45 protein-coding genes, 1 tRNA gene and 1 other annotated feature (1 of these 47 only partly in view) are annotated in these 53,233 nt (G+C 38.9%); of the genes, 28 read left to right on the forward strand and 18 right to left on the reverse strand.

The window, feature by feature from the left end; translation table 11 throughout:
• The 5 genes from EDC37_RS01935 to EDC37_RS01955 form a co-directional block, all read left to right on the forward strand.
• On the forward strand, positions 1-701 hold the 3' portion of the coding sequence (locus EDC37_RS01935) for an ABC transporter ATP-binding protein (RefSeq protein ID WP_132547462.1). It extends 4 nt beyond the left edge of the window; the window shows 701 of its 705 coding nt (coding positions 5-705); its start codon lies beyond the left edge, outside the window; its stop codon occupies positions 699-701.
• A 34-nt stretch (positions 702-735) separates the two neighbouring features.
• The gene (locus EDC37_RS01940; RefSeq protein WP_132547365.1) at positions 736-1,386 is read left to right on the forward strand and encodes a CBS domain-containing protein; all 651 of its coding nucleotides are present in this window, start codon (positions 736-738) and stop codon (positions 1,384-1,386) included.
• A 235-nt stretch (positions 1,387-1,621) separates the two neighbouring features.
• Positions 1,622-2,590, forward strand: coding sequence for a cation diffusion facilitator family transporter (locus tag EDC37_RS01945; RefSeq protein ID WP_132547367.1), 969 nt, complete (start codon positions 1,622-1,624; stop codon positions 2,588-2,590).
• Complete coding sequence (locus EDC37_RS01950; RefSeq protein ID WP_132547369.1) at positions 2,562-2,759, forward strand: DUF951 domain-containing protein; 198 nt, start codon at positions 2,562-2,564, stop codon at positions 2,757-2,759. Before EDC37_RS01945 ends, EDC37_RS01950 begins: the two co-directional genes overlap by 29 nt.
• Before the next feature lie 60 nt (positions 2,760-2,819).
• Positions 2,820-2,907, forward strand: a tRNA-Ser gene (locus EDC37_RS01955).
• A gap of 331 nt (positions 2,908-3,238) precedes the next feature.
• On the opposite strand, the gene EDC37_RS01960 is transcribed toward EDC37_RS01955, so the two are convergent.
• Genes EDC37_RS01960 through EDC37_RS01970 form a run of 3 tightly spaced genes read right to left on the reverse strand, consistent with a single transcriptional unit; the run spans position 3,239 to position 5,413 of the window.
• Positions 3,239-4,594: a PTS ascorbate transporter subunit IIC gene (locus EDC37_RS01960; protein ID WP_132547371.1), complete on the reverse strand. Its 1,356-nt coding sequence runs from the start codon at positions 4,592-4,594 to the stop codon at positions 3,239-3,241.
• Positions 4,595-4,648: 54 nt separating this feature from the next.
• Positions 4,649-4,945: a PTS sugar transporter subunit IIB gene (locus EDC37_RS01965; protein ID WP_132547373.1), complete on the reverse strand. Its 297-nt coding sequence runs from the start codon at positions 4,943-4,945 to the stop codon at positions 4,649-4,651.
• Between the two features lie 30 nt (positions 4,946-4,975).
• Positions 4,976-5,413: a PTS sugar transporter subunit IIA gene (locus EDC37_RS01970; RefSeq protein ID WP_132547375.1), complete on the reverse strand. Its 438-nt coding sequence runs from the start codon at positions 5,411-5,413 to the stop codon at positions 4,976-4,978.
• Between the two features lie 129 nt (positions 5,414-5,542).
• Here EDC37_RS01970 and EDC37_RS01975 point away from each other — a divergent pair, with 129 nt between their 5' ends.
• Complete coding sequence (locus tag EDC37_RS01975) at positions 5,543-7,615, forward strand: BglG family transcription antiterminator (protein ID WP_132547377.1); 2,073 nt, start codon at positions 5,543-5,545, stop codon at positions 7,613-7,615.
• A gap of 202 nt (positions 7,616-7,817) precedes the next feature.
• On the opposite strand, the gene EDC37_RS01980 is transcribed toward EDC37_RS01975, so the two are convergent.
• Together EDC37_RS01980 and EDC37_RS01985 are read right to left on the reverse strand one after the other, a co-directional pair.
• Complete coding sequence (locus tag EDC37_RS01980; RefSeq protein WP_132547379.1) at positions 7,818-9,140, reverse strand: MFS transporter; 1,323 nt, start codon at positions 9,138-9,140, stop codon at positions 7,818-7,820.
• 39 nt (positions 9,141-9,179) lie between these two features.
• Positions 9,180-9,428, reverse strand: a binding site (T-box leader).
• Between the two features lie 174 nt (positions 9,429-9,602).
• Positions 9,603-10,673: an asparaginase gene (locus EDC37_RS01985; protein ID WP_132547381.1), complete on the reverse strand. Its 1,071-nt coding sequence runs from the start codon at positions 10,671-10,673 to the stop codon at positions 9,603-9,605.
• A 506-nt stretch (positions 10,674-11,179) separates the two neighbouring features.
• Here EDC37_RS01985 and EDC37_RS01990 point away from each other — a divergent pair.
• The 5 genes from EDC37_RS01990 to EDC37_RS02010 all read left to right on the forward strand — a co-directional run bounded on the left by EDC37_RS01990 (position 11,180) and on the right by EDC37_RS02010 (position 17,293).
• Positions 11,180-12,094, forward strand: coding sequence for a LysR family transcriptional regulator (locus tag EDC37_RS01990; protein ID WP_132547383.1), 915 nt, complete (start codon positions 11,180-11,182; stop codon positions 12,092-12,094).
• A gap of 145 nt (positions 12,095-12,239) precedes the next feature.
• Entirely contained in the window at positions 12,240-13,349 is a 1,110-nt protein-coding gene (locus tag EDC37_RS01995; protein WP_132547385.1) for a 5-methyltetrahydropteroyltriglutamate--homocysteine S-methyltransferase, read from the forward strand.
• Between the two features lie 123 nt (positions 13,350-13,472).
• The gene (locus tag EDC37_RS02000; RefSeq protein ID WP_231040150.1) at positions 13,473-14,222 is read left to right on the forward strand and encodes a tRNA (adenine(22)-N(1))-methyltransferase; all 750 of its coding nucleotides are present in this window, start codon (positions 13,473-13,475) and stop codon (positions 14,220-14,222) included.
• Positions 14,149-15,264 (forward strand): Nif3-like dinuclear metal center hexameric protein, encoded by a 1,116-nt coding sequence (locus EDC37_RS02005; protein ID WP_132547389.1) that lies wholly within the window; start codon positions 14,149-14,151, stop codon positions 15,262-15,264. The genes EDC37_RS02000 and EDC37_RS02005 overlap by 74 nt, the downstream gene beginning before the upstream one ends.
• A gap of 202 nt (positions 15,265-15,466) precedes the next feature.
• The gene (locus tag EDC37_RS02010) at positions 15,467-17,293 is read left to right on the forward strand and encodes a phosphoethanolamine transferase (protein WP_132547391.1); all 1,827 of its coding nucleotides are present in this window, start codon (positions 15,467-15,469) and stop codon (positions 17,291-17,293) included.
• A gap of 530 nt (positions 17,294-17,823) precedes the next feature.
• Here the strand turns inward: EDC37_RS02010 and EDC37_RS02015 are convergent.
• Positions 17,824-18,705 (reverse strand): hypothetical protein, encoded by an 882-nt coding sequence (locus tag EDC37_RS02015; protein ID WP_132547393.1) that lies wholly within the window; start codon positions 18,703-18,705, stop codon positions 17,824-17,826.
• Positions 18,702-19,589, reverse strand: a complete 888-nt coding sequence (locus EDC37_RS02020) for a LysR family transcriptional regulator (RefSeq protein WP_132547395.1) — start codon at positions 19,587-19,589, stop codon at positions 18,702-18,704. Before EDC37_RS02020 ends, EDC37_RS02015 begins: the two co-directional genes overlap by 4 nt.
• A 341-nt stretch (positions 19,590-19,930) precedes the next feature.
• On the opposite strand from EDC37_RS02020, the gene purB reads away from it, so the two are divergent.
• Entirely contained in the window at positions 19,931-21,280 is a 1,350-nt protein-coding gene (gene purB, locus EDC37_RS02025; RefSeq protein ID WP_132547397.1) for an adenylosuccinate lyase, read from the forward strand.
• Positions 21,281-21,429: 149 nt separating this feature from the next.
• Positions 21,430-22,839 (forward strand): anion permease, encoded by a 1,410-nt coding sequence (locus EDC37_RS02030; protein ID WP_132547399.1) that lies wholly within the window; start codon positions 21,430-21,432, stop codon positions 22,837-22,839.
• A 74-nt stretch (positions 22,840-22,913) separates the two neighbouring features.
• On the opposite strand, the gene hemW is transcribed toward EDC37_RS02030, so the two are convergent.
• Positions 22,914-24,044: a radical SAM family heme chaperone HemW gene (gene hemW, locus EDC37_RS02035; protein ID WP_231040149.1), complete on the reverse strand. Its 1,131-nt coding sequence runs from the start codon at positions 24,042-24,044 to the stop codon at positions 22,914-22,916.
• Complete coding sequence (lepA, locus tag EDC37_RS02040; RefSeq protein WP_132547403.1) at positions 24,044-25,837, reverse strand: translation elongation factor 4; 1,794 nt, start codon at positions 25,835-25,837, stop codon at positions 24,044-24,046. The genes hemW and lepA overlap by 1 nt, the downstream gene beginning before the upstream one ends.
• Before the next feature lie 261 nt (positions 25,838-26,098).
• Here lepA and EDC37_RS02045 point away from each other — a divergent pair, with 261 nt between their 5' ends.
• Together EDC37_RS02045 and EDC37_RS02050 are read left to right on the forward strand one after the other, a co-directional pair.
• Positions 26,099-28,078, forward strand: coding sequence for a methyl-accepting chemotaxis protein (locus EDC37_RS02045; protein ID WP_165874436.1), 1,980 nt, complete (start codon positions 26,099-26,101; stop codon positions 28,076-28,078).
• Between the two features lie 192 nt (positions 28,079-28,270).
• Positions 28,271-28,846 (forward strand): hypothetical protein, encoded by a 576-nt coding sequence (locus EDC37_RS02050; RefSeq protein ID WP_132547407.1) that lies wholly within the window; start codon positions 28,271-28,273, stop codon positions 28,844-28,846.
• Between the two features lie 58 nt (positions 28,847-28,904).
• Here EDC37_RS02050 and pfp read toward each other — a convergent pair whose 3' ends face one another.
• Both pfp and sigH read right to left on the reverse strand, forming a co-directional pair.
• Positions 28,905-30,146 (reverse strand): diphosphate--fructose-6-phosphate 1-phosphotransferase, encoded by a 1,242-nt coding sequence (gene pfp, locus EDC37_RS02055; protein ID WP_132547409.1) that lies wholly within the window; start codon positions 30,144-30,146, stop codon positions 28,905-28,907.
• A 15-nt stretch (positions 30,147-30,161) separates the two neighbouring features.
• On the reverse strand, positions 30,162-31,034 hold the full coding sequence (gene sigH / locus EDC37_RS02060; protein WP_132547410.1) for an RNA polymerase sporulation sigma factor SigH: 873 nt from the start codon (positions 31,032-31,034) through the stop codon (positions 30,162-30,164).
• A 513-nt stretch (positions 31,035-31,547) separates the two neighbouring features.
• Between sigH and radC the strand changes: the two genes are divergently transcribed.
• From radC to EDC37_RS02115, 11 genes are all read left to right on the forward strand, one after another.
• Positions 31,548-32,243, forward strand: a complete 696-nt coding sequence (gene radC / locus EDC37_RS02065) for a RadC family protein (protein ID WP_231040148.1) — start codon at positions 31,548-31,550, stop codon at positions 32,241-32,243.
• Positions 32,244-32,366: 123 nt separating this feature from the next.
• Positions 32,367-33,401, forward strand: a complete 1,035-nt coding sequence (locus EDC37_RS02070) for a rod shape-determining protein (protein WP_132547412.1) — start codon at positions 32,367-32,369, stop codon at positions 33,399-33,401.
• Between the two features lie 13 nt (positions 33,402-33,414).
• Positions 33,415-34,353 carry a rod shape-determining protein MreC gene (mreC, locus tag EDC37_RS02075; RefSeq protein ID WP_132547414.1) on the forward strand — a complete coding sequence of 313 codons (939 nt, stop codon included), beginning with the start codon at positions 33,415-33,417 and terminating at the stop codon, positions 34,351-34,353.
• Positions 34,350-34,841, forward strand: coding sequence for a rod shape-determining protein MreD (mreD, locus tag EDC37_RS02080; RefSeq protein ID WP_132547416.1), 492 nt, complete (start codon positions 34,350-34,352; stop codon positions 34,839-34,841). The genes mreC and mreD overlap by 4 nt, the downstream gene beginning before the upstream one ends.
• A 51-nt stretch (positions 34,842-34,892) precedes the next feature.
• Positions 34,893-36,743 (forward strand): penicillin-binding protein 2, encoded by a 1,851-nt coding sequence (gene mrdA, locus EDC37_RS02085; protein ID WP_132547418.1) that lies wholly within the window; start codon positions 34,893-34,895, stop codon positions 36,741-36,743.
• Positions 36,744-36,886: 143 nt separating this feature from the next.
• Positions 36,887-37,546, forward strand: coding sequence for a septum site-determining protein MinC (minC, locus tag EDC37_RS02090; RefSeq protein WP_132547420.1), 660 nt, complete (start codon positions 36,887-36,889; stop codon positions 37,544-37,546).
• A 12-nt stretch (positions 37,547-37,558) separates the two neighbouring features.
• Complete coding sequence (minD, locus tag EDC37_RS02095) at positions 37,559-38,347, forward strand: septum site-determining protein MinD (protein WP_132547422.1); 789 nt, start codon at positions 37,559-37,561, stop codon at positions 38,345-38,347.
• A gap of 13 nt (positions 38,348-38,360) precedes the next feature.
• The gene (gene minE, locus EDC37_RS02100) at positions 38,361-38,651 is read left to right on the forward strand and encodes a cell division topological specificity factor MinE (protein WP_132547424.1); all 291 of its coding nucleotides are present in this window, start codon (positions 38,361-38,363) and stop codon (positions 38,649-38,651) included.
• 100 nt (positions 38,652-38,751) lie between these two features.
• Positions 38,752-39,756, forward strand: a complete 1,005-nt coding sequence (locus tag EDC37_RS02105; RefSeq protein ID WP_132547466.1) for a lysylphosphatidylglycerol synthase transmembrane domain-containing protein — start codon at positions 38,752-38,754, stop codon at positions 39,754-39,756.
• 16 nt (positions 39,757-39,772) lie between these two features.
• Complete coding sequence (gene ruvB, locus EDC37_RS02110; protein WP_132547426.1) at positions 39,773-40,813, forward strand: Holliday junction branch migration DNA helicase RuvB; 1,041 nt, start codon at positions 39,773-39,775, stop codon at positions 40,811-40,813.
• Positions 40,814-40,830: 17 nt separating this feature from the next.
• The gene (locus EDC37_RS02115; protein ID WP_132547428.1) at positions 40,831-41,451 is read left to right on the forward strand and encodes an epoxyqueuosine reductase QueH; all 621 of its coding nucleotides are present in this window, start codon (positions 40,831-40,833) and stop codon (positions 41,449-41,451) included.
• A 30-nt stretch (positions 41,452-41,481) separates the two neighbouring features.
• On the opposite strand, the gene EDC37_RS02120 is transcribed toward EDC37_RS02115, so the two are convergent.
• Genes EDC37_RS02120 through EDC37_RS02130 form a run of 3 tightly spaced genes read right to left on the reverse strand, consistent with a single transcriptional unit; the run spans position 41,482 to position 45,774 of the window.
• Entirely contained in the window at positions 41,482-43,671 is a 2,190-nt protein-coding gene (locus EDC37_RS02120; RefSeq protein WP_132547430.1) for a glycosyltransferase family 4 protein, read from the reverse strand.
• 41 nt (positions 43,672-43,712) lie between these two features.
• Positions 43,713-44,744 (reverse strand): nucleotidyltransferase family protein, encoded by a 1,032-nt coding sequence (locus EDC37_RS02125; RefSeq protein WP_132547432.1) that lies wholly within the window; start codon positions 44,742-44,744, stop codon positions 43,713-43,715.
• 43 nt (positions 44,745-44,787) lie between these two features.
• On the reverse strand, positions 44,788-45,774 hold the full coding sequence (locus tag EDC37_RS02130; protein WP_231040146.1) for a glycoside hydrolase family 130 protein: 987 nt from the start codon (positions 45,772-45,774) through the stop codon (positions 44,788-44,790).
• 752 nt (positions 45,775-46,526) lie between these two features.
• Between EDC37_RS02130 and EDC37_RS02135 the strand changes: the two genes are divergently transcribed.
• Entirely contained in the window at positions 46,527-47,258 is a 732-nt protein-coding gene (locus EDC37_RS02135) for a glycerophosphodiester phosphodiesterase (RefSeq protein ID WP_132547436.1), read from the forward strand.
• Here the strand turns inward: EDC37_RS02135 and EDC37_RS02140 are convergent.
• Genes EDC37_RS02140 through EDC37_RS02155 form a run of 4 tightly spaced genes read right to left on the reverse strand, consistent with a single transcriptional unit; the run spans position 47,241 to position 51,424 of the window.
• Positions 47,241-48,332 (reverse strand): ABC transporter ATP-binding protein, encoded by a 1,092-nt coding sequence (locus EDC37_RS02140; protein ID WP_132547438.1) that lies wholly within the window; start codon positions 48,330-48,332, stop codon positions 47,241-47,243. The genes EDC37_RS02135 and EDC37_RS02140 overlap by 18 nt on opposite strands.
• Before the next feature lie 15 nt (positions 48,333-48,347).
• Positions 48,348-49,709, reverse strand: coding sequence for an ABC transporter substrate-binding protein (locus tag EDC37_RS02145; RefSeq protein WP_132547440.1), 1,362 nt, complete (start codon positions 49,707-49,709; stop codon positions 48,348-48,350).
• A gap of 18 nt (positions 49,710-49,727) precedes the next feature.
• A complete protein-coding gene (locus tag EDC37_RS02150; RefSeq protein ID WP_132547442.1) occupies positions 49,728-50,537 on the reverse strand; it encodes a carbohydrate ABC transporter permease in 810 nt (269 codons plus the stop codon).
• A complete protein-coding gene (locus EDC37_RS02155; RefSeq protein WP_231040145.1) occupies positions 50,534-51,424 on the reverse strand; it encodes a carbohydrate ABC transporter permease in 891 nt (296 codons plus the stop codon). The genes EDC37_RS02150 and EDC37_RS02155 overlap by 4 nt, the downstream gene beginning before the upstream one ends.
• A 364-nt stretch (positions 51,425-51,788) precedes the next feature.
• Here EDC37_RS02155 and EDC37_RS02160 point away from each other — a divergent pair.
• Positions 51,789-52,960, forward strand: a protein-coding gene (locus tag EDC37_RS02160; RefSeq protein ID WP_132547446.1) for an IS3 family transposase whose coding sequence is annotated in 2 segments (ribosomal slippage) — positions 51,789-52,041 and positions 52,041-52,960 — 1,173 coding nt in all. Because the reading frame shifts where the segments join, the coding sequence is not laid out codon by codon here.
• Positions 52,961-53,233 lie beyond the last annotated feature (273 nt).

Raw genomic sequence — 53,233 nt, forward strand, 5'->3', positions numbered from 1 at the left:
TAAAAATGGATGATGTAAATGTTTTTTATGGAGCTATCCATGCAATAAAGGGAATAAATCTTGAGGTTGACCAAGGAGAAATAGTTACACTCATTGGTGCCAACGGGGCAGGTAAATCTACTACGCTGCGTACGATTTCTGGATTGCTGAAACCGAAGACAGGGACTATCACGTTTGAAGATAAGATTATAAGCGGCCAGCCGGCACATAAAATAGTTGAATTTGGTATATCACAAGTTCCGGAAGGGCGCCGTATCTTTGCGAATATGACAGTTATGGAAAATCTTGAACTTGGTGCTTATGTCAGGACGGATAAAAATGGCATAAAAGAGGATTTGAAACGAGTTTTTAAACATTTTCCGCGTCTTGCCGAACGTAAAAAACAGGAAGCCGGTACTCTGTCCGGTGGTGAACAGCAAATGCTGGCAATGGGGCGTGCCCTTATGAGCAGTCCGCGGCTGCTTTTGCTGGATGAACCATCTATGGGGCTGGCACCTTTATTGATAAAAGAAATTTTTGAGATCATAAAGGATATCAATAAAGCAGGAACTACAATCCTTCTTGTAGAACAAAATGCTAATATGGCATTATCAATAGCCAATCGTGCCTATGTTTTAGAAACCGGAAAAATTACGCTCAGCGGCAGTGCCAAAGAGCTGTCCAACAGTGAAGATGTGCGCAAGGCATATCTTGGCGGTTGAGGTCTTAAGCTGTTAATGAAAGGAGTTTGATAACGTGTTTGTAGCAAATTATATGACTAAAAATCCAGTTACCGTTTCAGCGGATACATCTGTGGATGAAGCCACAGGCCTTATGAAAATGAATCATTTTCGTCGTTTGCCCGTAATGAAAGACGGAAAGGTAATAGGGATTATAAGCGATCGCGACATCTCGCGAATAGCCCCTTCACCAGCGACTACCTTATCTAAATATGAAATAAATTCGCTGTTGGCAAAAATGCCTGTTACTGATGTAATGTCTGCACCGATAGTTTCCGTTTCCGATGAAGCGACGGTGGAAGAAGCTGCTTTATTAATGTGCAACAATAAAATTGGTGGTATGCCTGTCGTGAGCAGTGTAGGTGTACTCGTCGGTATCATAACGGAAACAGATATCTTTCGTGTGTTTGTTAAAGTTATGGGACTGGCCAGCGGCAAAATGCGTGTTACTCTGGATTTTAAGGATAAGATTGGTGCTACTAAAGAAATAGCAGACGTATTTGCCAAACATGACCTCAATATTGACAGTTTCGTTTCTTTTAATACGCCTAACGGTGATTCGGAAGCGATTATTCGCGGTAATTTCCCAGGAATAGAAAAAATAAAAGTCGACCTTGAGCATTTGGGTTATAAAGTTTCGCATATAACCAAGATTGGTACGTTGTGATTGGTATAACTTTACTTTTTGGGTAGTGTATGTTATTATAAGCCTGTGAATTAATCTGCGGTTTTCCGCAGATTAATTTTTTATGTAAGGGAAATACAAATTGTTATGAAAAGCATTGATTAAATTAAGAGACACAGCAAAAATAAGTTTTTGCCATCTGGTGGCAAATGGGAAAAAGCTGATTGGCTGGTACTTTTGTGCAATCGGCTTTTCTTTTGGATAAGAGGGTAATAACATGAATACTGTTGGATATGATGTATTAAAACGTCGTACAGCATATTTGTCGGTAATATCAAATACGGTACTGGTTATATTAAAACTTTGTGTTGGGTTATATGTAGGGGCGATGAGCTTGATATCAGAAGCCATGCATTCGGGTGTTGACCTGATAGCGGCTTTGATTGCATTTTGGGCAGTTCGCAAAGCAATGATACCGCCTGACCAAAAATATGACTACGGTTATGGAAAATATGAAAATTTATCTTCAGCTATAGAAGCTGTCTTGATAGTTATTGCAGCTATAATGATTGTGTATGAAACCTGCGATAAGTTTCGTGCCAATCCGCAGATACAGGATCTTGAATACGGCATTGCTATCATGTTTATCGCCATAGTTATCAATTTATTGGTTTCGCGCAGATTGATTTATGTTGCCAGAAAAACTGATTCCCAGGCACTTGAAGCTGACGGACTGCATCTGCGGTCTGATGTTTGGACTTCTGTGGGTGTATTGATCGGCCTTTGCGGCATACACATTTTGGGCTGGTATTGGCTTGACCCTATAGTGGCGATAGCAGTGGCAGTGATAATTTTTCGCGCTGGCTATAAAATGATAGTGAAAAGCACTAAGGATTTGACAGATGCGAGCTTGTCCGCCGAATATGAAAAAAGAATAGCAAATATATTTATGAAACATGATGAAGTTTTGGGGTATCATAATCTGCGTACACGTTCAGCCGGAGCCTATAAAATGATAGATGCCCATATTAACTTCGATTGTGGCATGAGTTTGGGTGCGGTGCATAAAGTCTGTGATGCTATTGAATTGGAAATAAAAAAGACACTGGGAGCTACTGTGGATGTAGTAATACATCCTGAACCGGTTGAAAGAGTATCAAAAACTACATGCAAAATAAACTTTAACAATAATGCTGAAAATAATGAGGATGGGAAGAATGAACAAAATAGATTACAAAAAAGGTGATATTGTCAGAATGAAAAAAAAGCATCCATGTGGCAGCGATACATGGGAGATCCTGCGTGTCGGTATGGACTTTGGCATAAAGTGCTGTGGCTGCGGACATTATGTCATGATGCCGCGTCCTAAGTTTGAAAAAATGGCGAAAGCTATTGTGACACCAGCCGAAGAATGATTTCAAGGTCAGTTGAAAAGTAACTCAATATGTGTTATAATGCTATTGCTTTTTGACGATGGAGAGGTGTCCGAGTGGTCGAAGGTGATTGACTCGAAATCAATTGTACCGTAAGGTACCGTGGGTTCGAATCCCACCCTCTCTGCCAGTGTAAATTCAAGGCTTTGCGAAAATTCGCAAGGCCTTTTTGTGGTTCATTGTCAATGGTTGGGGTTATGAAAAATTCAAGATAGTACAAGAGCAGTAGGAAAATTATCCTGCTGCTTTTGTACTATTAGCAATAAACACAATCTATTACGGAATCTCTTAAAGTTCCTGACACCGAACCAAAAAAATGGAGCTGTTTACATGTTTTATGGTGTATAACAGCTCCGGGTGCAATTATTATTGTTGGTATTTTTCCTAAATATAGAGGAGGCATACCAATGATTTTTTTGTTTTTGTTAATGAGGTAAATGTCCTACTGTACAATTAAAATATCACTGTTCAGTAGACGGTTTTTTTATTAAACGGCTGCTCAGTATAACTAATACCAAGAATGCGAGAATACTAATGGTTAAGGCAGTCTGTCCTAAGTCACCCAGATTACCAAGGATAATCCCAGGAATTAGATAATCTGTATCAGCAAAGGTGGAACTTGCCAGACTCATATTGCCTAGGACTGGTAATATAAATAATGGCAACCAGCTGATTAGGAGACTGTTAATAATTGTACCAATGATAGCACCACGCCGTCCGCCTTTGGCATTACCATAAATGGCTGCTGCGGCGCCACAGAAAAAGTGGCCGACGACACCAGGGATAATGACAACTGTGTGCATTGCTACCATGGCAAACATTGAGAGTGCACCGACAAAAAAGCTGACTAAGAAACCAAGCAAAACCGCATTAGGTGCATAAGGAAAGATTATAGGCACATCAAGTGCTGGTTTTGAATTGGGGACGAGCTTCATAGCAATTCCCTGAAAGGCAGGAATAATTTCAGCTAAGATCATGCGAACACCTTGGAGAACTACAGCAAAGCCAGCGGCGAAAGTACCTGCCTGTATGATGGCAAATACCAGATAATTGGAGCCATGGCTCAGGTTTGTTTCTACGAAGGTTTGGCCGGTTAAAATTGCTAAGATTAAATAGACAATGGCCATGACAATCGTAATAGATACAGTAGAATCACGCAGGAAGGAAAGGCTTTTAGGGATATTTATATCTTCCGTACTATGCGCTTTGTTGCCAAAATGTTCACCGAACCAACCAGATAATGCATAGCCGATATTTCCCGTATGCCCCATAGCTACTGCATCTCCGCCGGTGATGACACGCATATACGGTTGGCATAAAGCCGGTGTAATGGTTAAAAGGGTACCTTCAAATATACCGCCGAGCAGTATTGTCTTAATACCAGTCCCCATACCAGTCGATACCAGTATGACGGCAGTGAGGCAAGAAACATACAGCATAGCTTGTCCTGTCAGGAATATATATTTAAAACGTGTAAATCTTGACAGCAGGACATTTACTATCATTCCCACAAACATGATTAAAGCTGTTAATGAACCATATTCCACAAGGGCAATTGCCACCACGGCTTCGTTACTGGGGACAACCCCTTGGACATTCAAGGCAAATTGGAACATTTTAGCAAAAGGGTCCAGGGAACTAGAGAGAATACCGGCACCTCCAGTTAAAATTAAGAACCCGGCAAAGGTTTTTATGCCCCCTTGGATAACTACTGTTCCTTTTTTCTTTTGTAGCAGTAACCCTAGAATTGCCAGCAGGCCGACGAGTAAGGCGGGCGCTTGGACAATGCTGATGAATAAGTTTAGAATCCCATTCATATTATCACTCCTTAATAATGAAAATAATTGTAGTAGAATTTCTTTTACTCACTATCAACTATGTGCAATATTTTCCTTGTCAAGAATTTTGGTTATTGCGGCTTGGATTTCATTTTTGTCAATGAGGCTGTTGAGTAATATTACTCGGTCTTTAGGAAGATTGGCTACGGTTTCACCTAGAGTTTTTTCAATAAAGAAGTAGTCGGCAAGATCTGGTGTTGTACTCCCAACATCGGAATGATCTACAGTTATTTCTTCCTTTACATTCATAGCTTTTAAAATGCTCTGAATATTCATCTGAACCATAAAACTACTGCCTAATCCGGACTGACAAATACATAAAAATTTCATGATAAATTCTCCTTTTTATAAATGGTAATATTATTTACCAGAAAAAACATTGGCAAGGGCATCAACACTTTTAGCGGCCAATAGCTGTTGCAGCTTGCTGTCATCTATTAATATGGCTGTTAATTGTTGCAAGATGTCAACATGGCTGGTAGCATCTGGTGTCGCCAAAAAAAACCACAGTCGGGCGGGATGCTTGTCATTAATAAGAAAAATTTCTTCTGTTGTTTGCAATAACGCAAGGCATGCTTGTTTAGTGCTGGGGAGTGGTCTGGCATGTGCCAGGACAATCTGCGATCCGATATTCATATAGGGTCCCTTTTCCCGACAAACTGTGATGACATTATTGACATAATCATTAGATATGATTTTTTTAGCAAGTAGTGGTTTGGCTGATAAAGTAATGGCATCTTGCCAAGACATGTCTTTTCCTTTTGTTTGCTGGATATATTCTTTAGTAAGTAACACCATAAGGATCGTATCCCCTTTTTCTTATTTTATATAACATATAATAGTGCTTTACATAGATTTAAACAAGTGCAATAATGACAATATAAATATGCAAATAATGAACCCCATTGACTGAAGGGAAGATAAAAAATGATAAATTTTTCTCAATATAAACATGGTAATGAATTACTCTATACACTTTATCAGGCAGATACAGCAATCCCCATAGAAAATTTGATGGATAAGCTGCATTTGTCGCGGCGAAGCGTTATGTATATATTGGAGCATGTTAATCAAGAACTATCTGAAAAACAGATTTTACCGGTGGAAAATATTAAGGGAGTCGGTTATTTCCTTTTGCCGAAAGCTAAGCTGGGTTTGCAACCATTTGATACAAATACAAAACAGAAGGTTGCGTTATATTTACCTAAGCAGTGGTCGCTGGATATCAAGACTATGACGCAGGAAGAAAGCCTGATCCTTTTTGAATACATAATAATTACACAGGAACAAACGTCAATCAATGAGCTTATGGAAATCTTTCAAGCATCACGCAATACAGTATTGAACCGGCTGCGCTCTTTAGATCTTTATAATCAGGAAAATGATTTAGAAATAAAGGTAACTTTAAAAGGGCGAATCATCGTGGGTTCGGAATTAATACAACGAAAATGGCTTTTGGAAAATTTAGAGACAATACTAATACTTTTAAAAAAGAAGAACCAGTTTTCTTGTGAAAAAGATATTTCAAGGGAACTACACAAGTATGAACAAGAATCGGGCAATTATTTTACTGATGATGCCCGGCGTATTTTAAAATATTTTTTGACATGGTACTCTAATCGTTTGGCGAGAGGAAAAATCTTAGAAAAAATAGATAAGAAGATAAGCCATTCTGATCGGCTGGATATGTTATGGGAAGAAAAATTTTTACGGAAAAGAGGGATATATTCACTTATAGAACGTAAATATCTATCTAAGATATTACAAATTTATGCTTTTTCAAAAATAAATGATAAAACGCAGTTCTATAAAAAAATGCATAAAATTGCAGAAAATATGACGAACCAATTCTTCTTGATTTCGGGGCTAATGCCGGGAATACATCATCATATGATTATAGATTCCCTGACGGTTCATCTGGTATCTGTTTATCATCGCATTACTACCGGTCTTAAATACCATAATCCTTTATTGGTACGAATAAAGACCTCCTACCGAAACTTATTTATTATTTCTCGGGCGGCAGCCCAGCCATTGATAGATTATTTGGGTAAGCCTGTATCTGATGATGAAATTGCGTTGCTTACAACATACTTTGGCAGTGACATCCGCGTAGACCAGATGGATGATAATATGCAGATTTTAGTGGTTTGCTCCAGCGGGATTGGCACATCCCAATTTATGCTGATGCAGTTGCGAGAAAAATATCCGCAGTTACTTTTTACTGGGCCTTTTTGTATGGCAGAGTATCTGCACCTGTCTTTTCATAATATTGGTTTGATAATTACTACTATCGCTTTGGAGGAGCGTCCGCAAAAAGATATACCAGTCGTGCAGATTTCTGCTTTACCAACAAAATACGAATGGAATTTGCTGGATAAGAAATTGTTGGCACTAGGATTTACTGTAGTCGAATATAAACAAGAAAATATTCAACAGATTATGGATTTGATCGGTAATTATGCAAAAATTGAAGATGCGAATGGATTGAGTAAATGCTTGCAAGAATATTTTCAGACGAAACGGCAAACCCATTGGAAAATGCATACCTTGTTTAACAGTGAAATGGATTCGCTGTTAAAATATGTCACATTTGTTCCTGAGCAAATTATAGATTGGAAAGAAGCAATTCGCGTTGCTTTTCAACCATTATTGGAGCATCATTTTGTTCGTAAACAATATGTGGAACAAATTATTAGGCTAAATGAGACAAATGGAAATTATATGTTTCTGGGAAAAGGTGTACTGCTGGCTCATGCAAAACCAGAAGATGGTGTCCTAAGTCTTTCTGTGGCAGTAGCTTTATGCAGAGGGAGTGTTCCTCTGGGGAATGGTAAAAATGTGAAATGTATAATATGCTTGGCGCCAATTAACCAGACAAGCCATTTGGATTTTTTGGCAATGCTTTTACAACACATCAACGAGGATGATTGGTGTAATAAATTATATCAAATGAAAACACAGCATGAATTAGAGGACTTTTTATTAGAAGCATTTTAAAATAATAGTAAAAATGTACGTGATAAGGATATGCATTTTTGCCATAAATTATTTGGGGCAGAAGTAAAACCTTGTGCCGGTATAAGCGGGGCTGCAAAAAGAAGCAGCAGGATAGAGGTGTCCCGCTGCTTCAACGATTTTCTGGGTATTTATAGATTAAGTTGGTGCTATTAAAATATTACTGTGGAAAACTTTATATTCTTTAATTATTCGTTACGGCATTGCTTTTTGCCGGAACGGATTGTTTTTTGCCATTCAAACTGTATTTCAAGGTCAGTACAGTAATGCTGGCAATGAGCATGAAGGCGGACATGAGGAAGTAACCAAAGTTAAATGAACCGGTAGAAGTCTTTATCCAGCCCATCATATATGGACCAACCCAGCCACCAAGGTTGCCGCAGGAATTGATGAGCGCTACGGAAGCCGCGGCAGCAGGACCCGTAAGGAAGGTCGTTGGTATTGTCCACCATACACCCATGGATGCATAGATACCGATAGCTGATAGGCAAACAAGGAAAAGTGCTGTGTACATATTTGTGGCAAACGGGCTGAAACCAAGGCCGATAGCGCCGACGAGTAAAGCACCGGAAACATGCCATACTTTATCGCCTGTTTTACTCGAAGTGCGGCTGATTATCAGCTGGACAACCAGTGCAGCTATCATCGGTATCGCGATAGCACCGCCTAAAAGCTGTGTTGACCAACCAGACAAGCCTTTAAGGACGGTCGGCATCCAGAAATTGAAACCCCAAAAACCAATTACCCACATGAAATAGATAAAGCAGAGTTTTAAAACTTTACGATCAGTAAATGCTTGCCAAACGGTATATTTTTTTATGCTTTGCAGACGTGTTTGTTCTTCGTTATAAGCATGGACAAGGTATTTCTTTTCTGCATCTGTGAGCCATGATACTTTTTCTGGATGGTCTTTTACGCAAAAGAGGAAAAAGATGGCGAAAAGAATAGCTGGGATGGCTTCTAATATAAACAGTTCCTGCCAGCCATGCATACCGAAGACGGAAGTGTTGAGCAGGAAACCAGCCAACGGTGCGCCGACTATTGTAGAAAGAAGTAAGGAAGTAAGCATAAGGGAAGTAGCACGGGCACGTTCATTTGCGGTGAACCAACGGGGGAAAAGGACGGAATAAATAACAGGATACAAGCTCGCTTCCGAGGCACCTAAAAGAAAACGGTAAAGGTAAAATTCAAATTGTGTATGCATAAATGCCATGAGAATGCAGACAATTCCCCACGAAAACATAATGCGGGCAATCCATTTGGCTGCAGAAAATCTTGCGGCAACAAGTGAACCAGGAATTTCAAATATTAAATAACCCATAAAGAAAATACCAGCACCGGCACCAAAGATTTCTGGTGTAATCCAATTGAGATCCTGTGTCATTGTAAGGGCTGCATAGGCAATGTTTACACGATCAATGCAGGCAACGATAGAAACAAGAAATACCGGCAGGATGATGCGTAAATCCCTTTGTCGTTTTAAGTGAGCGAAATTGATAGTATCCATAATATAATTCCTCCTAAAAATAAAAATAACCCCCGTCCAAAAAAGGACGGAGGTTTTGTTTTCCGTGGTGCCACCTAAATTCCCGGCATTATTAATAAACCGGGCACTCAAACGTACATTATAATACGCGTTTCCTGTAACGTGGATCAGACGTTTCGGCTTACAGAATCGTTCAGCCTCACTCCTCAAGGATGATTTTCTTCTCTGCTTTGGTTATCGTCTTTCAGCCGGATGACAATTCTCTGTGAACCTTGGGCAAAGAATACTTTTTCCTATCACGGAATTTTGATTTATGCAATTACAAGTTTACAAAAACTTGATGTAAAATAATATACACGCATATTTTTTATCTGTCAAGTTTTTTTATGATATTTATTATAAAATATCAGATTTTAGCTATATTTAATAATAGATATGGACAATAATTTTTATATTTTAATAATCGTATAGTGATGCATGAAGTTAATACTGATCGAACATTTTTTGTATGTCGGATAAATTGTGTGTTTTCAACAAAGCTAATTGCAATAAGATACGTGCTTTTTGAGGATTTAATGTTCCACCATTAAGAAAATGTTCGTCTGTATATGATTGTTGTGCTTTGATAACTGCTCCATTACCTACTCTGGAACTTCGTACAACTACTATTCCTTGGGCTGCTGCCTTTGATAATTCTGCTTCATCTGTTTCATGGATGCTGCCATCTCCTGTGCCTGCATAAATAATTCCCTTGGCTCCAGCGTTTACAGCAGCTGAAATTAAAGCGCTATCACCATTGGCATGTCCATAGATGATTGCTACATATGGTAATGAAAGTGCTCCATTTAGAGAAAAATCACTATTTATAGTATTGCGACGAGTAGTTTCTCTATAAAAAACAGGAGTACCACCCTCCATATAACCCAAAGCACCTAACTCGGGAGCTTTAAACGTACTGGTCATTAGGGTGTTCGTTTTTGTGACATCACGTGCTGCATCGATTTCGTCATTTAAGGTTACGAGTACCCCTTTGTTGATAGCTTGTTTACTGGCAGCTATGCGTACTGCATTCAAAAGATTCATAGGTCCATCAGCACTAATTGCGGTTGCTGGGCGCATTGCACCAACAATAACAACGGGTTTTTTGCTTTTTACGGTGAGGTTTAAAAAATATGCAGTTTCTTCAAGTGTGTCAGTTCCATGTGTAACGACAATACCATCAACATTATCTTGAGCTAAGAGACTATTTATTCTGTCGGCTAATTTTATCCATATGGAATCTGTAATATTATTACTGCTTATATTGCAGATTTGTTCGCCTGAAATATTGGCATAATCTTTCATTTCGGGTACGGCATTTATCAGCGTATCAATATCAATAGCACCTGCTTTATAACCTGTGGTAGCTGTATCAGAGGATGCTTTTCCTGCTATGGTACCACCAGTTGCTAATATTACAATATTTGGTTTACTGGATGTTTCGGCAGACACAGTGGATATACTTAGTATACCTATAATGACGACCATGATAAAAATTGAAAATTTCTTTTTCATTACATATATTCCTCCAAATTCAAATTTAGAAATGCTCGTGTCTATTAATCCTTGATAAAAATTAATCTAAGCGATAAAATCCCTTTTATTTTGCACCATTTGTATTGATATGTTTTATTAAATTTATTTTTTCTTTAAATTATAAACATATGCAATAAATACCAAATATTATATAATATATACAACATATAATCAATGTTTGTCAAAGACTTTGAGAAAGTAATGTGCAAGTTTGGAGAATATATATTACAAATTATAGAAAAAATTAAAAGGTATCCGTAGGTTATCAATAATTTTTCACTAGGGTGAAATATTTCATTAGGGATAAATGTAGATATGTAGATATTGTTAATGTTTTTTCCTAGAGACATTACTAGATACCGTTTTAGTTTGACAAATATCTTAAAGACGAAGTACTATATAATTAATTTTCGGCCTATTAGCTGAAGTTTTGTAATAGTTTTTATCGCTTAGGCAGGAGAACTTTTTATAAAAGGGGTAGGAGAATGACTTTACAACAATTGAAATATATTGTGGAAATAGTCAATTCAGGTTCCATAAACACAGCGGCACAAAAGCTTTTTGTATCACAGCCGAGTCTTTCCAATTCGGTGAAGGCATTGGAGCAGGAACTGGGAATAGATATATTTATTCGCACAAACCGTGGTGTTTCTTTATCTTCAGACGGTCAGGATTTCCTCAGCTATGCTAGGCAAATACTTGAGCAAACAGAACTATTGGAAAGACGCTATCTGCATAAGAAACCTTCAAGACGGTTATTTTCTATTTCCACGCAGCACTATGCTTTTTCTGTAAATGCTTTTGTAAACCTCATTCATGAATATGCGGAAGATGAATACGAATTTACTTTGCGTGAAACAAAAACGCATGAAATAATTGACGATGTAAAAGATATGCGTAGTGAAATTGGCGTTATTTATCTGTGTTCTTTTAATGAACAGGTCATAAGCAAAATACTCCATGAAAATGATTTAAACTTTATTGAACTGTTTTCTACAAAGCCATATGTTTTTATGAGCTCGCGCCATCCGCTTGCCGACAAGAAAAAAGTTACATTTGCTGATCTCGAACCTTATCCGTGTCTTTCATTTGAGCAAGGCACATATAATTCGTTTTATTTTTCGGAGGAAATCCATAGTACCGTACCGCATAAAAAGAGTATTCGTGTAAGTGACCGCGCAACGCTTTTTAATCTTGCCATAGGTTTAAACGGCTATACCATTTCTACCGGTGTACTTAGTGAAGATCTCAATGGCAGCAATATTATTTCTGTACCGCTTGAAAGTGAGGAAATAATTCGTGTCGGTTATATTTATAACAAGCATGCCCATTTAACTCCGCTTGCACAAAATTATATTGATAAGTTAAAGCATTATATTGCGGCTAGTGTTATAGCTTAATCCTATAACTAATTAGAAAAATAAAACCTTAGTATATATCGTGATACTGAGATATAATATACGTATGAAGTCTTTGGCGGCAGGATGCTTGCACGCAGTGTTTTCAGGCGGGACTTTATTAATCAAAAATTTAGGGGGTATATTTATGGCGCCATTTCGCTATGATATAGTGGGCAGCTTTTTGCGTCCGCAGGCTTTGAAAAAAGCACGTATTCAATTCAATGAAGATAAAATTAGTTTGAAGCAGCTGCGAATAATCGAAGATGAATGTATAAGTGATTTAGTTGATAAAGAAAAACAGATTGGTTTAAAGGCTGTAACTGACGGCGAATTTCGCAGAGCTTTTTGGCATTTGGATTTTTTGGCGGAACTTGATGGTGTGACAAAGGTTGGAGCGAAGGCGTGGTCTGTAGCTTTTAAAGACCATCAGCCAAAAGCGGAAACAATAAAAATTACCGGAAAAATTGATTTCCCGGTAAACCATCCTTTTGTTGAACATTTTAAGTTTTTACAAGCACAGGCAGGCGAAAACCATATTGCTAAGCTTACTATTCCGTCTCCGTCAATGTTGCATCTTATTGTCTGCATGCGTGCTGAAGAATATACACCTATCAGTATTTATGAAAATGAAACCGATTTATATAAAGATATAATTGCAGCTTATAAAAAGGCAGTTAAAATATTTTATGATTTGGGCTGCCGTTATCTTCAGTTTGATGACACTTCATGGGGTGAGTTCTGTTCGGTGAAAAAGCGTGACGCTTACGCTAAAAGGGGCTTTGACCTTGATGCTGTAGCGGAAGCTTATGTAGCGGCTATAAATGAAATTATTGCGGATAAACCGGCTGATATGACAATTACTATGCATATTTGCCGTGGTAATTTCCGCTCGACATGGTTTTCTTCCGGTGGATATGAACCTATAGCTGAAACGTTGTTTGGCAAATGTAATGTAGATGGATTTTTCTTGGAATATGACAGTGAACGGGCTGGTGATTTTAAACCATTGCGTTTTATAAAAGGGCAGAAAGTTGTTTTAGGGCTTGTTACGTCCAAAACTCCTGACTTGGAAAATCCGGACAATATTGAAGCACGTATCAGGGAAGCAGCGGCATTTGTTTCGTTGAATCAGCTATGCCTGAGTCCGCAGTGCGGCTTTGCCTCAACAGAAGAAGGCAATGTTTTGACTGAACGTGAACAATGGGAAAAAATAAACTTGATTAAAAAAATTGCTGAGGATGTTTGGCAGGCATAAGGTCTTGCCAAAATCTCCCTGACTGTGTATGAAGGCAGCCGGGGAGGTTTTTTATTTTGGAACGGAATTGTAACTTTAAGATATGCTATAATATATTAATAATATTATGTAAGGATGAAGTTCATGTTAACTCCTCGTCTGCGGGCTGCTGCTGATTTTGTGCCCGCGAATACCGTTATTGCTGATATCGGTACGGATCATGCCAATCTGCCTGTTTATTTGCTCAAGACAGGTAGAATCAAAAAGGCCATTGCCGTTGATGTGCATGAAGGTCCATATCGGATAGCACAAAGGACTGTCAAACGTTATGGCATGGAAAGTAAAATTGATGTAAGACTGGGCAATGGGCTGACGGTCTTACAGCCAGGTGAAGCTGATGTGGCTGTTTTTGCAGGAATGGGCGGACAGCTTATAAATTCCCTGTTACAAAATTCACCGCAGGTAACAGCTTCTTTAAACGGACTTATTTTGCAACCGCAGCTTGCCAGCGAAAAGGTGCGACGCTATATTTACGATATTGGTTGGCATATAAAAGATGAAGCTTTGGCTAAGGAACAGCACCATATTTATCAGTTGATCTATGCTGTCCCAGGGGTGCAGAATATGCCTGACGAACTGGCACTTAAAGTGGGACCTGTGCTCTTAGTGAAAAGGCCGCCGCTTTTTTTGAACCATATTACCGGATTGTTGCACTGTAGTAAAAAGATACTGGCGGGGCTTGGCCGCTCCCGTACGGAAAAAAGCGGTGAACAGTATCAAAGCTTAGTTGCGTTCATAAAAAAGTTGGAGATGATAAACGATGATAAAATGTCAGGTTGTAATGGAGGCAATGGAACGGATCGCGCCTCGCATTCTGGCGGAGGAGTGGGATAATCCGGGACTGCTTATTGGTGATCCTGCCCAAAAAATAAATAAAATTATCACTTGTCTTGATGTCAATGAAGCCGTGGTTAATGAGGCTATCGAAAAGAAATATGATATGATAATTTCCCACCATCCTTTTATATTTCATGCTTTAAAAAAGATACGTACTGATTTACCAATGGGAAAATTGATACAGAAATTATTAAAAAATAATATAGCTGTTTTTGCCGCACATACCAATCTGGATAGCGCAAAGGGCGGTATTAACGATATGCTGTGCGAGCTCTGGCATTTGCATAATGTCCAGATGCTCAATGTTAACTTTGCGGAAGAGTTGGTCAAGCTGGCGGTATTTGTACCTAAGAGCCATGCGAAAGCAGTTCGTTTGGCAATTGGTAAAGCAGGGGCAGGTTATATAGGCAATTATTCATACTGCGCTTTTGAAATGCAGGGAATGGGACATTTCCTCCCGCTTGCCGGAACAAATCCCTATATAGGCGAAATAGGAAAGATTGCATCAGTTGATGAAGTGAAGCTGGAAACAATTTTACCTGCCAAAATAAAAGACAGGGTTGTTCGGGCAATGGTAAAGGCGCATCCTTATGAGGAAGCCGCTTATGAGATATATCCGCTGAAAATGACGGGTGAGACTGCCGGCTTAGGCCGTATCGGTGAACTGGAAAAGGTAGTTCCATTTGAAGAATTTGCCGCTATGGTAAAAGATACCCTTCAGATAGACCATATTCGGCTCGTGAGAACTAATGACAGAGAAATAAAAAAGGTAGCCTTATGTAGTGGAGCCGGTGCAGAATTTCTCAGCACAGCTAAAATGCGGGGCGCTGATGTGTATATTACTGGTGATGTTAAATATCATGAAGCGCAGAAAGCCCAAGAACTTAATATAAACCTTATAGATGCCGGACATTTTGGTACAGAATACCTTGTTGCCAAAGCACTGGCTGGTAAATTGGACACGTACGCAAAGAAAAATAAATGGAATATAGAGATCTCTTATGATAAGGTGGCAAAAGACCCTTTTGTTATGCTATAATGCGCATTAATAAACAAAACCGTAACCTTAAGGGTTGCGGCTTTATTTATGTTTTGCTAGTGCGATATAGTGCTATATTGCCTGCAAATATGCATGGAAATGTTAAATTTTGTTTAAAAAATTTATGCATGTTTAAGCTTTTTATAGTATAGTAGTTAGTGGAGTTTAATAAAATATTATTTTAGAAGGATGAATTTGATTTATGCGCTTATTGACGAAAACAGATCGAACAGAAAGCTTTGTTTTTCTCTTGGCATCTTTGGTTTTTTATATCTGTCTGGTTATATTTTACATAAACATAGGACAGGATATGGGACCTGTAAATTACTTTGCGTATTTGCTGCCAACAATAATTTCTCTTTATCTGATTCAGTATTTGACACATACTAGTTTGTTTTCCGGCAAATTTTTGGCTCATGCCATTCCCGGGCTGGCATGGTGCATTACTTTTCCTTTGTTATATTCATGGACATACAATTCAACATGGTATATATCACTGATACGTGTGGATTTTCTTTTTGGTACAGGTCTTTTTATTCTGCTCGCGGCTTTGCAGACCGTGTTTTTGCAAACACGTATATCCGCTAAGATTATAGCCGCTTTATTTGCAGTATTTGATATATTATGTCTTTTTATACCTTTGCTGGAAGTAGGTTATTATCTTATATATCAGCATTGCCTGACACCAGCCACTATGATGGCGCTTTATTTAACAAATCCGCGTGAAAGTGTGGATTTCCTTCAATCCAATGTTGGTGGTCTTAAAATAGTGCTCGTTTTGGTAGGCATCTGCCTTGTTTTGTATGCTATGTACAAGATAAATTATCGGTTAGCTTTGAAAATAAAAACGTCTGTGTTTGGACGTAAAAAGAAAATTATACTGTATTTATTTACGATTTTTACAGCTGCTTATTCTTTCTTTTTCCTTTTTCCGCAAACGTCAATTATAAACAACTGGGAAGAAGTATCTACTTACGTTCACCAGACACAAAAATACAGCCTTAATTATACAGAACGGTTTGATGATATGAAACTGTCAAGCGCAACTACTTTGGCGCAGAAGGCACCGGGAACAGTCATTATGGTAATTGGCGAGTCAGCCTCCCGTAACTATATGAAGACTTATACGCCTTCCTTTGCTTATGATGATACCCCATGGTTGGAGCAGCGTAGACAAGATCCTGATTTTGTTGTATTCAATAACGTTTATTCTTCATGGGTGCAAACGGTTCCAGTTTTGCAGAGGGCATTGACGGAACAGAGCCAGTATAATGATAAACAGTTCTACAATTCATTGTCTGTCATTGATGTGGCGAAGAAAGCCGGTTATGATACCTATTGGTTCAGTAATCAGGGACGGTATGGGCAGTATGACAGCGCGATAACCTTGATAGCGAAGACAGCTAATCACGCAAAATGGACAGACGATTCGTATGTATTTACCGATCAGGTAGATGGTGCGTTGTTGGACTTTCTACCGGAAATAGATCCTACTAAGAATAATTTTGTCGTTTTGCATCTTATGGGCAGCCATATTTATTACAATAATAGATATCCGGCTGACTTTGAAAAATGGAAGAATGACGATAGTACTTCTACGGAACCGGCATATGCCAATAGTATTCTTTATACTGATTATATTTTGTCGCAGATATATGATTATGCTAAGAAAAATCTGCATTTACAGGCTATGGTGTATTATTCCGACCATGGTGAAGATGTAAATATATCGCATAACCCTGATGTATTTAAATTTGATATGGTTCGTATACCTATGTTCGTTTACCTTTCTAAAGAATATCAGCAAACTTATCCTGTGCAGACCAATACATTGCAGCATAACCAAAACCAATTTTTCACTAATGATTTGATATATGATACTATCTGCGGTATCTTAAATGCCCCTTCCAACCATTATGATGCGGGCCAAGATTTTTCTTCGCCGCAGTATCGGTTTAATCTGCAAAATCTAACGACGATGCTGGGACAGAAGGAACTTACAGAGGATCCTTATCTTCCAAAACAATAATGTGTGTAATAAAATCTAACATCAGATGAAAACATGGTGTTCAGAGTGTGGACAATAAACTCGAATTCCTCCCCAATATGTTAAAATCATATTGGGGGGATTTTTTTTATGAAATAGACGAGCACAAAAACAATTTGTAGCATTGGATGATTTAGTTCCAAAAGACCAATATCCTTTGTGCTATAGATGAAGTAATAACCATAACTCCGACCTCGCGGCAGGGAAACAGCCTAAGCAAAATCATCCATAAAGAGTCGAGTAATGCTGGGAATATTTTTGCGGGAAAAATTAAAGCAAGTGAAATTCCTAATATGTCCAAAGGTGAAATTCTCGAAAAACTACCACCAGTAGTTTTTTCATATGTGATATTTTAATGGGAAAATTAATTTTTGCGGATAAGTATAATAAAAGCACCTGCTGTCGATAAATGCAGGTGCTTTTATCTTTGGTCTGACACCAGGTGAAAACCTGGTGTTTTTTGTTTTACGGATAAGTTGTTATATTAGAAAATTTTCTTACAGTAATATGGTTTATTTACTTATATATTCCAGTTTTTTATTGAGAATGGCAAATGTCAATAAAAGACGATTTACGATGTGTGATAAGCAGGAAAAATCATTTTGTTTATTGTCATTTAAATCATAAAAGGATATTTCTGCACAAGTTTCTTTTGCCGATAAGTCTATCTGGTTAGCTATAATTTGGACAGAGGCGGTGCGAATGTTATTTATTGTTTCATCAATTTTTATAGCAAGTTTTTTTAAAGCAAGTACAGAAGCATCTGTTGGTGGTGAAAACTGCAATAAGCAATGATATTCTTTTTGAGCATGTGTGTAATAAAAAGTTGCTAAAGCATGAAGAAAGATACAAGATGAACGTACTGAAGCAGTGCGCTTGGCAGCTATAATTTTAACGTCTTTTTGCAGATACTTTTTGTAGAAGGGAGAGAGCAGCACTTCTGGGCCGACAAAGCGATCAACACCAATGATGTATTTTGCTTTTTTTAAGCAACTGGTTATTTCTGATAAAGACATATTTTCATAGGCGATAGCTTTGAAACATAAGTTATCAATCCCCAGTGCAATGCAATACGAAATAAGGGTTTTGGTATATGGTAATAGATTGTTAAAAACATATACAGTTGATTTCTTAGGAATGCGTGCGATTTCTAAAAAAAAAGTACTGGTTGGAATTAATTCAAAAATAAATAAGCGCTGAGACGGTAATACATGACGTAGTTTATCATATTGGGTCGGGGCGCAAATATAAAAATCAGCTGGAGCTATGTTCTGTATTTCATCAGTGCGGAAACAGGAAATGGGTATTTTCCCATTTAGTATATTTTCAGTTAGAAGACATATTTCATTTGCAATAAGATGGTTGCTACCAACAGCTGCAATTACTGGCATCATAAAGTATCAACTCCTTTGGTAACAAAATTTTTAACAAAAGTGATAAAAGCCTCTGTAGCATGTGATTTAGTACGCGAATTTTTGTAAGCCATATAATGGGGCAGAAAAAACTGCGGTGAAAAAGAAATAGTCACTAAATTCGTATCAGTTTCACATAACTCTCGAGGAAGAATAGATATACCTGCACCACTAGCCACTAAACTTTTTATAGTCTGCACCTGCATAGGTTCAAAAATAAATTGCGGTGGTGGATCTATTTTATCAATATGCTCTTTTAAGCAATGTCCGAAGAATCCACTGTTTCTTGATAAAATAATTTTTTCTTCGCTGAGAGATAACCAATCAATGGAGTTCTTATAACGAAATTTGTGGTTAAAGCTGCAACATAATGTTAATTCATTATTACCTAAGAACATATGTGTAAAAGCCGGATTATCTGAAGTGAAGAAAAATGCAGTGTCAATTTTTTCTTCAGATAAATCTTGCTGTAAGGTAAAGCTGTCTTTTTCTACTAAAGTTATAGTGATATTTGGATATAACTTACTGAATTTTTGCAATATCTCGGTATCGGGATTAAGGCTCCCTAGGTTTGTTATACCAATAGTCAGCAGCCCACCGTTTAAATTTTTTAAATTATTGATTTCCAGTAGAGTTTTAGATACACCTTTCATGACATTTTCGACATGCCGATAAAAGATTTTTCCTTCTGTTGTTAATATAATTTGTTTTTGGCTGCGATCAAATAATTGTATTCCTAATTCATCCTCTAAGCTGTGAATAGTATTGGTAACTGCAGGCTGAGAGATATAGAGTCGCTCAGCAGCTCGCGTAAAGCTTTTTAATTTACTGACCATAAGAAAGTATTCTAGTTGCCGCAGTTCCATAAGTCTCTATCCTTTCGAAAACATATTTATTTTATTCTAACATATCAAATACATAGGTGGAAAATATATTCACGGAAAAACAATAATATAATTGAATTATTTCATAATAAAAAATTATAGTTACTGTTCTATTTATATCCACAGCTAAAATGAATAATTGCAATTTATAGAAAAAGGCATTTTCGATAGCTTTTTATACAAATTACTAAAATTTATAATATAATATTATATTTTAATAATGATGAATGATTTTTCTTTAACTCGCTTGTTTGCTATGATTGATTTGAAAAATGAATTAAACATAAGTAGTTTTTAAAATGCAATGAAAGAGGAGAAAAATTATGGCATCTACGACTATTGATAGCAAAGTATTTGGCTGTTTATTTAGCACAGATAAAATGAGGGAGATTTTTAGCGATAGGTCGCTGGTACAAAAATGGTTGGACACAGAAGCGGCATTAGCTAAGGCACAAGGAGAGTTAGGCGTTATTCCTAAGGAAAAGGCAGATGAAATAAATGCTAATGCTAATGCCAACTTGATAGATTTAGCTGCAGTGGGTGAAAATTATAAATCATCGATTACTATGGTTCCATTATTAAAAGAGTTTAAAAAAATATTACCAGGAAATGCTGGTGAATATGTGCATTGGGGTGCAACAAGCCAAGATATAGTGGATACTGGCCTTGTATTGCAAATGAGAGATGCATACGATGTTATTTGTGAAGATATGAAGATTTGCCAAAAGCATACATTAAATTTGGTAAAAAAGTATCGCAATACGATTATGTGTGGGCGTACACACGTAATTCATGCACTGCCAATTACACTGGGGTACAAAGTTGCTGTCTGGGCTGATGAATTGGGTCGGGACATACAACGCTTGGAAGAGATAAAGAAAAGAGTTTTTGTCGGTGAAATGGCTGGTGCTGTTGGTACGCTTGCTTCTCAACCTAAAAAAGGATTGGAAACACAGAAACGTATGATGGAAATATTGCGATTGGGTATCCCAACTATTGCATGGCATGTAGCCCGTGATAATCAAGCTGAATTTGTTAGTACATTAGCAATTTGCGCGGGGACATTAGGTAAGATTGCCCATGAAATTTTGACATTGCAACGTACTGAAATCTTAGAGTTGGAAGAACCGTTCTTTATGGGAAAAATTGGTTCTTCTACGATGCCGCATAAACGTAATCCACAAGTAGTGGAAGATATTATTGCGGTGTGCCGCAGCGTGCGCAGTATTGCGCCTTCAATTGTAGAATCCATGGTCAGTGAAAATGAACGTGATTGGGGTTGCTTTCTTACAGAATGGGAAGCAATTCCGCGGGCATGCCATCTTCTGGGAGCTGCTCTGGAAAAATCAAAAGATGTGTTGCAGCATTTAATTGTTTATCCAAAACATATGGAAAAGAATCTTTATAAATTAAGAGGTTTGATGATGAGTGAATGCGTTATGATGCATTTAGCACCAAAATTAGGACGCATGACAGCACATTCTATTGTTTATCGTTGTTGTATGAAAGCTTATGAAGAAGAATCTCAGATGAAAGATGCGCTAAAAAATGAACCAGAAGTACGTAAGGATTTTACTGATGAAGAAATAGACAGAATGCTTGATCCGCATAATTATATTGGCTATGCGCCGCAGTTCGCAGATCGTGTATTGGCTAAATATGGAGTTGAATAAAAACAATCATATGACAGTCGGGCAAGTATAAAAAGCCTTTTAAAGTTCAAAAATTTGTATTCTGATTTAGGACGGTCTGTACCGATGCTGTCATATAGAAAGATTATCTGTATCTCAGTATCGGCTGCAGCACAAAGAGGGGAGATAAAGTGATAAAAAGTAGAAGAAAACTTCTTTTTGTATTCTTTATAGGAATAATTTTATGGTTCTGTCCAGAACCAACAGGGCTTGAACCGATGGCATGGCATCTTTTTGCAGTTTTTGCCGCAATAATTCTAGGATTTATATTGCAGCCGATACCAATAGGTGCGGTGGCATTTATAGGTGTTACAGCAGCTGCACTTTTGGGTGTGATGGATGTAAAGTCAGCTATTTCTGGTTATGGAAATAGTACCATCTGGCTTATCGTGTGTGCATTTTTATTAGCGAGGGCTTTTATTAAAAGTGGTCTTGGCAAACGTATAGCCTTTTTGATCATCAAGTCTATAGGAAAGTCTTCTTTGACATTAGGCTATGCAATTACATTCAGTGATTTTATTATTTCACCGGCTACGCCTTCGAGTACGGCTCGGGCTGGTGGGATTATTTTTCCGATAATTAAGAGTCTTTCATCAGCATTAGGCTCGGAACCTGGAACTACGGCCAGAAAATTTGGTGCATATATAATGCAGATAGAATACCAAGCCAATGCTATTACCTGTGCTATGTTTATGACAGCTATGGCGGGTAATCCACTTATTGTTGAATTGGCAGTAAAGACAATTGATGTTCATATAACTTGGGGAATATGGGCTATGGCGGCTGTACCATCGGGGATAATCTCGTTAATACTTATGCCTTATTTGCTTTATAAACTTTTTCCACCTGAGATAAGTAAGATGTCATTTGCAAAAAAGATGGCTGCTGATGAATTAGCGAAAATGGGAAAGTTATCTTTAGATGAAAAAGTTGTAATTATTGTCTTTATTGGTGCACTGCTATTATGGTCAACATCAGGTTTGACAAATATGGACGCGACAGTTGTTGGGATGCTTACTGTATGTGTATTAGTCTTAACAGGCGTGCTTAACTGGCAAGATGTACTGAATGAAAAAGGTGCATGGGACACTATGTTTTGGATGGGTTCGTTAATAGCGTTAGCAGATGCGTTAACTAAGTCTGGTTTTATAAAATATTTATCTACAAATGTAGGGCAGATGATTTTACAAGCAGGAATATCATGGTTGCCTGCCTTTGGTATTTTGATATTAGTTTATGTCTATTCCCATTATGCGTTTGCTAGTGTGTCAGCACATATTGGGGCAATGTATGCCGCCTTCCTCGCTGTGGCTGTTGCAGTAGGGACACCGCCGCTTCTTGCAGCAATAGCATTTGCTGTATTATCTAATCTAATGATTCCTTTAACGCATTATGGTGGCGGGGCTGCGCCGATTCTTTTTGGTGCTGGTTATGTATCACAAGCCGAATGGTGGAAATTAGGTTTTATAATAACTACTGTAAATATAGTTATTTGGTTAGGATTTGGTAGTTTTTGGTGGAAAATATGCGGCCTATGGTAATATGATAAAAGCAGGAAAATCCCGGTATATGTTCTGATATACCGGGATTTTCCTGCTTTTATTTTTGTTAATTTTCACAATAAAAATTTTTCAAAGACAATATTTCCCAGCTTCATACCAGCGGGGGTAAGAAAGAGATAGGCATCATTTTCCTTTAAAAGTTTTTGGGTGAGGAGCATATTTATATTTTTACCATAAACATCGTGGATGCTGCGGTGAAAATTTTCTTGGAATTTTTTTTTGTCGATTCCCCGGGCAGTACGCAATGCCAAAAAGCAAAATTCTTCCATCCATGTTTGGTTATCAAATTTTTCTTCTTCAAAAACAGGCAATGCATTATTGTTACATGAACGGATATATTCATAAACATTATGGGTATTGTAGGTGCGCTGGAAATTGTAATATGAATGGGCAGCGCAACCGAAACCGAGGTATGCTTTATCTTGCCAGTAAGCAAGGTTATGACGGCTAGCGAAACCATGTCGTGCAAAGTTTGCTATTTCATAACGCTCAAAGCCATGCTGGGGAAGTGTGGTTGTAATAAAGTCATACATGGTTTCCACTGTGTCCTCATCAGGCAGTGGCAGGCATCCTTCTTTTTGCATCTGGGCAAAAGGCGTTCCCGGTTCTATTTGAAGGCCGTAAATAGAAATATGCTGGGGTTCTTGTTGCAACGCCCAGGCAGTGCTTTCTTGTAGCATGGCAAGCGTTTGCCGGGGTAGGCCGTACATGAGGTCAAGGCTTATGTTTTGAAAGCCTGCTTTTTTTGCGGCTGTGATTGCTTCTTTTGTATCTGCAAGGGTGTGTATGCGGCCAAGCAGTTTGAGCAAAAAATCTTGTGTAGCCTGCACACCAAAACTTAGGCGGTTTATACCAAGTTTTCTCAAGGCTTGGAGTTTTGGCAGGTCAACTGTGCCAGGGTTGGCTTCCAAGGTTATTTCAGCGTCGGGGGAAAGGTCGTAAGAAGTCTTTAGGGTAGTAAGGATGGTGGCAATGCTGTTTACCGATAAAAGTGAGGGAGTCCCCCCACCAAAATAGACGGTGTCGGCCTTCAAAGGAGAAGCCTGTTGGTGCCGCAATTTTATTTCTTTGCATAGCGCAGATACGTATGCGGGATAAGTATCCTTTTTTGCCGCTATTGAAGGAAAATCACAATAGCGGCATTTTGCAAGACAAAAGGGAATATGGATATATAAGGAAATCATCAGTCCACTTTTAAAATTGCCATGAAAGCTTCCTGCGGTACTTCTACACTACCAACGGATTTCATGCGCTTTTTCCCTTCTTTTTGTTTTTCCAGTAGTTTGCGCTTACGGGTTATATCACCGCCGTAGCATTTTGAAAGCACATCCTTACGCATTGCCCTAACTGTTTCACGGGCGATTATTTTATTGCCTATTGCTGCTTGGATAGGTATTTCGAACATTTGCCGCGGAATGATTTTTTTGAGTTTTTCTGCCAACTGGCGACCGCGTGGCTGGGCTCTGTCTATATGGACAATAGTGGAAAGGGCATCAACCATTTCACCATTCAAGAGAATGTCCAATTTAACCAGTTTAGCCTGCTGATAACCGGCCAATTCATAATCAAGGGAAGCATAGCCGCGTGTAGTGGATTTTAATTTATCAAAATAATCGTAGATTATTTCATTGAGTGGAACATTATAGACGAGCATGACTCTGTTGTCGATATAGTCCATGCTGATAAATTTGCCGCGCTTTTCCTGTGATATTTCCATTACGGCACCCACGTAGTCGTTTGGCACGATGACGGTGGCTTTTACGAATGGTTCTTCCATATGTTCTATCTCGGTAGGTGGGGGCAGTTCGGCTGGGTTGGCAACCTTCAGCATTTCCCCGTTTGTTTTGTAGACATGGTAGATAACACTAGGTGCGGTTGTTATGAGCTTTAAATTGTATTCACGTTCCAAGCGTTCCTGAATGACGTCCATATGCAGAAGGCCGAGAAAGCCGCATCTGAAACCAAAGCCAAGGGCTATGGAGGTTTCCGGTTCAAATACGAGGGCGGCATCATTTAACTGCAATTTTTCTAAAGCATCTTTTAAGTTGTTGTATTCACCGCTGTCGATTGGATAAAGGCCGCAGTATACCATTGGAGTAACGCCCCTGTAACCGGGCAGGGCTTCTTTCGTCGGGTTTTGGACAGTGGTTATGGTATCGCCTACCCGAATATCCTTGACATTTTTTAAACTACCGGCAATAAAGCCGACCTGTCCGGCATGGAGTGAGCCGACATTTACCGGAGTTGGCCGGAAGAATCCTATATCGGTGACTTCAAAGGTCTTACCCGTAGACATCATCTTTAATTTCATACCGGGTTTGATCATTCCTTCGAAAACACGGATATGGGCGATAGCACCTTTGTAGGAATCAAAGTAGGAATCAAAGATGAGAGCCTTCAACGGTTCGCTGTCGTTGCCAGACGGGGCCGGAATTTTGTCTATGATTTCTGTAAATATTTTGCTTATGCCAACGCCGGTTTTGGCGCTGCATAGGACGGCTTCACTTGCATCAAGGCCGATAATGTCCTCTATTTGTTTTTTCACCCGCTCAGGATCGGCACTGGGCAGGTCGATCTTGTTTATGATAGGAATGATTTCTAAGTCGTGTTCAAGTGCCAAATAAACATTGGCCAGTGTTTGTGCTTCTACACCTTGGGCAGCGTCAACGACCAGAAGTGCACCTTCACAGGCAGCCAGGCTGCGGGAGACTTCATAGTTAAAATCTACGTGGCCGGGAGTGTCAATTAGGTTGAGCTCATAAATTTGTCCGTCTTTTCCTTTATAATGTAGTCTGACTGTCTGGGCCTTTATGGTTATGCCGCGTTCTCTTTCAAGATCCATATTGTCCAGAATTTGGTCTTCCATTTCTCGTTCTGTCAGTGTTCCTGTTTGTTCTATCAATCTATCGGCAATAGTTGATTTTCCGTGATCAATATGGGCGATTATTGAAAAATTCCTGATGTTTTTTGCGTCCAATTATAAATGACCCTTTCTTTATATAAGATAATCTTACAGCTATTATAACGAATTTAGCCATCTTTGTGAAGAAAGTTAATGAGCTTTTATTTTTCCTTTAGCTAAATAATAGAAAACCTTATACAAAAAATGTATAAAATAGTTTGAAATTGACGAAAATTGTTTTATAATATCTTTATTGTAATATTTTGCGTAAAAATCTTACAATTTGAAAGGATTTCATTTTGCGGGATGATCCCGTTTATAGAAAGGTCTGGTTTTGTGAATATACGCACGAAAATGCTGGTCACTTTGTTGGTACCGCTTATTTTTTTGATAGGTGGGCTTAGTTTGTTTAGTTATTACTATTCAACAAAAGAGGCTGAATTTGAGCTGCAGAGAAGTATTGGTTATAAAATGGAGGCTGATACCGCTTCTATTGATAAGGTACTTAAAGGACAGGAAGTAATTCTGCAAACGTTAGCTGTCAATATAGACGGAAAGGATACCGAACAAATTCGAAGTATGCTGAAACCAGTTTTGGATGCGGATAAGGATAAATTAAAAATGGGGATGTTTGTAGCGCGCCAAGACGGTTCGTACGTTGATGCGGATAGCAGACCCTTGCCAGCAGATTTTGATCCGCGTACACGGGGCTGGTACCAAGCTGCCGCAGCCGGTGGAGTGGGAGAAATCAGCTATACTGAAGCTTATATCGATAAGGTTACAGGGAAAATGTGTATAACTTTATCTACGAAAAGTCCTGCCGGGCAGGTTATAGAACTTGATATGAATTTGGATAGTATCCAAAAGTTAATCAATAATATTTATATGGGGAAATCGGGACATGCCTTTTTGGTTGATGGCAAGGGGACGTTTATAGCCCATCCAAACTATAAAGCTGGAGACAATATTGCTACGGTAGAAAATGGAAAGTTTAAAAATATTGCCGATGCTCTTGCGAAGAATACAGATGGTTTTACAAATTTAACATTCGATGGAGATGGAGGCAAATACCTTTATTCTGCTAAAAAGCTCCCCGGTACAGGCTGGTTGTTTTGCACTTCTGTGTCAGAATCTGAAATGTATGCCAATGAACGGCGGATGGGATATATCTTGATCGCCAGTGGAGTGGTCATTGCCTTGATTTTAATGGGCGTGATCTTATTTACCGTGAGAAAGATTACTATGAGTTTAAAGGTTATTGCCAATTTTGCAGAAACACTTGCTGATGGTGATTTACGGAGTGCTTTTACGATTTCCAGTGAACATGAAAAGGATGAAATCGGCGATGTTGCACGGGTGATGTTGAAAATAAAGGATTCATGGCGAGGTGTCCTAAAGAAAATACACACAGGCTCTGACCAGCTTTCTTCATATGTAAAAGGTTTGACCGATACAATGGAGCAGTCGGCACAGGCATCGTCACAGATAGCACAGTCTATTTCCAATGTGGCGACAGATGCGAGCCAGCAGCTTGAGCATATTGAAAAAGCTAATGGTGAAGTGAGTACGATTGTTGAAAATATTAATGCCTTACGGACAAATATAGAAGAAACAGCTAATTATTCAGTTAAGGTTGTTGAAAATGCTGAGCAAGGGCAGTCAACGGCTGATATTGCTATAAAGCAAATGGAAAATATTGAAAAAGCGACAAATGATTCGGCAAAGACAATTTTTACCTTGGGCGAACAATCCCAAAAGATTGGTAAAATAGTTGATAGTATAACAAATATTGCCGGACAAACTAATCTGCTGGCATTAAATGCTGCTATTGAAGCCGCACGGGCAGGGGAAAATGGCAAGGGTTTTGCTGTAGTTGCTGAAGAAGTACGTAAACTGGCAGAGCAGTCACAGACTGCTGCTGGAGAGATTGCTGAGCTTATCGGTGCTGTCCAAAGTGAGACCAATATAGCGGTAACCTCAATGCAGACGGGGACGAAAGAGGTCAATACTGGTGCCGGACAGGTGAAGGAATCAGCAGTATTTTTCCATAAGATAACTGATAATGTGAGTGAAATGAGTGCGCGGATTGAAGAAATAACTGCGGCTGTAGAAAAAATAGCAAAAGGTGCTTCTGTTATCCAGGAAAGTATGGAAAATATAAGCCAGTCAAGTTCTTCTACTTCAGGCGAATCGCAAACAGTTTCTGCTGCCAGCGAAGAACAGGCTGCTTCTGTTGAAGAAACCGCGGCTTCGGCAGATTCACTTAAAAAACTTGCGGATGAACTGCAAAATATGATAAAGAGTTTTAAAATTTAAGCTTTCATTGGTAAATTTTATTTTAGTAATACCGCTGCTGAAAATGGCAGCGGTATTTTTAAAATAAAAAGCAGTCGATAATTTCCGGGCATGCTGTTATAATATATAAGTATGTTTGGCGGTATATATTTACCAAATTAATTTATGCTATAATATTTATATATTGGTTAGAAGGGGTAAGAAGTATCTATAATGTTCAATCATAATGATATGTCGGGAAAATTGAAGTTTATAAGCCGTATGCGGATTTTGGCAGGACTGCTGTTGTTTGTGGAGCTGTTAGCCGTAGGTTGGACGCTGGCTTTTTATTTTTTGTATCCCAGCCAGCAAACAGGTTTTTTGTCAATCAGCTGGCTGTTGTTGATCGGTATGGTTATTCCTTTTAACTGGCCGGGAGCAATAGTGTGTGCACTTTTGAGTATTTTTTTGCGCGCGGACGCGGTATTGATTTTAACGGCCGGTATATATATAATTTTTACACTGCTAGTCAATCGTGCCGTATGGGTGCCAAACCCACAGGGATATCATCTTTTAGTCAAGGTTATGCGTTTGGAGATAGGGAAATCGGTTCTTTTGATGCTGGCTGGGTGCTTTATAGCATTAGTCGACACCGGTGGGGAAGAATTTGTAACTTATATGGTTATCGCAGTTTATGAATTTGGTTCCGCCATAAATATGATCATTTTCTACAAGCTGTTGGAAAGTATAGATAACATGGATTACAGGGAAATCTTTCAGGTCGACGGTAAAAGACCGTATGGGCAATAAAAAAACCTGTGCATCATTGGAACGGTGCACAGGTTCTCATTTCAAAATATAAATCTGATTATTCAAATAAATATAGATAGCGTTTCTTAAATTCTTCCGGCTTCATACGGTATATTTTAGCTATTTCCGGATTGTCCAAGTCTTCTTTTTCCAGCCGCTGCATAAAACTGCGGGCTATTTTATAATTTACAGAATCAATGTTTACCTTGCGGACGAAGGTTTTGCCGGTGGTGGGATTCTTTAGTTCTTCAAAGTACATTGGAATAGCGCGGCTTCCCTGTACAGAGATCATTGCTCCGGTTCCTCCCTTGAGCAGGAATTGGACGGCGGAATAACCCAGCATAGCCGTGTAATCAATGTCGTAAGCAATAGGGGCAGCACAACGCAGTTCGTAGCCAATTTCCTTATCAACAATGGTGAGCTTTATGCCTAAGCGTTTCATTTCATTGATGATGGCTTCTTTTAGTATTTCGCCGAAATCAAGTTCAGCATAGCGAATGTGGCTGTGTTCATCTAAGGAAACCTTGCCGAGTTTGGCAAAATCCTCTGCGGCTATTTTTTCTAATACACCTTCGGCAATGACGGCAACGCCATAATTGCGGCCTAACATATAACGTTTTACCATAGCACCGACGAGCAGGTCTATGAGGTGCTGCAAAGTTATTTTATACTGTGGGAATTCTTCCGGTATGACGGTGATAGCGGCACCGGCGGAACGGCCAATGCCAAGCGCCAGATGGCCGGCGGTTCGTCCCATGGCGATGGCGAGATACCAGCGGTTATTTGTGGTTCGGGCATCCTCTATCAGGTTTTCAATCTCCGTTGTACCAAACGCGCGTGCTGTTTCAAAACCAAAGGTAGGAACACCTTCAGGTAACGGCAGATCGTTGTCAATCGTTTTGGGAACATGTACGACATTCAATGGATGGCCAAGCTTTTGTGAACAGGCAGCAACGGCTGACGCACTAAAGGCCGTATCATCACCACCGATGGTAAGGATGTGTGTGACGCCGAGTTCAGCAAGAGTTTTTACAACGGTTTTGAGATCGTTTTCATTTTTGGTAGGGTTAAAACGGGACATTTGCAGTATACAACCGCCAGTCAGATGGATACGGCTCGTATTGTCGTAAACGAGTTCGATATATTTCTTTTCGCCCTTGGCGAGATAACGAAAACCTTCATAAATACCGAGTACTTTCCAGCCGTTGCGGATAGCCTCGGAGGTAACAGAACGGATGACGCTGTTGATTCCCGGTGCAGGGCCGCCGCCGCAGATTATAGCAATAGTTTTTTGTGACATGAAAATCCCCCCTAGTCATTTTTTGGAATTCAGACTAAAATAAAGATCATCAAAATGCTTATTTGTACTGCTGTTCTGTTTATATAGAGGCCGGTCTTCAGCTTTGGCACGACTATTCATGTATTTTTCGAGTTTTCGCTTAACCCGCTGTAGGGCGTTGTCTATGGATTTTACGTGGCGGTTCAGGTCGACCGCTATTTCCTGGTATGATTTTCCGTCCAAATAGGACATGAGCACTTTCCATTCCAGATCACTTAAAATCTGTTCCATTTTTCCTTCGATTGCCAGAAATTCTTCACGGTTTATCATGAGTTCTTCCGGATCACTTACGGCGGTGCCGGATAAAATGTCAAGCAAAGTCCGGTCTGAGTCTTCATCATATATAGGTTTATTAAGTGAGATATATGAATTTAAAGGGATGTGTTTTTGCCGCGTAGCCGTCTTTATTGCCGTTATAATCTGCCGTGTAACACACAATTCAGCAAAAGCGCGAAAAGAAGATAGTTTTTCATCACGAAAATCGCGAATAGCCTTATAAAGGCCGATCATACCTTCTTGGATTATATCCTCACGATCCGCACCAATCAGAAAATATGAACGAGATCTAACACGAACAAAATTGCGGTATTTTTTTATTAAATATTCCAAAGCAAAATTGTCCTGCTTTTCTTTGATCTCTATTAAAAGCTCTTCATCGCTTAGTGCTTCAAGAGCATTCTCTGCTTCATCGATAGAGCAGCCTTCCGGTATGTCTTTTCCGGTGTCCTTTGGTGTTCGCTTTTTGCCGATAATGCCGGTAGAAAATCCTCTGATGTTTGAGGTGCTGTCTTCAGGAGAGCCCTCTATATTTTCTTTAGAGGACGCACTGTCCTTGTTTTTTAAATTCATTCGCATCATCGCTCCAGTCCGGAAATATGACGATGCTTTCGCGTCATTTCCAAATTATAAGATTGCATTAGTACTTTGACATATTGCAAAAGTTTTATCTTACTTGAAATTATACATTAGCACTATTGTCTAGTCAAGCACAACAAGGCTTTTAAGGTATTTGGGCCGTATGGGGAGGACAAAAATTGCGCATGAAACAGATAGGCGTATTACCGTATTTTTTACCATTTGCTGCGCCGTAGTAATAAAACCAGGAGTTAAACAGGAAAACAGAGATTAAAAAGGGACTTTTTCTGCATATTACGCATATATTACTTAGAAGGAAAAGTCCCTTAAATGAGTTTTTGGTTAAATTGATAAATCAATTTATAAATTTTTTCAATAGATTTATTAAATATACGTTGTCTTACACTAATTTATTTGGTATAGTATTTTTGTTACAGTATCTGTTATCTGAAGTATAGTATCGGAGGCTGGGGTTTTGAATTGGTTTAGCGGTTAGAGGATTTCACCATGATAAAAAATACGATGGTCCGTGATCTGCCAGAACAGGAACGCCCACGTGAGAAGCTTATAGCATACGGTGTCCAAGCACTTAATAATGCCGAACTATTGGCTATTTTGTTACGTTCAGGGACAAGGGAGACCTCTGTTTTGCATGTTGCTGAAAGTCTGTTGTCCTTATACAAAGAAAAAGGATTGACTTCAATAGTAAATCTCTCTACGACCCAGCTGAGCGAAATACACGGAATCGGACCTGCTAAGGCGGCGACTGTATTGGCTGCCGTAGAATTGGGCCGGCGGATTGCCCAAGAACCATTTGCAAGGAAAGCTTCTATAAAAAGCCCGGCTGATGCAGCAGCTTATATTATGCCGCGGCTGAGATATGAAACAAAGGAAAAGTTCGCCATAGTACTTTTGAATGTAAAGAATCAGATATTATCCTTCAGAATAATATCTGTGGGAATTTTGAATGCATCAATAGTCCACCCGCGTGAAGTAATGGCTGAAGCATTGCTTAATTCAGCGGCGGCAATTATTTTGGCGCACAATCATCCGAGCGGCGACCCTGCTCCGAGCAGCGAAGATATTGCTACCACACACCGCTTAATTAAGGCGGGAAGGATAATGGGCATAGAGATTGCAGATCATATAATTATCGGAGGGAGCAGATACATAAGCTTTAAAGAGCGAGGCTTACTGAGATAAGTAACTTCAGCGAACAAGGGATGTATTAAATGCTGGCGGGAGTTATAATGGTGTTATAAGTTATTGCACGTAATAATATAAATTGATATTTTATACGAGATTTGAAGGGAGTACTTATTTAGAATGTGGAATATTTTTGGCGGTTTTTCTCATGATATGGGTATAGATTTAGGAACAGCAAACACACTGGTGCACGTAAAAGGAAAAGGCATAGTACTGCGCGAACCATCAGTTGTCGCAATAGATAGGGAAACAAGTAATGTATTGGCAGTAGGCGCAGAAGCAAAGAGAATGATCGGGCGCACACCGGGTAACATCGTAGCAATAAGACCTATGAAGGATGGGGTTATTGCTGACTTTAATGTTACGCAGTCAATGCTTAAGTATTTTATCGGCAAGGCTATGAACCGCAGTTCGTTTATGAAACCGCGTGTGGTTGTCGGCGTACCTTCAGGCGTTACAGAAGTAGAAAAACGCGCTGTAGTTGATGCGGTTCGTCAGGCTGGTGCCAATGAAGCTTATTTGATTGAAGAACCAATGGCAGCAGCTATCGGTGCCGGTCTTCCTGTTGAAGAAGCTACGGGTAGCATGGTGGTAGATATCGGCGGCGGTACTACTGAAATAGCCGTTATTTCCCTAGGCGGTATAGTGACAAGCTGTTCTATACGTATTGGTGGGGATGAAATGGATTCCTCGATCGTCCAATATATAAAACGTATGTATAATCTGATGATTGGCGAACGTACGGCAGAAGAAATAAAGATAAACATAGGCACGGCGATACCTGCACAGGAAGGTAAGCATATGGAAATACGCGGGCGGGATCTTGTCAGCGGTTTGCCAAAAGTGTTGGATATAAGTGAACATGAAATAGAAGAAGCTTTGCGTGAACCTGTCCATAAAATCGTTGAAGCAGTGAAAAACACGTTGGAACGGACACCGCCTGAACTGGCTGCTGATGTTATGGATCATGGGATCATGATGACGGGCGGCGGTGCGCTGCTGTCAAACTTGGATAAATTGCTTGGCAAGGAAACTGGAATGCCGGTACTTATGGCTGAAGATCCTTTATCATGCGTCGGCGAAGGCACGGGAAAGTCACTGGAAAATATTGATTTACTTAAACGTGTCATGATGACAACAAAAAAGCTGAGATAAGAAGCGGATATAGATGAGTATGCAGACAAATGACCCAGCAGGTAAGAGAATATGGATACTGATACTGGTCTTTTTGAGCGTGTTTTGTATAATCTTCTTCTCAGCTAAAAATAGAGTTTCGATACCGTTGACTAATGGCATTGTAACGACCTTGCTTGCGCCGTTTCAAAGCCTTTCGGCGACCATCAGCAATAAGGGCGGCAACCTGATTGATACAATAAATAAAATAGTGTTTGTCTATGATGAAAACAGACAACTAAAGAATGAAGTGTCAGCACTGCGCGAGCAAAACCTGCAGGGCAATGAGCTGGCAGCAGAAAACCAGCGTTTGAAGTCGTTGCTCGATTATAAAAGCGCAACTAAAAATTTTGATTTAGTTGTAGCAGTTGTAATAGCGCGTGACCCGGCAACATGGGTCAATAATGTGGTTATTAATCGTGGCAGCAATGATGGTATAGAAAAAGATATGCCGGTAGTTACTCCGGAAGGATTAGTCGGTTCAATAATCGAGACTTATCCAAGCTATTCTATCGTGGGCTTGGTAACGGATCCACGTATTTCAGTTGGGGCTTTAGTTCAACGCGGCGATTCGAGAGTCGCAGGAATAGTAAAAGGGGATATCAACAAACAAGAGGATATCCATATGGATAATCTCCCCAGGGCAGCTGATGTGCAGCAGGGCGACCAGATAATAACATCGGGACTTGGCGGCATATACCCAAAAGGAATCTCTATTGGTACAGTAGAAGATGTGCAAAATGAATCGGGCGGCCTTCTTAAATATGCAGTGGTAGAACCAGCAGTTGATTTTCAAAAGCTCGAAGATGTTGCAGTGGTAGTTAGTTCACGCGAATTGCCACCGGAAATGCTTACTCAGCAAATGCAGCAGGCCGCAGATGGCGGTGCTAATAGCAATGCTAACGGCACTGGAGAAGAAGGAAAGACTAAATGAAAAAGAATTTTGCGTGGATTGTTGTTTTTCTCGTTGCTTATATTTTACAAACTTCTTTACTAAATTTAATTTCTTTTCATAATGTCAGCGCCGATCTGCTTTTGTTGCTGACCGTATCCTATTCATTGACACATGGTTTTCGACGAGGCGCTTTTGTTGGTTTTTGCAGCGGACTTTTACAGGATGTTGCATCAGGAACTTTTCTTGGTTTTAATGCACTAAGTAAGATGGTAATTGGGTTTGGCTTTGGTTTCATGCTAGGGCGTGTTTATGAGAAGAAGTTTATCTTACCACTTTTATCATCTATTTTGGCAACGGCTGTAAATTATTTGATATCACTTCTTGTTATATTGATGCTCGGTTATAGAGTGAATATGCTGCACAGTCTATACAACCTGTTACTGATACCGTTGATTTACAACTTATGCTTTTCATATGTGGTGCATAGAATAGTGTGCTGGTTGAAAAATAAAAGTTTTGATGATTAATTAGGGCACCTTTGAGGGTGTCTTAATTAATAAATACAGGGAGAAAACAGCTTGGAATCGAGAGATATATTTAAAAGATTAAAAGCTTTATCCATTGCGTCAATTTTGGTTATACTGGTGCTGATTATCAGGCTTGGATATTTGCAGATATATCAAGGCGATTTTTATAGAAAACAGGCCGAGGGAAATCGGATACGGATAATACCTACTTTGGCACCGCGTGGCACTATGTATGACAAGAACGGCAATCCATTGGTAATGAACCAGCCTGGTTTTACGGTGGCAATTTTGCCGCTTGAAGAAGAAATAAAGCCGCAGCTTATAGATAATCTATCAGCCCTATTAAAAATGGATAAAAGTGAAATTGAAGATAAAATACAAAAACACAGGGGTTTTGACCCGATACGTTTAAAGACAGATGTAGGCCCTGAAATTTGGACTATTATTGAGGAACAAAAAGAGAAGTATCCGGGTGTTGTCGTTGAGGCGCAGCCGATCAGGGATTATATTTATAAGACCATAGGTGCGCATACATTTGGCTATGTTGGTGAAATAAATGAGGATGAACTGAAGAAACACACAGCAGAGGATAATTATAAGCTGGGTGATTCAATAGGTAAATTCGGTTTAGAAAAAGTTTATGATGAGTACCTGCGCGGAACGGCAGGCGGTGAACAGGTCGAAGTTGATGTGACGGGGAAACCAGTCCAGATTTTGGGCAAGAAAGAGCCTATTCCCGGTAAAGACCTCCATTTGACAATTGATATGGGCTTACAGCTGGCAGTAGAAAAAGCTATTGATGACCGACTCAATGAAATACATGCGAATGCGGCGGCAGCTGTCGTCATGAATCCAAAAACAGGAGCAATATTGGCCATATCCAGTCGACCATCCTTTGACCCTAATAAATTTGCCAAGGGAATTTCAGAAAAAGACTGGAGCGAGGTCAATAATAATCCTTATCATCCGATGGATAATAAGGCGATAACTGGTGAATATCCACCAGGCTCTACTTTTAAGATAGTTACGGGTACGGCTGCGCTGAATGAGCACAAAGTCACTCCGCAGGAAGAAATATTTGACCCAGGGGTATATTGGCTTGTACCAAAACGTAATGCAGACGGAGAAGCATTGGGATTGCTGAATTTTGAACAAGCATTGGCGCATTCAGATAATGTTTATTTCTATGAAATGGGCAATCGTGTTGGGATAGACACGCTTGCTAAATATGCAAGATTGTATGGCCTGGGTGAAAAGACAGGTGTTGACCTTCCGTATGAAGCAAGCGGATTGGTAGCCAGCAAGGAATATAAGGAAAAGGTTTATAAAGAGGATTGGTATTTGTCAGAAACACTTGATGCGGCTATTGGCCAGGGCTTTAACCTTGTTACTCCGATTCAGGCAGCATCAGTTATGAGCCAGGTGGCAAATGGTGGAACACGTTATAAACCTTATCTTGTAGATGAGATCACAAATCCTGATGGATCAGTTTATAAACATTTTGACCCGGTTGTCACGGGCAAGCTGGATGGTGTTGATCCTACCTTTATAAAACTTATTCAGCAAAGTCTTTTTGAAGTAACAAAAGTTGGTACAGCAGCATCTTTTTTTGGTGGCTCTTTTCCTATAAATATTGCGGGGAAAACAGGCACGGCTGAAAATTCACATGGTGCTGACCATGGTTGGTTTGTGGCCTATGGACCGTTTGAAGACCCTAGTGTCGTTGTCGCGGTTATAGTAGAAAATGGCGGTTATGGGGCACAATCTGCTGTACCAATCGGTAAAGCCATATTGGAAGCTGCTTTTAATCTGGTGCCTGAACCACCTTTGATCGATCCGTTAAAGGTACCGGCAGTTGCTGATAATAATGCAATGAAATTGGGAGTAAAAGTTACTCCTTAAGAAAAGTAAAGTAAAGGCAGGAATATGTATTGGGTAAAGCGAATTAGACTTAAAGGAATATTTTTGGTTTGCTTAATTGAACAAACAATAAGGTGAGCAGAGGTTACCGTAATAAATAGCAGACAGCAGGATGTATATATAAAATGAGTGAAGAAGTTGTATTTAAAGGAAGTCGATCGGGATTAAAGCTGGTTTTAGCAAATACGGTCGATTTTCCCACAATTGAAAATTTAATAAAACAAAAACTCGATTCTTCTTTTAACTTTTTCCAAAAGGGAACAGTAATTCAGCTTGAAGCTAACTGGCTGGATAAAGCCCAAAAACAAAGTTTGGGAAATATTTTTTCTACTTACGGATTGGTCTTACAAGATATCAATACAGACAAGGAAACGGGTAAACAAGCTTTTCCACAAGTGGAAGGAAGTACCGCGCAGAATGCCAATGCAGCGGGAAGCGATGGAAAAACAAAAACCACCATAATAAACCAGACGATAAGGAACGGACAGGAAGTTATCTCTGACGGTTCAATTGTTATTAACGGCAATGTTAATCCAGGGGCGGCGATAATTGCGGGTGGTAATATTGACGTCAGGGGATCGTGTAGGGGTATAGTCCACGCTGGTGCTTTCGGTAATATGGAGGCAGTAGTGACAGCAGACCATCTTATCCCTATGCAGATCAGAATCGCTGATATGGTGGCACGTGCACCGGACAAATGGATGTCCAAGTCAGATGCGCCCTATCCTGAAAAGGCTTACATTAGTAATGGACAGATAGTTTTAGAGGCAATTAGCAGCCGGTAGGAGGAAGGGTATATGAGTGAAGTAATAGTTATAACATCGGGAAAGGGCGGTGTAGGAAAAACTACGACTACCGCTAATCTCGGTGTTGGACTGGCTAAAAGAGGCAATAAAGTCGTGCTCATCGATACTGATACGGGGCTTAGAAATCTTGATTTACTGCTTGGCTTAGAAAATCGTATAATGTATGATTTGGTTGATGTGGTAACAGGACGTGTTCCGTATAAAAAAGCGTTGGTACGGCATAAAAAATACGAAACGCTTTTTTTGCTGCCAACTTCGCAGATACGCGATAAGAATTCGATAAATGGACAACAACTTATTGACGTATGCAATGAAATGCGCGGCAAATTTGATTATATACTCATTGATTGTCCGGCAGGTATTGAACAAGGTTTTAAAACAGCGATCGCAGCGGCCGATTATGCCATTGTAGTAACGATGCCTGAAGTCGCTGCAGTACGTGATGCAGATAAAATTATCGGTGAACTGAACCGTGCGGATAAATCACATATTAAGCTTATTGTAAACAGAATAAGAAGCCATATGGTAGACGCTGGCGATATGATGGATATGGAAGATATAAATGATATCTTGGCTATAGACTGTATAGGACAGGTCCCTGATGACGAATTGGTAGTGATATCCACTAATAGAGGCGACCCCGTGATCTCTAATAAGAAATCTTTAGCTGGTCAGGCATATAATAATATTGTGGGACGTATATGTGGCGAGCAGATACCATTTCTTAATTTTAGGAAAAAGACATTGTTTGATAAAATAAAACAGATATTACATGTATGAGGAGGTATATCCCATGTTGAGGGCTGTTATGAAACTGTTTGGACACGATGATAAGCCGTCAGGAAAAATAGCCAAGGATCGCCTACGTATCGTGCTTATACACGATAGGGCGAATATTTCGCCTGAAATAGTTAATCATATAAAAGACGATATAATAAAAGTAATCTCACATTATATGGATATAAATCAGCATGATATGGAAATCAGCTTGTCGGATGATGAGAATTCAGTAGCACTTTTAGCCAATATACCGGTAAAAAGAATAAAACCGCAGATTATGTCTTCACGGAATATGCATAGATAGTTGGTTTATAATAATAGACGGGAAAAATGGCCTTTTGTTAATAAGCAAAAGGCCATTTCTTACGAAGTTGCAAAGACAGTATTCCATAATAATTAAGGAGATTCAAATGTTTTATAAACGCCTTATAGTATTGCTGTCGTTGGTGGGGATTATCTCTTACGGTGTAATATATTTTACCGTAGATATAAATACATTGAGAAATTTGCTCGATTTTAAACCTTGGTCGATTGCGGCAGCCCTTTTTAGCGTAGCCATGGGAATTTTTTTGGATGGTCTCAGGCTGACTGAGCTTATTAAAATATCTGGTGAAAAAATCACGCCGCTGCAAGTATCGAGAGTGGTGTTTGGCAATTATTTCCTTGCCCTTTTAACGCCTGGTTTTTCGGGAGGGGCAGTAGCACAGCTGATGTTTTTGAGGCATGCTGCTATTCCTATGGGAAAAGCGGCGATAATAGTAGTTGTGAGAACTATTATTTCGATAGCTTTTTTATTTATCTGTATGCCTTTTATTTTGTTAAGTGATGATGGTGTATTGCCATGGGTATCAAATGAATTTTTACTGGCTTTTTCCATATTCGCTATTTTGCTTATTGCCGTTTTAGTATGGGCAATGATAAGCGGGTATTTTGATAAGGTCGCAATATTTATTGCTAAACGTATATCACATAGAAAAGGTCGCAAGCTGATAATCTTTTATCGTGATAATAAAAGAGCAATATTACTTTTGACAACATCTCCTTTGGGGATGCTGAAAGTTTTTATTATATCCGGATTGAGCTTGATTGCACTATACGCTGTAGTACCCTTCCTTTTATTGGGGTTGGGGGTTGATGTCAATTGGATATTAGTAATGGGACGGATGATCTTTTTAAATCTGTTTTTGTATTTTTCACCTACTCCGGGCGGGTCTGGCATTGCCGAGGGTGGATTTATCCTGCTGTTTAATACTATTGCCCCGGGAGGAACGGTCGGGGTTGTGGCTGTAGGATGGCGGTTACTCGCCGAATATCTGCCTTTTTTAGTGGGATTTTATTATTCTGTAAAAATTTTCGGCAGGGAATTTTTGGGGAAATCTATTTTAAAAAAAAATGAAAAGAACAGTTAGCTGATAGGAGGATGGCATGGAAAACAGTGAAGACCGAATTATTACTGGCACAGAAAATGATATGGATACATGGCAGTACAGCCTCCGTCCTAAACGCTTGGATGAATATATCGGGCAGGATAAAGCAAAGGAAAATCTGGCAATCTTTATAAAAGCTGCTGTGTCCAGAGGCGAGGCACTTGACCATGTACTACTTTATGGCCCGCCAGGATTGGGAAAGACGACCCTTGCTTCCATAATCGCAAATGAACTTGGTGTTAATTTTCGAGTGACATCAGGTCCGGCTATTGAACGGTCTGGCGATTTGGCAGCTCTTTTGACGAATCTTACAGAAAAAGATGTTCTTTTTATTGATGAAATACACAGATTGTCGCACAGCGTGGAAGAAGTGTTGTATTCCGCAATGGAAGACTATGCCCTGGATATAATAATAGGAAAAGGCCCTTCAGCACGTTCTATTCGTTTAGATATTGCTCCATTCACCCTTATCGGGGCGACAACGCGTATTGGCGCTTTGGCTTCACCGCTCAGAGATCGTTTTGGTGTTATTTCCCGTCTTGAATATTATGAACCGGAAGCATTGGTCTATATTATTAAAAGATCAGCAGAAATTTTGAACATTAAAATAGAGGATAGGGGTGCCGCGGAGATTGCACGCAGGTCACGTGGAACCCCGCGTGTGGCCAATCGGCTTTTAAAGCGGGTACGTGATTTTGCGCAGATAAAAGGCGATGGGGTCATAACCGATGAAATAGCCGACCGTTCACTGGCTATGCTGGAGGTAGACAAAGCAGGTCTTGATAATATCGACAGACGTATGCTTATGACCATGATCGAAAAGTTTGGTGGTGGTCCGGTGGGAGTGGAAACCTTGGCAGCAGCAATAAGTGAAGAACGTGATACCATTGAAGATGTATATGAACCTTATTTGCTTCAGCTTGGTTTTATTAATCGGACACCGCGCGGACGTGTAGTAACCACATTGGGGTATAAGCATATGAATATAGATATGCCAAATAACGGCGGCCAGCAGGAAAAATTATTTGATGAAAAGTAATAGAGAAGGTTAGATATATGAAAATACTTTTGCACATGTGCTGCGGCCCATGTTCATGTTATCCGGTGCGTAAGTTACGCGCTGACGGGCATGTCTTGACAGGGTATTTTTTTAATCCGAATATTCATCCGTATAAGGAATTTAAACGGCGGCTGGATACAGCAGTGGAATTTGCTGAAAAAGTAGGACTTGATATTGCTGTTGACAAAAATTATGATCTCAGAACATTTTTGCGCAGGGCTTTATCAGCGGAAAAACGTGAAGAAACATTGACCGAAAAGCCGCGCTGCCGTATGTGCTATGCGTGGCGTTTGCACCAAGCCGCAATTTATGCCAAAGAAAACGGTTTTGATGCTTTTACTTCGACATTATTTGTAAGCCCCTATCAGTTGCATGATGTCATGAAAGAAGTGGCTGAAAAGATTGCCCAGGCAGAAAAAATTCCGTTCTTTTATGAAGACTTTCGTGTTGGTTGGGATGAAGGCGTGACAATCTGTAAGGAGCTTGATTTATATAGACAACCTTATTGCGGTTGTATTTTCAGTGAAGAAGAACGTTATAACAACAGATGGAAAAAAGAGAATAAAAAAAAGATGAAAAAATTACGTGAACAGAAAATACTTATGGATAATGTATAGGTTTACTGCATGAATAGGAAACCATATAAATCAGCTGTTTGGTTTAGATGTTCTTTGCATCATTATATTAGCTATTATCCAGGCAATTAGACTTTCCGCCCCTTCATTTTTATTTAACCCGTCTGCCGTTATGCCATCATAGCAACCACCACATTCAGCATCAATGAGAGAAAGGTTCGAAACGTTTTTGCCGGTATACCAAGCAAAGCATATCTGGGCATAATGCCTATAAATATCCTTATGCGTTATGTTATAAGCTTTAAGACAGGCGAGTAACGTAGCACAGGCTTCAACTGGCTGCTGGTCAAAACGGGCGGCAGGCATGTCCTTTTGCAACCAACCTTTACAACCTATAGGTGAAAAGGTGTCATTGATGATTGTTTTTGTTAATAAAAAATCTAAACTGTCCAAGCCGGCGGCTTTATAATGTTCATTTTTATTGATAGTAAAGGCAGTGAGCATTGCGTTAGGCAAAACAGCATTGCAGTATGTCATGTTATTTTCAAACCATCGCCAGTTTTTATCGGTATTATTATTGTAAGCGGTGTAAAGATCATGAGATAAGTTATCAATAATGCTACGCGTTTTGTCTGTATTATGCCAATGGGCAAGACCTAACAAAGAATACGCCTTTGCACGTAAAAATGTTAAGGACGGATAATTTTTTATTGTACGGTTGAGCATCTTATCTGCGGCTGTACGTACGGAAGATGGTAAGTTTGTCAATGATACGATAGTGCCCAATGCCCATACACATCTACCAAAACAATCTTCCGAACCATGTATTTCTTTAAAATGGCGGTCATAGTCCATAAAATTACCAAACCACCCATCCTTTTGGGCATATAATAGAAATCGTAGGTATATTATAATTAAATTGAGATATTTCTGCTCTTTAGTATCACTGTACAGCAGGCCTACCATGATTAGAGCTCGTGCATTGTCATCACTGGTATAGCCTTCAGAAGGATCAGGGAGTGCATATAAGGAGTGCTGGAATATACCTGTATCATCTGTCATATGCAGAAGGTAGCTGTCAAAAGTAAAAGCTAAATTATTATCATAAGCCAGTGCGGCAATTTTAAAATCATGACAAACAGTATTGAATAAATTGGCATAATGATCGGCAACATAATGCCATAGCATATTTTTACCAAAGAATAGCATTTTATTTTCCATGAGATTTTTATTTTGGGGATGTTCAATTAGATAATTGATACAATCGCTTAAGGCATCGCTGTCTTGAAAACCAGCCAGCAAGCCACGACCATCGGCCAACATTTCTTTCGCATATGGATAAGGTGTAGAGATTATTACTCTACCGTACCCCGCCGCATAAGCGAGGGTTCCGCTGACGGCCTGTCCTTTTCCCAAATATGGGGTCATATAGATATCAGAAAGTTTTAACCAACGTACGATATCTTCCTTGGACAGGTATTTATTTATAAAAGTAACATTGTTTTCAAGATGAAGCTCGCTGACTAGTTTTTGTAAAGATTCCCTATAGGTTTCACCGTATTTGCGGCTAATTACAGGGTGGGTCTGGCCTAAGATAAAGTACAAAACATTGGGATATTTTTGCACGGTTTTGTATACAGCCTTGATGCCATAATCAAGGCCTTTGCTTGGACTCAACAGGCCGAAAGTACTTATTATAGTTCTGTTTTCCAGCTTTAGCTGTTTTTTTAATGCTGTGCGGTTTGGAACATCGAAATAAGGTACGCCATGGTGTATCTTTTCTATCTTTTCCGGGTTGGCATGATAGACGTTCTGCAAGAGCAGACGTGAATTTTCGGCCATGATTATTATTTTTTCACTTTTTTTACATAATAGTTCCAAAATATTTTTTTGTTTTTCATTAGGGTGCGGCAAGACTGTATGGAGAGTAGTTATTATTGGTTTTTGGAGAGCATTAATAAAATCAAGTAAATATTCACCATTACTGCCACCAAATATGCCATACTCATGTTCTATTACAATAAGTTGAAGAGTAGACTCGTTTACTTTTTTTGCCGCATCTATGTAACTTTCCCTATTTTGCTGAGGCAGATCAAAAATGACATCATCATTATAAACATATTTGTCATCACTTATGGCAATGACGTGTGGATGAATATGCGGGTTTTTTTGTAATTCACGGAATAGATCATGGGTAAAGGTTGCTATACCGCATTTTCTGGGCGGATAGGTACTGAGAAAAGCAATGTTTAGATCATTCATTTTAAAAACTTCCTTTTATACAACAATAATTTAGGATGATATTAAATTGGCCTTGTTGATTCTGGTGTAATGATATTGTTATGCGATGCATTTTTGACAATACTTTCATCAGTTATGATACAACGGTCTATTTTTATTTCATTTTTGACTTGAATTCTGTTCCAGAGGATACTATCGGAGATATTGCTACCTTTACCGATAACGGTATTATTTCCCAATATAACTCGTGGGCCTATTACAGTGTTTGCTTGTATTTGCACATTTTCACCGATATAAACAGGCCCGCGTAATATTACTGATTTGCTTATTTTTGTATTAGGCTGGCTGTAAATTGATTGCTGGCGGAAATTCATATTTGGTAAAAATAATTTTCCAATAAAGCCGTCTTGATTGGCTTGCACGTATTTTTCCAGTGTGCCGATGTCAAGCCAATAATTACAGCCCTTGTAAACTGCTATCTTTTGTCCTTCTGCCAAGAGCTTGGGGAAGATTTCTTTTTCAATTGATACGTTTTTCCCGGCAGGAATTTCTTGCAATACTTTAGCATTAAAAATATATACACCAGCATTTATGAAATGCGAAGTGATGTTATCAGCTGATGGTTTTTCGCAAAAGGACGTGGCATAACCGTGTTTATCAAAGTTAATTACACCATATGAGGATGGATTGTCAACGCGAGTTACTGCTATTGTCACAGCGGCCTTTTGTTTATTATGATAATTTAACATTTCATAATAATTTATGTTGCTTAAAATATCAGAATTAAATATAAAAAAAGTATCTTTTAGATATCGTTCACAGTTTTTTATAGCACCACCTGTCCCTAATGGAGAATCTTCTTCTACATACTTTAGATTAAGGCCAAAGGCAGAGCCGTTGCCAAAATAGTTCTTTATATATGCTGACTTATAACATACACTAAGAATGATGTCTTTTATGCCATACAATTTCAAAATGTTCATGTTATGTTCTAGTAAAGGACACCCCATAATGGGGACCATTGGTTTAGGAATTCCATAAGTCAATGGATAAAGCCTAGTGCCTTTACCGCCAGCTAAAAATAGTGCCTGCATATTTATTACCTCCTTATTATATGGATATAAATTCACCGAATCCTTATCTTAAATAACGTTCTTCTGGCACAGGGCAGGTTTCGATATAAGCGAGGATATCGTCAAGTGATGCTGTTGCTAAAGCAATGCAAGTATCAGCTGCCCCGTAATACATTTTTATTTTATTGTTGTCAGGGTTTAGAACCCAACCGCAAGGAAATACTACATCACGGACATCGCCTTCTTTTTCATAGTATTCTTGCGGACCAAATACCCATTCATCACTTCGATGAAGGACTTTAAGCGGATTGTCCAGATCAAGCAGTGCAAAACCCAAGCGGTAAAGTGAACCGGAAGCAGTTTCCCGCACACCATGGTATAAGACTAGCCAACCCTTTGGTGTTTCCAAAGGTTGTGTGCTTATTCCTACTTTACTGCCGTCCCACCAACTACCACCACGTGAATTGATGAGAACCTTATGGTCCCCCCAGTATTTTAGGTTTTCTGAGCATGATACCCATATGTTGGCACCGTGTGCAGATGGTCTATGTATTAATACCCAGCGTTTGCCGAAACGGCGGGGGAACAAGGTAGCATCCTTATCTTCGGGAGGAATGATTGGTCCCATCCTTTCAAAATTTACGAAATCATCAGTAAAAGCAAGGCTTACTGCTGGGCCACATTCAGAATAGGCAGTATAGGTTATAGCATATTTTTTTAATTCATTTATGTAAGTTATGCGTGGATCTTCAATTCCCCATGCTTCCTCTGGATTAGCCGGATTAGGAGAAAGTGTGGGGCTTTTGTCAATTATCCAGTTGCTGATACCGTCATCGCTGATTGCTTTTGTTAAATGTGAAAAACCACGCCGGTCTTCTACGCGGGCAAGCAGTAAAACTTTACCGTTGAACATTGTAGCTGCTGGATTTAGGACAACGTTGACAGGATATGGCCAATCCTTAGCCATTAATATTGGATTATAAGGGTATCGATGAAAAATTTCCTTAAAGGTATTGTCTCCTGATTTTAAACGCGTTTCAAAGTGATTCAATATTTTTCCCTCCTGGTTCATTAACAGGGCACATCATGTTATAGGTTGAAGTGTCGTTAAAAAAATTAAATTATTTATTAGCTGTTAACACTTAAAAGGATAAATAATTGGAATTGTGTAAACAGATAACCATTTATTTAAAACTTAAAAGTATTAAGGGTAAAAAAATAATTGCCGGCGTCATGTTCAGATATCGGCAATTAGAATAAGGCAGCGTTATATAAGCAATGTTTTTGTTTCAGGCAGTGGGCGATGAAATATAAAGATGGGAAAAAGTTGTGTATGTAAACGTGCATATAAGCACCAATAAATAATATCAATGATAATCATCTACTGCTGCCGTAAGTAACCTTATCAAATAACAACCACCAGTATCTGTAAAAATAGAGTATAGTGATAAAACAACTTATAAATATAGTTTATGCTTATTATTTGCAATTGTCAACTTACATGTATGCACAAGTTGAATGTTGGATCTATCGTGCGAAAAAATCATTTTAAAAACATGTGTTAAATTATGATCGTATGTATATGTAAATTTTTCCATCTGGCAGAATAATTTGTCTTTTATAAATGAATCTTTTGGGGATTTATTAGTTGAGATATAATACTGTATTTGCTATCGACTTCTAGAAAAAATTACTATAAAATATTAGATAGTAACAAATAAAATGATTGGAATTATGTGGTGATGGCTTTAAGTCATGTCTGCTAAAATGATGAATGCCATTGGAGTAAAAGGAGTGTTTAGGATGATAATATACGCACATCGAGGTGCCCGTGGCTATGCCCCGGAAAATACTATGGCTGCTTTTAAAAAGGCACTTGCTTTAAAAGCTGATGGTATTGAACTGGACGTACATACTACGAAGGATGGACAATTGGTTGTTTGCCATGACCACAATATAGATCGTACCAGTAATGGCAGCGGCTGGATTCGTGATTTTACCCTTAGTGAGTTAAAAGCATTTGATTTTGGAAAGTGGTTTGATGAAAAATATAGAGGAGAACAAATTCTTTCGTTTGAAGAGTTCTTTTTGTGGTATGTAAAAACACCGCTGTTATTGAATATTGAAATAAAAAATGGGCCGGTAGTTTATCAGGGAATAGAAAAAGAGCTTGTCACGACGATAAAAAGTCTGGCACCAGCTGGTTTTAATATTTATGACCGCATTTTAATCTCTTCGTTTTATCATCCATCCTTATATAAGATCAAAGAACTAGATAGTAAATTTAAGACTGGAGTGCTATACGATTCAAGACCAATGAATGTTTTGGAACAAGTAAAAGCAATTAACGCCGACTACCTTCATCCCCATTGGCACTATCTCGACCGTGAAACAATCGAGGCTGCCCAGGAACTTGGTATCGGCGTTAATTGTTATACTATAAATACTGAGGAAGAATTTAAATTTATAAGCGAGTTTCCGCTTACCGGCATATTTAGTGATTATCCTGACCGTTGGTTAAGGCGCAATATATAATCTGGCAATGGTTTTTTCCGTTGCTTTGTCGAATATATGGATTGGTGCTTCGTCCGGCAGTACTGTGACAGAATCTCCCTGAAGGGGCGGTTCTGTTGCTGCCGGTATTTTTGCGACCAACTGTTCGTGTCCAACCGTCAAATGGACTATTACTTCTGAACCTATATTTTCTATTACTGTTACAGTTCCTTTAATTATAGAAGACTGATTTTTGCTGCTGAGTTTTAAGTTTTCAGGCCGTATGCCCAAATAGACATCACCTGATGACTGACATTCACCGCGCAGTTTAAGCCTGCAATTTTCCCCTTGGAAGATTATAAAATCAGCTTCTTTTTTTATGCTTCCACTTAAAAACTGCATTGGCGGCATACCAATAAAACCAGCGACAAAACGATTTGTTGGCTTCCTGTATAATTCCATAGGAGTGCCTATTTGTTGGATAATACCATCCTTCATTAAAACAATGCGCGTGCCCATGGTCATTGCTTCTATTTGGTCATGGGTAACATAGACGATGGTGGCATTTAGCCTGTTGTGCAGCTGGATTAATTCTGTCCTAGTTTGTACACGTAGTTTGGCATCCAGATTACTGAGCGGCTCATCCATTAAAAAAACTTTTGGCTTGCGTACGATTGCCCGTCCTAATGCTACGCGCTGCTGTTGCCCACCTGATAATTGGCGCGGGTACCTGTCCAAAAGCTTTTGCAGGTCAAGCATGGCAGCAGTTTTATTAACGGTAGTTTGTATAGTTTTTTTATCGACTTTTCTTAATTTTAGGGCATAGGCCATATTTTCGTATACGGTCATATGCGGATATAATGCATAATTTTGAAATACCATGGCTATATCACGGTCTTTGGGTTCTACATGTGTGATCTCTTTTCCATCTATAAAAATTTGCCCGCTGGAAGGCATTTCTAAACCTGATAACATCCGCAATGTTGTAGTTTTACCGCAGCCGGAAGGACCTACAAGAACTAGGAACTCTCCGTCTGCGATAGTAAGGTCAAAGGGGGCAACAGCAGTGTGGTCGGCATATACTTTGCTGATTTGTTTAAATTCTATGGTTGACATCGATTGCTATCCCTTCTATTTGACTGATGCGTTATAGCGGGAAATTGCTTCATTTACAGTGTCAGACGCTTTTTGCAATGCATCTTCAGAGGAAGCTTGTCCGTCTAAAACATGTTCTATAGCACTTTCAATTTCTTGGCGGGCTTGGGTAAAGACACCGAGCAAGCCACCCTGAGTGCTGCGGTTTACAGGAGTATTGTGCAGCTGGTCAATGGCAATTTTAAATTGGGGATACTGTGCTTCATATTTTTTCAAGTCTTCATCATCATAGGCTGCTGTTGTGACAGGGAAATAGCCCGTCTTGATATGCCAGAAAGCCTGTTGTTTAGCTGCGGTCATATATTTTATAAATTCCCATGTCGCCTTTTCTTCAGCATCACTGTGGCCAGCCATCATCCATAAGGAAGCACCACCAATAATTACACCACCGTTACTGGCTCCGGCAGGATGTGGCATAAAGCCTGTACCTACTTCAAATTTTCCGTTTACACCATCCATTATGTCGCCTAATACACCAGTGGAATCAATGGTCATTGCTGTCTGGCCGGAAACAAAAGCTTTCATGGTATCAGCTGTTTTGCGGCCCATGTTTACAGCACTACCGTCTTTTACCATACCTGACCACCAATCAAGAACTCGCTTACCTTCGGGAGAATTAAATGCTGCACTTGTAGCCATAGCATCACGACCGTTACCGTTGTCGGCGTAAAGGGAATTTTGTTCTGCTAGAAATTGTTCGAAAAACCAGCCGTAAATGGCAAGTGCCATACCTGGTCTTGTGACTTTACCAGAGGCATCTTTTTCAGTGAGTTTTTGTGCGTCAGCTGCCACTTCTTCAAAGGTTTTTGGTGGATTTTCTGGATCAAGGCCAGCTTCCTTAAACATGGTTTTATTATAATAAAGTATCGGTGTAGATGTGTTGAACGGCATGGAATATAATTGATTGTCAACAGTGTAATAAGCCAAAATATTTTTTTCATAGCTGGACATATCAAAGTTTTCTTTGTCAATCCATTTTTGTACAGGAACCACAGCTTTACTGTCAATCATGAAACGTGTTCCTATATCGTAAACCTGCATTACGTTTGGAGTAGATTTTGACGGTATAGCTTGTTTCAATTTATTGATAGCCGAATCATAATCTCCTTGGAATACAGCTTCGACCTTAATATCTGGGTGTGTACTATTGAACTGGTCCACGAGTGTCTTGGTAGCTTCGCCTACTTTACCGCCTACCGCATACCAAAATACTATTTTTGTCGGTTCTTTACCATTACCGGCAGCTTCTTGTTTTGTGCCGCAGCCAGCGACAGATAAGAGGATTATCAACATAAAAATCAGGGTAAAAACTTTACCTAAAATAAAATGTTTTTTCATATTATGTACCTTCCTTAATTAACCTTTTGTCGAACCTGCTGTCAAACCCTTAACTAATTGTTTTTGTCCCAATATCAGTAATAAAATGGTCGGCAGAGAAACAATTACGATACCGGCCATTGTAGTATTCCATGATATTCCCTGATCCCATTGCAGCATAGCCAGGCCAATTTGGACTGTGCGCATATTATCGGAGCTTGTTATCAGTAAAGGCCACATGTACTGGTTGTATGTAGTGAGAAAAGCGTACACGGCTAAAGTCGCTAATGCCGGTTTAGATAATGGCAAGACCATTGTCAAAAAGAAACGCAGCCGTCCACAACCATCCATTCTGGCGGCTTCATATATTTCCTTGGGTAATGTCTGAAAGTATTGTCTTAATAAAAAAGTACCGAATGCAGAGGCCATAAAGGGAATGGATAAACCTTGGTAGCTGTTTAACCAGTCCAGGCTGCGCACGGTAAAATAATTGGGAATAATAATACTTTCAGCAGGAATCATCATGGTAGACAAAAAGAGAATAAATAAGATTTTTTTGCAGGGAAATTTTAGAAAAGCAAACGCGTATGCAGCCAAACTGCATGTTATAATCTGTCCTGCGGTGACTAAAAGGGATACTACAAAACTGTTGACGATGAAAGAAAGAAGAGGAGCTGTTGCCAATGCTTTGGAGTAACTGTCAGTTGCTAGATGCGCGGGAAGCAGTACAGGTGGAAAAGCTAGTGTTTCTTCTGCTGATTCAAAGCTGACTACAAGTGCATATAAAAATGGTGCCAGTATGATGACTGCAAGCACTATTAAAAGCAGATAATGTAAATATTTTTTCATTTATAGAACACCCTTTTTTCCAAAAAACGGAATTCCAGCAATGTGAGTAATAAAATCATAAAAAAGAGAATAATTGATTCTGCGCTGGCATAACTAAAATTGGTGTTGAAGAATGCTTCCCGGTAAATTGAATAAACGATAACGTTTGTGGCATCGACAGGACCACCTTGCGTTAGAATATTGATTTCACCAAAAGTTTGCAGCGAGTTAATAACCGATACAATAAATACAAAAAATAATGTTGGTGATAACAAGGGCAGCGTTATATCTATAAATTGCCGCCATGAAACAGCTCCGTCAATGCGTGCACTTTCGTAAATCTGTTCAGGAATTGTCTGCAATCCACTGAGTAGCACGATAGTGTTAAAACCGACGCTCCGCCATATATTAATAATCGCTATGGAAATAAGTGCCCATTTAGGATCTGACAGCCAAAAAACTGCTTGCAGGTGAAATAATTGTAAAAAATAATTACAAATACCTGAGCTGGGGTTGAACATCATCATAAAAATCATGGAAGCGCCTGCCACTGCTATTGACAGCGGAAAGGCAAAAATCGTTCTGAAGATTGCAATGCCTTTTAATTGACGGTTTACTGTACATGCTAAAAATAAGGCAAGCAATATGCCGGGTATTACTGTGTACAATGTAAACAATAATGTCACCAATAGACTCTGAAAAAACTGTGGTGAAGAAAACATGTCTACATAATGTTGAAAACCAGCGAAAGTGCTTGCCTGTCCCATTAAATCGGTATTATATAAGCTTAATTTTATTGAAGCGAATAATGGATAGAATGTAAAAACAGCAAACAATAGCAATGAGGGCAATAAAAAAAGCAGTGCCTGCTTAGAATCACCAAAGGCATTTTTAGTTTGTGCGATCAATAATTTGTCACCTCGACGTTTCTGTGTGGATTTTATTGGACTAATTTGAAAATACCACATTATACTGCTGGAGGTGTTATTTTAGTGTTAAAAAATCATTAAATTTTGGGGTCGGTGATGCAGATTTTGTTTATATATAAGTCTACTAAGTAAAATATATGATACATAAGAAAATTTAAATAAATTAAAGAATGATTGTAGATTAATATAGGCAATGTCCATAAAATTACCATGTTACGTAAGAATTAATATATTATTAATTTTACTGACATTAGAAATCATCTTAAAATGTCGTGGTATAGTGAAGTTGTAACACCTCTGTCTAATAGATTACAATAAATCTATAAAAGAAAGAGAGAGAAAAATGACACATTACGAAGAAGAATTCAAGAAAAAAGTCGTTCGCCTGCATTTAGAAGAGGGAAGGACGTTAAAAAGTTTAGCCGATGAATATGGTGCATCAAAAGCAGCTATTTCTAAATGGATAAGAACCTATCGCGAAGAATGCCAAATAAACCCAAACAATAAAAATGAATATGACTATATGAAAGAAAACCTCAAACTCAGAAAACAGCTAGAAGAAACAGAAAAGGAAAATCGCTTCTTAAAAAAAGCCGCGGCATTCTTTGCGAAGGAAATCGAGTAAGAGTTTATCGATTTATTCAACATTATCATTTTGAATTTGGGCTTAGATGGCTGCTGAGAAAATTTAAGCTAAGTCCAAATGCCTACTACAATTTCAAGAAAGATAAAAAAAGTAAATATCGCCGTAAGAAAAGTGCTATTAAGGATAAAATTGTCCAACTATATCATGATACGGAGGGTGTAATCGGACACCGCATGATGCGTGTATTTTTAGAACACGAAGCTATAAAATTAAGTAAGACAACAATCCATAAATATATGAATAAAGAATTAGGTTTAAAATCGGTCGTAAGACGTAAAAGGCCGGGATATGTAAGAGGACATGCCCATAAAATTTTTCCAAATCTACTCAACCAAGATTTTACTGCTAACAATAAGAATACCAAATGGTGTACTGATTTTACCTACCTGTTTTTGACAGATGGCAGCAAGTACTATAATTGCTCCATAATAGATCTTTATGATCGCAGTGTTGTCGCAAGTATTAACGGGAAAGAAATAACCAGTGACCTTGCCATTCGTACCGTAAAAAAAGCAATTGCTTCCCAACCGACTATAAAAAATAAATTACTACTCCATAGTGATCAAGGGTCGCAATTTACTTCGAAAGAATTTGTTGAGTTCTGCAAGTCGATGAAGATTACACAAAGTATGAGTAAAGCTGGTTATCCCTATGATAATGCCCCGATGGAAAGATATTATAATACATTAAAAAATGAAAAATTAAATTTACACTATTATCATTCAGAGAAAGAATTGGATCAAGCCGTTAGTGACTTTGCTTATGTTTGGTATAACCACAGGATACCCCATTCCTATAACCATAACATGACTCCATTTGAAGCGAGATTTAAGAGTGAAAGTAGTCTAAAGTGTTACAAAAATGCTTGACCATTACAAAACAATTGGAATATTTTAAAAAGTAGAGAGGGTCTACTATCAATTCCTTTAAAAATTCTTTTGAAATATGAGAGAAATTTTTTGTAAAAAAAAGAAACTGTGTACATTTTTATGTGCGACAGTTCCTTTTTCAAGAATCAGATATTATGAATGTAAGTATAGATAAAATGTAAGCGATCAATCAAATAGTGTATAGCAATAATGCCGCTAATCCTGTATTGTAGTTACAAGGGTTAGCGGCATTTCATATATGTTTGCACATTA

It is taken from the genome of Pectinatus cerevisiiphilus (assembly GCF_004341685.1).
Classification (GTDB): domain Bacteria; phylum Bacillota; class Negativicutes; order Selenomonadales; family Selenomonadaceae; genus Pectinatus; species Pectinatus cerevisiiphilus.

Coding starts and splice junctions, on each gene's coding strand:
- EDC37_RS02140 (WP_132547438.1), bottom strand. CDS start 48,332: ATGTCAACCATAGAATTTAAACAAATCAGCAAAGTATATGCCGACCAC.
- EDC37_RS02050 (WP_132547407.1), top strand. CDS start 28,271: ATGTTCAATCATAATGATATGTCGGGAAAATTGAAGTTTATAAGCCGT.
- EDC37_RS02015 (WP_132547393.1), bottom strand. CDS start 18,705: ATGATGCCAGTAATTGCAGCTGTTGGTAGCAACCATCTTATTGCAAAT.
- hemW (WP_231040149.1), bottom strand. CDS start 24,044: ATGATTTCCTTATATATCCATATTCCCTTTTGTCTTGCAAAATGCCGC.
- EDC37_RS02010 (WP_132547391.1), top strand. CDS start 15,467: ATGCGCTTATTGACGAAAACAGATCGAACAGAAAGCTTTGTTTTTCTC.
- EDC37_RS02150 (WP_132547442.1), bottom strand. CDS start 50,537: ATGAAAAAATATTTACATTATCTGCTTTTAATAGTGCTTGCAGTCATC.
- EDC37_RS02145 (WP_132547440.1), bottom strand. CDS start 49,709: ATGAAAAAACATTTTATTTTAGGTAAAGTTTTTACCCTGATTTTTATG.
- EDC37_RS02005 (WP_132547389.1), top strand. CDS start 14,149: ATGATAAAATGTCAGGTTGTAATGGAGGCAATGGAACGGATCGCGCCT.
- minD (WP_132547422.1), top strand. CDS start 37,559: ATGAGTGAAGTAATAGTTATAACATCGGGAAAGGGCGGTGTAGGAAAA.
- EDC37_RS01990 (WP_132547383.1), top strand. CDS start 11,180: ATGACTTTACAACAATTGAAATATATTGTGGAAATAGTCAATTCAGGT.
- EDC37_RS02000 (WP_231040150.1), top strand. CDS start 13,473: ATGTTAACTCCTCGTCTGCGGGCTGCTGCTGATTTTGTGCCCGCGAAT.
- EDC37_RS01970 (WP_132547375.1), bottom strand. CDS start 5,413: ATGGTGTTACTTACTAAAGAATATATCCAGCAAACAAAAGGAAAAGAC.
- EDC37_RS01960 (WP_132547371.1), bottom strand. CDS start 4,594: ATGAATGGGATTCTAAACTTATTCATCAGCATTGTCCAAGCGCCCGCC.
- pfp (WP_132547409.1), bottom strand. CDS start 30,146: ATGTCACAAAAAACTATTGCTATAATCTGCGGCGGCGGCCCTGCACCG.
- minC (WP_132547420.1), top strand. CDS start 36,887: ATGAGTGAAGAAGTTGTATTTAAAGGAAGTCGATCGGGATTAAAGCTG.
- EDC37_RS01995 (WP_132547385.1), top strand. CDS start 12,240: ATGGCGCCATTTCGCTATGATATAGTGGGCAGCTTTTTGCGTCCGCAG.
- EDC37_RS02020 (WP_132547395.1), bottom strand. CDS start 19,589: ATGGAACTGCGGCAACTAGAATACTTTCTTATGGTCAGTAAATTAAAA.
- EDC37_RS01965 (WP_132547373.1), bottom strand. CDS start 4,945: ATGAAATTTTTATGTATTTGTCAGTCCGGATTAGGCAGTAGTTTTATG.
- EDC37_RS02070 (WP_132547412.1), top strand. CDS start 32,367: ATGTGGAATATTTTTGGCGGTTTTTCTCATGATATGGGTATAGATTTA.
- EDC37_RS02135 (WP_132547436.1), top strand. CDS start 46,527: ATGATAATATACGCACATCGAGGTGCCCGTGGCTATGCCCCGGAAAAT.
- mreD (WP_132547416.1), top strand. CDS start 34,350: ATGAAAAAGAATTTTGCGTGGATTGTTGTTTTTCTCGTTGCTTATATT.
- EDC37_RS01980 (WP_132547379.1), bottom strand. CDS start 9,140: ATGGATACTATCAATTTCGCTCACTTAAAACGACAAAGGGATTTACGC.
- EDC37_RS02125 (WP_132547432.1), bottom strand. CDS start 44,744: ATGCAGGCACTATTTTTAGCTGGCGGTAAAGGCACTAGGCTTTATCCA.
- EDC37_RS02120 (WP_132547430.1), bottom strand. CDS start 43,671: ATGAATGATCTAAACATTGCTTTTCTCAGTACCTATCCGCCCAGAAAA.
- mreC (WP_132547414.1), top strand. CDS start 33,415: ATGAGTATGCAGACAAATGACCCAGCAGGTAAGAGAATATGGATACTG.
- purB (WP_132547397.1), top strand. CDS start 19,931: ATGGCATCTACGACTATTGATAGCAAAGTATTTGGCTGTTTATTTAGC.
- minE (WP_132547424.1), top strand. CDS start 38,361: ATGTTGAGGGCTGTTATGAAACTGTTTGGACACGATGATAAGCCGTCA.
- EDC37_RS02115 (WP_132547428.1), top strand. CDS start 40,831: ATGAAAATACTTTTGCACATGTGCTGCGGCCCATGTTCATGTTATCCG.
- EDC37_RS01975 (WP_132547377.1), top strand. CDS start 5,543: ATGATAAATTTTTCTCAATATAAACATGGTAATGAATTACTCTATACA.
- EDC37_RS01985 (WP_132547381.1), bottom strand. CDS start 10,673: ATGAAAAAGAAATTTTCAATTTTTATCATGGTCGTCATTATAGGTATA.
- sigH (WP_132547410.1), bottom strand. CDS start 31,034: ATGAATTTAAAAAACAAGGACAGTGCGTCCTCTAAAGAAAATATAGAG.
- EDC37_RS01945 (WP_132547367.1), top strand. CDS start 1,622: ATGAATACTGTTGGATATGATGTATTAAAACGTCGTACAGCATATTTG.
- radC (WP_231040148.1), top strand. CDS start 31,548: ATGATAAAAAATACGATGGTCCGTGATCTGCCAGAACAGGAACGCCCA.
- ruvB (WP_132547426.1), top strand. CDS start 39,773: ATGGAAAACAGTGAAGACCGAATTATTACTGGCACAGAAAATGATATG.
- EDC37_RS01950 (WP_132547369.1), top strand. CDS start 2,562: ATGAACAAAATAGATTACAAAAAAGGTGATATTGTCAGAATGAAAAAA.